General features: G+C 53.0%; 55 protein-coding genes and 2 tRNA genes (2 of these 57 running past the window's edge). 34 read left to right on the forward strand and 23 right to left on the reverse strand.

The features are described from left to right. Positions 1 to 361, forward strand: the 3' portion of a protein-coding gene (gene sspA, locus OGY13_RS06840) for a stringent starvation protein SspA (RefSeq protein WP_003025132.1). The gene continues 278 nt to the left of window position 1, outside the view; 361 of the gene's 639 nt are visible here — the last part of the coding sequence; the start codon falls outside the window, past its left edge; its stop codon occupies positions 359 to 361. Positions 362 to 366: 5 nt separating this feature from the next. Then, positions 367 to 870 carry a ClpXP protease specificity-enhancing factor gene (sspB, locus tag OGY13_RS06845; protein ID WP_003025130.1) on the forward strand — a complete coding sequence of 168 codons (504 nt, stop codon included), beginning with the start codon at positions 367 to 369 and terminating at the stop codon, positions 868 to 870. A gap of 55 nt (positions 871 to 925) precedes the next feature. On the opposite strand, the gene dcuC (OGY13_RS06850) is transcribed toward sspB, so the two are convergent. Then, entirely contained in the window at positions 926 to 2,293 is a 1,368-nt protein-coding gene (dcuC, locus tag OGY13_RS06850; RefSeq protein ID WP_204192247.1) for an anaerobic C4-dicarboxylate transporter DcuC, read from the reverse strand. A gap of 359 nt (positions 2,294 to 2,652) precedes the next feature. On the opposite strand from dcuC (OGY13_RS06850), the gene nanR reads away from it, so the two are divergent. The 5 genes from nanR (at position 2,653) to nanQ (ending at position 7,634) form a co-directional block, all read left to right on the forward strand. Beyond that, a complete protein-coding gene (nanR, locus tag OGY13_RS06855; protein WP_060683128.1) occupies positions 2,653 to 3,444 on the forward strand; it encodes a transcriptional regulator NanR in 792 nt (263 codons plus the stop codon). Between the two features lie 259 nt (positions 3,445 to 3,703). Next, positions 3,704 to 4,597, forward strand: coding sequence for an N-acetylneuraminate lyase (gene nanA, locus OGY13_RS06860; RefSeq protein WP_079934960.1), 894 nt, complete (start codon positions 3,704 to 3,706; stop codon positions 4,595 to 4,597). Positions 4,598 to 4,706: 109 nt separating this feature from the next. Further along, positions 4,707 to 6,197, forward strand: coding sequence for a sialic acid transporter NanT (gene nanT / locus OGY13_RS06865; RefSeq protein ID WP_048215451.1), 1,491 nt, complete (start codon positions 4,707 to 4,709; stop codon positions 6,195 to 6,197). A 97-nt stretch (positions 6,198 to 6,294) separates the two neighbouring features. Continuing rightward, a complete protein-coding gene (gene nanK / locus OGY13_RS06870) occupies positions 6,295 to 7,164 on the forward strand; it encodes an N-acetylmannosamine kinase (RefSeq protein WP_204192249.1) in 870 nt (289 codons plus the stop codon). A gap of 2 nt (positions 7,165 to 7,166) precedes the next feature. Beyond that, the gene (nanQ, locus tag OGY13_RS06875; RefSeq protein WP_057067638.1) at positions 7,167 to 7,634 is read left to right on the forward strand and encodes an N-acetylneuraminate anomerase; all 468 of its coding nucleotides are present in this window, start codon (positions 7,167 to 7,169) and stop codon (positions 7,632 to 7,634) included. A gap of 58 nt (positions 7,635 to 7,692) precedes the next feature. Here the strand turns inward: nanQ and OGY13_RS06880 are convergent, their stop codons facing one another. From OGY13_RS06880 to gltB, 4 genes are all read right to left on the reverse strand, one after another. After that, positions 7,693 to 8,973 (reverse strand): cytosine deaminase, encoded by a 1,281-nt coding sequence (locus OGY13_RS06880; protein ID WP_032945132.1) that lies wholly within the window; start codon positions 8,971 to 8,973, stop codon positions 7,693 to 7,695. After that, positions 8,963 to 10,213, reverse strand: coding sequence for a cytosine permease (codB, locus tag OGY13_RS06885; RefSeq protein WP_032945130.1), 1,251 nt, complete (start codon positions 10,211 to 10,213; stop codon positions 8,963 to 8,965). The genes OGY13_RS06880 and codB overlap by 11 nt, the downstream gene beginning before the upstream one ends. Positions 10,214 to 10,460: 247 nt before the next feature. Beyond that, positions 10,461 to 11,879: a glutamate synthase small subunit gene (locus OGY13_RS06890; RefSeq protein WP_032945128.1), complete on the reverse strand. Its 1,419-nt coding sequence runs from the start codon at positions 11,877 to 11,879 to the stop codon at positions 10,461 to 10,463. Between the two features lie 12 nt (positions 11,880 to 11,891). Beyond that, positions 11,892 to 16,352, reverse strand: coding sequence for a glutamate synthase large subunit (gene gltB / locus OGY13_RS06895; protein WP_213752421.1), 4,461 nt, complete (start codon positions 16,350 to 16,352; stop codon positions 11,892 to 11,894). Between the two features lie 684 nt (positions 16,353 to 17,036). Between gltB and mnmL the strand changes: the two genes are divergently transcribed. The 4 genes from mnmL (at position 17,037) to mtgA (ending at position 22,095) form a co-directional block, all read left to right on the forward strand. After that, the gene (mnmL, locus tag OGY13_RS06900; RefSeq protein ID WP_213752434.1) at positions 17,037 to 17,966 is read left to right on the forward strand and encodes a tRNA modification radical SAM protein MnmL/YtqA; all 930 of its coding nucleotides are present in this window, start codon (positions 17,037 to 17,039) and stop codon (positions 17,964 to 17,966) included. Positions 17,967 to 18,159: 193 nt separating this feature from the next. Beyond that, on the forward strand, positions 18,160 to 20,496 hold the full coding sequence (gene arcB, locus OGY13_RS06905) for an aerobic respiration two-component sensor histidine kinase ArcB (protein ID WP_020996355.1): 2,337 nt from the start codon (positions 18,160 to 18,162) through the stop codon (positions 20,494 to 20,496). Between the two features lie 229 nt (positions 20,497 to 20,725). Next, on the forward strand, positions 20,726 to 21,379 hold the full coding sequence (gene elbB, locus OGY13_RS06910) for an isoprenoid biosynthesis glyoxalase ElbB (protein WP_213752423.1): 654 nt from the start codon (positions 20,726 to 20,728) through the stop codon (positions 21,377 to 21,379). Next, positions 21,376 to 22,095, forward strand: a complete 720-nt coding sequence (gene mtgA, locus OGY13_RS06915; RefSeq protein WP_003828772.1) for a monofunctional biosynthetic peptidoglycan transglycosylase — start codon at positions 21,376 to 21,378, stop codon at positions 22,093 to 22,095. Before elbB ends, mtgA begins: the two co-directional genes overlap by 4 nt. 66 nt (positions 22,096 to 22,161) lie before the next feature. Here mtgA and npr read toward each other — a convergent pair whose 3' ends face one another. The 11 genes from npr to OGY13_RS06970 all read right to left on the reverse strand — a co-directional run bounded on the left by npr (position 22,162) and on the right by OGY13_RS06970 (position 30,081). Beyond that, a complete protein-coding gene (npr, locus tag OGY13_RS06920; protein ID WP_003828770.1) occupies positions 22,162 to 22,434 on the reverse strand; it encodes a PTS phosphocarrier protein NPr in 273 nt (90 codons plus the stop codon). Then, positions 22,431 to 23,285, reverse strand: a complete 855-nt coding sequence (gene rapZ / locus OGY13_RS06925; protein ID WP_003025085.1) for an RNase adapter RapZ — start codon at positions 23,283 to 23,285, stop codon at positions 22,431 to 22,433. Before rapZ ends, npr begins: the two co-directional genes overlap by 4 nt. A gap of 45 nt (positions 23,286 to 23,330) precedes the next feature. After that, positions 23,331 to 23,822: a PTS IIA-like nitrogen regulatory protein PtsN gene (ptsN, locus tag OGY13_RS06930; RefSeq protein WP_003025083.1), complete on the reverse strand. Its 492-nt coding sequence runs from the start codon at positions 23,820 to 23,822 to the stop codon at positions 23,331 to 23,333. A gap of 83 nt (positions 23,823 to 23,905) precedes the next feature. Next, the gene (gene hpf / locus OGY13_RS06935) at positions 23,906 to 24,193 is read right to left on the reverse strand and encodes a ribosome hibernation promoting factor (protein ID WP_003025078.1); all 288 of its coding nucleotides are present in this window, start codon (positions 24,191 to 24,193) and stop codon (positions 23,906 to 23,908) included. Between the two features lie 22 nt (positions 24,194 to 24,215). After that, entirely contained in the window at positions 24,216 to 25,649 is a 1,434-nt protein-coding gene (gene rpoN / locus OGY13_RS06940) for an RNA polymerase factor sigma-54 (protein ID WP_213752435.1), read from the reverse strand. Positions 25,650 to 25,695: 46 nt separating this feature from the next. After that, complete coding sequence (lptB, locus tag OGY13_RS06945; RefSeq protein ID WP_003828761.1) at positions 25,696 to 26,421, reverse strand: LPS export ABC transporter ATP-binding protein; 726 nt, start codon at positions 26,419 to 26,421, stop codon at positions 25,696 to 25,698. A gap of 6 nt (positions 26,422 to 26,427) precedes the next feature. After that, the gene (gene lptA, locus OGY13_RS06950; protein WP_003828759.1) at positions 26,428 to 26,976 is read right to left on the reverse strand and encodes a lipopolysaccharide ABC transporter substrate-binding protein LptA; all 549 of its coding nucleotides are present in this window, start codon (positions 26,974 to 26,976) and stop codon (positions 26,428 to 26,430) included. Beyond that, positions 26,945 to 27,520 (reverse strand): LPS export ABC transporter periplasmic protein LptC, encoded by a 576-nt coding sequence (lptC, locus tag OGY13_RS06955; protein ID WP_008785932.1) that lies wholly within the window; start codon positions 27,518 to 27,520, stop codon positions 26,945 to 26,947. The genes lptA and lptC overlap by 32 nt, the downstream gene beginning before the upstream one ends. Then, entirely contained in the window at positions 27,517 to 28,083 is a 567-nt protein-coding gene (gene kdsC / locus OGY13_RS06960) for a 3-deoxy-manno-octulosonate-8-phosphatase KdsC (RefSeq protein WP_103014946.1), read from the reverse strand. The genes lptC and kdsC overlap by 4 nt, the downstream gene beginning before the upstream one ends. A 20-nt stretch (positions 28,084 to 28,103) precedes the next feature. Continuing rightward, complete coding sequence (gene kdsD / locus OGY13_RS06965) at positions 28,104 to 29,090, reverse strand: arabinose-5-phosphate isomerase KdsD (protein ID WP_003025063.1); 987 nt, start codon at positions 29,088 to 29,090, stop codon at positions 28,104 to 28,106. A gap of 13 nt (positions 29,091 to 29,103) precedes the next feature. Beyond that, positions 29,104 to 30,081: a calcium/sodium antiporter gene (locus OGY13_RS06970; protein WP_003828751.1), complete on the reverse strand. Its 978-nt coding sequence runs from the start codon at positions 30,079 to 30,081 to the stop codon at positions 29,104 to 29,106. Positions 30,082 to 30,296: 215 nt separating this feature from the next. On the opposite strand from OGY13_RS06970, the gene mlaF reads away from it, so the two are divergent. The 7 genes from mlaF to murA all read left to right on the forward strand — a co-directional run bounded on the left by mlaF (position 30,297) and on the right by murA (position 35,145). Further along, positions 30,297 to 31,109 (forward strand): phospholipid ABC transporter ATP-binding protein MlaF, encoded by an 813-nt coding sequence (gene mlaF / locus OGY13_RS06975; RefSeq protein WP_003828749.1) that lies wholly within the window; start codon positions 30,297 to 30,299, stop codon positions 31,107 to 31,109. Between the two features lie 7 nt (positions 31,110 to 31,116). Beyond that, positions 31,117 to 31,899 carry a lipid asymmetry maintenance ABC transporter permease subunit MlaE gene (gene mlaE / locus OGY13_RS06980; RefSeq protein WP_003025053.1) on the forward strand — a complete coding sequence of 261 codons (783 nt, stop codon included), beginning with the start codon at positions 31,117 to 31,119 and terminating at the stop codon, positions 31,897 to 31,899. A 4-nt stretch (positions 31,900 to 31,903) separates the two neighbouring features. Beyond that, the gene (gene mlaD, locus OGY13_RS06985; protein WP_003828747.1) at positions 31,904 to 32,461 is read left to right on the forward strand and encodes an outer membrane lipid asymmetry maintenance protein MlaD; all 558 of its coding nucleotides are present in this window, start codon (positions 31,904 to 31,906) and stop codon (positions 32,459 to 32,461) included. Positions 32,462 to 32,479: 18 nt separating this feature from the next. Beyond that, positions 32,480 to 33,115, forward strand: coding sequence for a phospholipid-binding protein MlaC (mlaC, locus tag OGY13_RS06990; protein ID WP_008785928.1), 636 nt, complete (start codon positions 32,480 to 32,482; stop codon positions 33,113 to 33,115). Continuing rightward, the gene (gene mlaB, locus OGY13_RS06995; protein ID WP_048236850.1) at positions 33,115 to 33,408 is read left to right on the forward strand and encodes a lipid asymmetry maintenance protein MlaB; all 294 of its coding nucleotides are present in this window, start codon (positions 33,115 to 33,117) and stop codon (positions 33,406 to 33,408) included. The genes mlaC and mlaB overlap by 1 nt, the downstream gene beginning before the upstream one ends. Positions 33,409 to 33,577: 169 nt before the next feature. Continuing rightward, a complete protein-coding gene (gene ibaG / locus OGY13_RS07000) occupies positions 33,578 to 33,832 on the forward strand; it encodes a BolA family iron metabolism protein IbaG (protein ID WP_003025040.1) in 255 nt (84 codons plus the stop codon). 53 nt (positions 33,833 to 33,885) lie between these two features. Then, on the forward strand, positions 33,886 to 35,145 hold the full coding sequence (gene murA / locus OGY13_RS07005; protein WP_003839949.1) for a UDP-N-acetylglucosamine 1-carboxyvinyltransferase: 1,260 nt from the start codon (positions 33,886 to 33,888) through the stop codon (positions 35,143 to 35,145). 56 nt (positions 35,146 to 35,201) lie between these two features. Here the strand turns inward: murA and sfsB are convergent, their stop codons facing one another. Further along, a complete protein-coding gene (sfsB, locus tag OGY13_RS07010) occupies positions 35,202 to 35,486 on the reverse strand; it encodes a DNA-binding transcriptional regulator SfsB (RefSeq protein WP_003025035.1) in 285 nt (94 codons plus the stop codon). 220 nt (positions 35,487 to 35,706) lie between these two features. Beyond that, the gene (gene ispB / locus OGY13_RS07015; protein WP_003839953.1) at positions 35,707 to 36,678 is read right to left on the reverse strand and encodes an octaprenyl diphosphate synthase; all 972 of its coding nucleotides are present in this window, start codon (positions 36,676 to 36,678) and stop codon (positions 35,707 to 35,709) included. A gap of 258 nt (positions 36,679 to 36,936) precedes the next feature. On the opposite strand from ispB, the gene rplU reads away from it, so the two are divergent. From rplU to cgtA, 4 genes are all read left to right on the forward strand, one after another. Continuing rightward, a complete protein-coding gene (gene rplU / locus OGY13_RS07020) occupies positions 36,937 to 37,248 on the forward strand; it encodes a 50S ribosomal protein L21 (RefSeq protein WP_003025032.1) in 312 nt (103 codons plus the stop codon). A 19-nt stretch (positions 37,249 to 37,267) separates the two neighbouring features. After that, positions 37,268 to 37,525, forward strand: coding sequence for a 50S ribosomal protein L27 (gene rpmA / locus OGY13_RS07025; RefSeq protein WP_003025030.1), 258 nt, complete (start codon positions 37,268 to 37,270; stop codon positions 37,523 to 37,525). Positions 37,526 to 37,652: 127 nt separating this feature from the next. After that, positions 37,653 to 38,618 carry a DMT family transporter gene (locus OGY13_RS07030; RefSeq protein ID WP_008785922.1) on the forward strand — a complete coding sequence of 322 codons (966 nt, stop codon included), beginning with the start codon at positions 37,653 to 37,655 and terminating at the stop codon, positions 38,616 to 38,618. Positions 38,619 to 38,633: 15 nt separating this feature from the next. Continuing rightward, positions 38,634 to 39,806, forward strand: a complete 1,173-nt coding sequence (gene cgtA, locus OGY13_RS07035; RefSeq protein WP_003828732.1) for an Obg family GTPase CgtA — start codon at positions 38,634 to 38,636, stop codon at positions 39,804 to 39,806. A 100-nt stretch (positions 39,807 to 39,906) separates the two neighbouring features. Here the strand turns inward: cgtA and dacB are convergent, their stop codons facing one another. Continuing rightward, on the reverse strand, positions 39,907 to 41,340 hold the full coding sequence (dacB, locus tag OGY13_RS07040; protein WP_079934954.1) for a serine-type D-Ala-D-Ala carboxypeptidase: 1,434 nt from the start codon (positions 41,338 to 41,340) through the stop codon (positions 39,907 to 39,909). Positions 41,341 to 41,588: 248 nt separating this feature from the next. Between dacB and greA the strand changes: the two genes are divergently transcribed. Next, complete coding sequence (gene greA, locus OGY13_RS07045; RefSeq protein ID WP_003025019.1) at positions 41,589 to 42,065, forward strand: transcription elongation factor GreA; 477 nt, start codon at positions 41,589 to 41,591, stop codon at positions 42,063 to 42,065. Between the two features lie 153 nt (positions 42,066 to 42,218). Here the strand turns inward: greA and yhbY are convergent, their stop codons facing one another. Next, on the reverse strand, positions 42,219 to 42,512 hold the full coding sequence (gene yhbY / locus OGY13_RS07050; RefSeq protein ID WP_003025016.1) for a ribosome assembly RNA-binding protein YhbY: 294 nt from the start codon (positions 42,510 to 42,512) through the stop codon (positions 42,219 to 42,221). Positions 42,513 to 42,637: 125 nt separating this feature from the next. On the opposite strand from yhbY, the gene rlmE reads away from it, so the two are divergent. From rlmE to glmM, 4 genes are all read left to right on the forward strand, one after another. Then, positions 42,638 to 43,267, forward strand: coding sequence for a 23S rRNA (uridine(2552)-2'-O)-methyltransferase RlmE (rlmE, locus tag OGY13_RS07055; RefSeq protein WP_003025015.1), 630 nt, complete (start codon positions 42,638 to 42,640; stop codon positions 43,265 to 43,267). A gap of 99 nt (positions 43,268 to 43,366) precedes the next feature. Continuing rightward, positions 43,367 to 45,301, forward strand: a complete 1,935-nt coding sequence (gene ftsH, locus OGY13_RS07060) for an ATP-dependent zinc metalloprotease FtsH (RefSeq protein WP_003025013.1) — start codon at positions 43,367 to 43,369, stop codon at positions 45,299 to 45,301. Positions 45,302 to 45,399: 98 nt separating this feature from the next. Beyond that, positions 45,400 to 46,248 carry a dihydropteroate synthase gene (gene folP, locus OGY13_RS07065; RefSeq protein WP_048225717.1) on the forward strand — a complete coding sequence of 283 codons (849 nt, stop codon included), beginning with the start codon at positions 45,400 to 45,402 and terminating at the stop codon, positions 46,246 to 46,248. Further along, positions 46,241 to 47,578, forward strand: coding sequence for a phosphoglucosamine mutase (gene glmM, locus OGY13_RS07070; RefSeq protein WP_008785919.1), 1,338 nt, complete (start codon positions 46,241 to 46,243; stop codon positions 47,576 to 47,578). Before folP ends, glmM begins: the two co-directional genes overlap by 8 nt. A 44-nt stretch (positions 47,579 to 47,622) precedes the next feature. Here glmM and dcuC (OGY13_RS07075) read toward each other — a convergent pair whose 3' ends face one another. Both dcuC (OGY13_RS07075) and iadA read right to left on the reverse strand, forming a co-directional pair. Next, the gene (gene dcuC / locus OGY13_RS07075) at positions 47,623 to 49,089 is read right to left on the reverse strand and encodes a C4-dicarboxylate transporter DcuC (protein WP_213752425.1); all 1,467 of its coding nucleotides are present in this window, start codon (positions 49,087 to 49,089) and stop codon (positions 47,623 to 47,625) included. A gap of 10 nt (positions 49,090 to 49,099) precedes the next feature. Then, the gene (iadA, locus tag OGY13_RS07080) at positions 49,100 to 50,233 is read right to left on the reverse strand and encodes a beta-aspartyl-peptidase (protein WP_213752426.1); all 1,134 of its coding nucleotides are present in this window, start codon (positions 50,231 to 50,233) and stop codon (positions 49,100 to 49,102) included. 148 nt (positions 50,234 to 50,381) lie between these two features. Here iadA and OGY13_RS07085 point away from each other — a divergent pair, with 148 nt between their 5' ends. The 3 genes from OGY13_RS07085 (at position 50,382) to OGY13_RS07095 (ending at position 51,871) form a co-directional block, all read left to right on the forward strand. Beyond that, a complete protein-coding gene (locus OGY13_RS07085; RefSeq protein ID WP_008785916.1) occupies positions 50,382 to 51,275 on the forward strand; it encodes a LysR family transcriptional regulator in 894 nt (297 codons plus the stop codon). Between the two features lie 167 nt (positions 51,276 to 51,442). Continuing rightward, positions 51,443 to 51,775, forward strand: a complete 333-nt coding sequence (gene secG / locus OGY13_RS07090; protein ID WP_003025000.1) for a preprotein translocase subunit SecG — start codon at positions 51,443 to 51,445, stop codon at positions 51,773 to 51,775. 9 nt (positions 51,776 to 51,784) lie between these two features. Then, positions 51,785 to 51,871 (forward strand) — tRNA-Leu (locus tag OGY13_RS07095). A gap of 198 nt (positions 51,872 to 52,069) precedes the next feature. Here the strand turns inward: OGY13_RS07095 and argG are convergent. Then, the gene (argG, locus tag OGY13_RS07100; RefSeq protein WP_005131837.1) at positions 52,070 to 53,413 is read right to left on the reverse strand and encodes an argininosuccinate synthase; all 1,344 of its coding nucleotides are present in this window, start codon (positions 53,411 to 53,413) and stop codon (positions 52,070 to 52,072) included. Positions 53,414 to 53,746: 333 nt separating this feature from the next. On the opposite strand from argG, the gene OGY13_RS07105 reads away from it, so the two are divergent. The 4 genes from OGY13_RS07105 to infB form a co-directional block, all read left to right on the forward strand. Beyond that, positions 53,747 to 53,823, forward strand: a tRNA-Met gene (locus OGY13_RS07105). 207 nt (positions 53,824 to 54,030) lie between these two features. Continuing rightward, positions 54,031 to 54,483, forward strand: coding sequence for a ribosome maturation factor RimP (gene rimP / locus OGY13_RS07110; protein ID WP_003024996.1), 453 nt, complete (start codon positions 54,031 to 54,033; stop codon positions 54,481 to 54,483). A 28-nt stretch (positions 54,484 to 54,511) separates the two neighbouring features. Next, positions 54,512 to 55,999: a transcription termination factor NusA gene (gene nusA, locus OGY13_RS07115; protein WP_003024992.1), complete on the forward strand. Its 1,488-nt coding sequence runs from the start codon at positions 54,512 to 54,514 to the stop codon at positions 55,997 to 55,999. Positions 56,000 to 56,023: 24 nt separating this feature from the next. Continuing rightward, a protein-coding gene (gene infB, locus OGY13_RS07120; protein ID WP_003828710.1) for a translation initiation factor IF-2 crosses the window boundary here: on the forward strand, positions 56,024 to 56,907 show its beginning. 1,807 nt of this gene lie beyond the right edge of the window; only the first 884 of its 2,691 coding nucleotides appear in the window; its start codon is at positions 56,024 to 56,026; its stop codon lies beyond the right edge, outside the window.

Below are 56,907 nucleotides of genomic sequence, written 5' to 3' on the forward strand. Positions count from 1 at the left end.
GGTTGCGCGTGGTGAAAGCCGCCTGTACATGCAGCGTATTGAAAAAGACTGGTACACGCTGATGAACGTCATCGTGAACGGTTCTGCATCTGAAGCCGAAGTCGCGCGTAAGCGTCTGCGCGAAGAACTGCTGGCAATCGCGCCAGTATTTGGCCAGAAACCTTACTTCCTGAGCGATGAGTTCAGCCTGGTAGACTGCTACCTGGCGCCGCTGCTGTGGCGTTTACCGCAGCTGGGGATTGAATTCAACGGTGCAGGTTCGAAAGAACTGAAAGGGTACATGACTCGCGTCTTCGAACGTGACTCTTTCCTGGCTTCTCTGACTGAGCCTGAACGTGAAATGCGTCTGGGCCGGGGTTAACCTGTATGGATTTGCCACAGCTAACACCACGCCGTCCGTATCTGCTGCGCGCGTTCTATGAGTGGTTGCTGGACAACCAGCTCACGCCGCATCTGGTGGTGGATGTGACGCTCCAGGACGTGCAGGTTCCAATGGAATATGCGCGTGACGGGCAAATTGTTCTGAATATTGCACCGCGTGCGGTGGGCAACCTGGAACTGGCTAACGATGAAGTGCGCTTTAACGCGCGCTTCGGTGGTGTGCCGCGTCAGGTGTCTGTGCCGTTGGCTGCCGTTCTGGCAATTTATGCACGTGAAAATGGCGCCGGTACGATGTTTGAACCGGAAGCCGCCTACGACGAAGATGTTGCCAGCTTAAATGATGACGACAACGACGCGTCTGGTTTTGAGAGTGAAACGGTCATGTCGGTCATTGATGGCGATAAACCTGATAATGGCGACGACAACGATCCGGATGATACTCCGCCACCGCCTCGCGGTGGGCGTCCAGCGCTGCGCGTAGTGAAATAAGTAGTGAAATAAAAAACAGGCCCTTTGGGGCCTGTTCTGTTTTCTGGCTTTGGTATCAATAAAACAGCGCGATGGTGGCTACCATATTCACCACAAATCCTACTGCCATCGGGATTGCTGTACGTTTTACCACTTCAAAGGGCGATACGCCGGCAATACCCGATGTCACGACAATTACAGCGGTTATGGGTGACACCGCGCGGGCAAGCGTAGTGGCAAAATGCATCGGCATAATCATTACTACCGCAGGAATATGCAGCCCGGCGGCAATATCCGGAATGAGGCTGGCAAAAGACATAAACGGCGCGTTGCCTGACCCCATGACGATTGCGCAGGCGGCGATGACCACCGCCATGATGATCATCACGCCGATACCGCCAAGACCGGAATGCTCTGCGCCTTTTATTACGGCATCGACAGTCCCGATAGTCGTCAACCCTTTCGCAAAGATTTCACCGGCGACCACCAGGGTGACAACGTTGGCAAACTGCGTCCCCATGCCGTCAAAAAAAGCCTGCACATCATCCATCGTTTCGCGCAGATTATGTTTATGCAGGAATTCAACAAACATAGTCAGCGTCATGCTCATTAACATCACCACCACCAGATTCAACTCTGCTTTCATTAGCCCCATTTGTGCAAGGGCAAGCGAGCCCAGCATCAGGATCAGCGGCATCACCGGCAAAATGGCGTAATAGAGCGGGGGTACGTTTTCCAGCGCCTTTTGTTCCGCAAATCCGTTACTTTCCGGTGCGGCTTTTTTATCAAATTGACGCTGAACGAAAAAATGCGCAATGGCGACGGCGACAATGACACACGACGCGACGGGCAACTGGTATTGAAAGAAATAGGTGGCGATTTTCATGCCCGCGACCTGCGCGGCAAAAATAGAGTTGGTTTCCAGAATGCCCCACTCAATCGACATCGAAGTGGCAATGACCGCAACAGCGGATAAACGGCTTACGCCAAGACTAACCAGCGTTGGGAACAGCGTCACCATCAGCAACATACCTAACCCGGATGCGCTGGTAATGAACTGCGCCATGATCTGACCAATCACATAGGTGGCGGCAAGCACTACATAGGGTGAACGGATTAGCTTGAGCGGGCGGCTTAACAGGCTAACCATCGCTCTGCTGGCCCCCATTCTGTCCATATAACGGGCATAACCGCCCACTGCCATGATTGATAACCCCAGTCCGGCCGCGCGGTTGGAGAGCATACGCAAAATTTCGTTGTAAATATCGACCAGTAGATAGCCACTGCTTTTGTCGTCAGCGACCAACGCGCCGTAGCCCAGCCAGACGCCGCAGATCATCAGGAAGATCCCGGCGGCGGCCAGCACGACCTGCGGTTTGTAGTTTTTGAGGATCAGGTAACCCATCGTTAATAAAACGATGACAGAGATAATGATGCCGAACATTGTTTCACTCCATGCCAGAGAAGAAGATAAATCCGGTAATAACGCTGTTGTCAAAACGGATGTTATATTTTTCTGGGCATTTTTTATGGAGTGAATATCTTATTTTTAATTCGATGATGTAATTATTTATCGTTATAAAATAGAAGGTTATGACAAATTATCACGTTCATATTCATAATTTTCATGAAGCTATTTAACTCCATTCAATTAAAATGAGGCAGAAGATACTCGCTTAAAATAATATTGCTGTTACGTATATTATCAATAAGCCAGCCGGATCAGATCGTCCATCATTTCACCCTGCTTTCGATCCTGTGTTAGGATAAACCCGCTGTTGTTTGTCACCACGACTTAGCTGAATGGACCCTATGAACGCATTTGATTCGCAAGCTGAAGACTCTCCATCCACCATTGGCCGTAGCTTACGCAATCGCCCGTTGGCGCGTAAAAAACTGTCTGAAATGGTTGAAGAAGAACTGGAGCAGATGATTCGTCGTCGGGAATTTGGCGAGGGCGAACAGTTGCCGTCTGAGCGGGAGCTGATGGCCTTCTTTAACGTGGGCCGTCCTTCTGTACGAGAAGCGCTGGCCGCGTTAAAACGCAAAGGTCTGGTACAAATCAACAACGGCGAGCGCGCCCGCGTTTCGCGTCCTTCAGCTGATACCATCATCAGCGAGCTGTCTGGTATGGCGAAAGATTTCCTCGCACATCCCGGCGGCATTGCCCACTTCGAGCAGTTGCGACTGTTCTTTGAATCCAGCCTGGTACGATACGCCGCCGAACATGCGACAGATGAGCAAATCGACAGACTGGCTAAAGCACTGGAGATCAACAGCCAGTCGCTCGATGACAATGCGTTGTTCATCCGCTCGGACGTTGATTTTCACCGTGTACTGGCTGAGATCCCGGGCAATCCTATCTTTATGGCTATCCATGTTGCGCTGTTAGACTGGCTGATTGCCGCCCGTCCGACCGTCGCCGATCAAGAGTTGTATGAGCACAACAACGTGAGTTATCAGCAGCATATCGCTATTGTCGACGCAATTCGCCAGCGCGATCCTGAAGAAGCTGACCGCGCACTGCAAGAACACCTCAATAGCGTTTCCGCGACCTGGCATGCCTTCAGCAAAAGTAAAAAGTTGCGTAAGTGATCGCGATCCCGACGATCGTTTAAACACAAAATCATTCAAGTTGCATCAAGGCGGCAAGAGAGCGAGTTCCCTGGAGCATAGATAACTATGTGACAGGGGTGAGCGAACGCAGCTAACGCAGAGGCGGCTCGAAGGATGAAGTGTTTAGTGAAGTAGATCGCACTATAAGCGTTCTGTATTGTATTGCTGCTTATTTGATCTGGTATAACAGGTATAAAGGTATGCAGTTAGATAACACTAATCATCGTCAGAGGTCGTTATGGCAAGAGATTTAAAAGGCGTAATGCCAGCGTTGTTAACCCCATTCGATAACCAACAGAGACTGGACATCGAGAGTCTGCGCCGCCTGGTGCGTTTCAACATTGGTCAGGGTGTCGATGGGCTCTATGTCGGTGGCTCAACGGGTGAGGCCTTTGTCCAAAACCGCGTTGAAAGAGAGCAGGTGCTGGAAATTGTGGCTGAAGAAGCGAAAGGCAAGGTGACGCTGATCGCTCATGTTGGCACGGTGAGCACCGAAGAAAGCCAACAGCTGGCGAGCGCCGCGCATCGTTACGGCTTTGATGCCGTTTCGGCCGTCACGCCGTTTTACTATCCGTTCAGCTTTGAAGAGCATTGCGACCACTACCGCGCAATTATTGATTCAGCTAATGGATTGCCGATGGTGGTCTATAACATCCCGGCGCTGAGCGGTGTAAAACTGACGCTGGATCAGATCAACACGCTGGTGACGCTACCTGGCGTTGGCGCGCTGAAACAAACTTCCGGCGATCTCTATCAGATGGAACAGATCCGCCGCGCTCATCCCGATCTGGTGCTTTATAACGGCTATGACGAGATCTTCGCTTCCGGACTGCTCGCGGGCGCAGATGGCGGTATCGGTAGCACTTACAACATCATGGGGTGGCGCTATCAGGGAATTGTGAAAGCGCTCAAAGAAGGCGACATCCGCACGGCGCAAAAGCTGCAAACTGAGTGCAATAAGGTTATCGATCTGCTCATTAAGGTTGGCGTGTTCCGCGGCCTGAAAACGGTACTGCACTATATGGATGTGGTTTCTGTCCCACTGTGCCGTAAACCCTTTGCCCCGGTAGATGAACACTATCTGCCGGAACTGAAAGCGCTGGCAAACCAACTGCTGGCGGAAAAGGCGTAATCACGGGTCGCCGGGGACGCTTCGCTTGCCCGGCCTGGATTTTCGACCGTAGGCCGGGTAGGGCAAAGCCACTACCCGGCACAACAACAAAAATCGTCGGGAGAGTAAAATGAGTACTTCTACCCAGAGCATCCCGTGGTATCGCCATCTCAATCGGGCACAATGGCGGGCATTTTCCGCCGCCTGGCTGGGATATTTGCTTGATGGTTTCGATTTTGTGTTAATCGCCCTGGTGCTGACAGAAGTGCAGGGCGAATTCGGACTGACGACGGTGCAGGCTGCCAGCCTGATCTCGGCCGCCTTTATCTCCCGTTGGTTTGGCGGATTAATGCTGGGGGCAATGGGCGACCGTTACGGACGCCGCCTGGCAATGGTCACCAGCATCATTCTGTTCTCTGTGGGAACGCTGGCCTGCGGCTTTGCGCCGGGCTACACCACCATGTTTATCGCCCGCCTGGTTATCGGTATGGGAATGGCCGGTGAGTATGGTTCCAGCGCAACCTATGTTATTGAAAGTTGGCCTAAACATCTGCGAAACAAAGCCAGTGGTTTCCTGATTTCCGGCTTTTCCGTTGGTGCCGTGATCGCCGCCCAGGTCTACAGTCTGGTGGTCCCGGTCTGGGGATGGCGCGCGCTGTTCTTCATCGGCATCCTGCCAATTATCTTCGCCCTCTGGCTGCGTAAAAATATTCCGGAAGCGGAAGACTGGAAAGAGAAACACGAAGGCAAAGCGCCGGTACGCACGATGGTGGACATTCTCTACCGGGGCGAGCATCGGGTAATTAATATTCTGATGACGCTCGCCGCTGCAACTGCGCTGTGGTTCTGCTTTGCTGGCAACCTGCAAAATGCGGCTATCGTGGCGGTTCTTGGACTGATATGCGCGTTTATCTTCATTAGCTTTATGGTGCAAAGCAGCGGGAAACGCTGGCCGACGGGCGTGATGCTGATGGTGGTCGTGCTATTCGCCTTCCTGTACTCGTGGCCGATTCAGGCGCTGTTGCCAACCTATCTGAAAACCGAACTGCTGTACGATCCTTCCACGGTGGCCAGAGTGCTCTTCTTTAGCGGCTTTGGTGCGGCGGTCGGTTGTTGCGTCGGCGGTTTTCTTGGTGACTGGCTGGGCACGCGTAAAGCCTATGTCTGCAGTCTGCTGGCCTCGCAGTTGCTGATTATTCCGGTGTTTGCGATAGGCGGTTCAAACGTCTGGGTACTGGGTTTGCTGCTGTTTTTCCAACAAATGCTCGGCCAGGGGATCTCCGGGATCTTACCAAAACTGATTGGCGGCTATTTCGATACCGATCAGCGTGCGGCGGGACTGGGCTTCACCTATAACGTAGGCGCACTGGGCGGGGCTCTGGCACCGATCATCGGCGCGCTGATTGCCCAACGTCTGGATCTGGGTACCGCGCTGGGATCGCTCTCTTTCGGCCTGACATTTGTAGTGATCCTGCTGATTGGTCTTGATATGCCGTCCCGTGTACAGCGCTGGCTGCGTCCTGAAGCGTTGCGTACGCATGATGCCATTGATGGTCGACCGTTTAGCGGTGCCGTGCCGTTCGGCGGTGACAAAAGCACTATGGTGAAATCCAAAAGTTAATCCAGTTGCCCGGTGCTGAACCGGGCAATAGCTGTAAGGGAAGGAATATGTCGTTCTTCGAGCTACAGAGCGCCACTACGATGCATGAGGCGGCGTCATGACCACACTGGCGATTGATATTGGCGGCACCAAATTGGCTGCCGCGCTGATAGACAACAATCTGCAAGTCCGCGAGCGGCGTGAACTGCCGACGCCTGTCAGTAAAACGCCGCAAGCGCTGCGCGCCGCGTTACAAACACTGGTTGCCCCGCTACAGGGGCGTGCTAATCGGGTGGCGATCGCCTCGACGGGGATTATCCGTGAGGGGGCTTTACTGGCGCTGAATCCGAATAACCTCGGCGGATTGATGCATTTTCCGCTGACACAAACGCTGGAACAAATCACCGGCCTGCCGACGCTGGCCGTCAATGACGCACAGGCAGCGGCGTGGGCTGAGTACCATGCGCTTGGTGGTGAGTACCGCGATCTGGTGTTTATTACCGTCTCCACAGGCGTTGGCGGGGGAGTCGTCAGCGGTGGGAAACTGCTGACTGGAGTCGGCGGTTTGGCTGGGCATCTGGGACATACGCTGGCCGATCCGCATGGGCCTGTTTGCGGCTGCGGGCGTGTGGGCTGCGTTGAGGCGATCGCATCCGGTCGTGGAATAGCGGCGGCTGCCGAAGGCGCGCTTGCCGGATGCGACGCCAAAACTATTTTTAGCCGTGCCGGGCAGGGGGATGAGCAGGCAAGCCGGTTGATCCATCGCTCAGCGCGTACTTTGGCAAGGCTTGTTGCCGATGTGAAGGCCACGACCGATTGTCAGTGCGTGGTCATTGGCGGTAGCGTTGGGCTGGCTGAAGGGTATCTGGCGCTGGTGGAACATTATCTGGCACAAGAGCCTTTGGCCTATCACGTGGAATTGCTGGCGGCGCATTACCGTCATGACGCTGGATTACTGGGGGCCGCGCTGTTGGCCCAGGGAGAATGATGATGATATCAGATGCGTTGAATTCACTGCCTTCTGCCGGATTACATCCGGTCTTGCAGCAGGCGTTAACGCTTGCCATTGCGGCGAATCCGCAGGAGAAGACGCCTGGGCGCTACACGTTGCAGGGCGAGAATATTTTTATGAATGTCATGCAATTTACAACGCAGAGCCCAGAGCATAAGAAAGCGGAGCTGCATCAGCAGTACATTGATATTCAGATGCTGTTGTCCGGCGAAGAACGGATTCTGTTCGGGATGACCGATTCTGCTCGTCACTGCGAAGAGATGCACATCGAGGATGATTATCAGCTGTGCAGCCAGATTGCCGATGAACAGGCTATGGTACTGAAGCCGGGAAAATTTGTGATTTTTATGCCGGGCGAGCCGCATAAACCGGGTTGTGTGGTGCAGACCCCGATGGACATCAAAAAGGTGGTGATCAAAGTCCGCGCCAGCTTATTACAAGCTTGAGAATGAGAGACTGTGTCGGATGGCAGGGCTAACGCCATCCGACATGGAATGTAACGACCTAGCGCTTAAACGTCACCGTTTCTGGCTGCGTCAGATGCAGAGTGGTTTGGCTTGGGACCGTCTCGGCAATGACTCGACCATGACGAATGGAATAACGGGCAGGCGTCTGGCGACGAACCGCGTCAAACCCATTTTCTGCAGGCAAAATCACCAGATTCGCAGAATTCCCCACGTTCAGACCGTAGTCCTGCAGGTGCAGGGTTTTCGCGCTGTGGGTGGTGACCAGGTTCAACCCATCGTTAATTTGTCCGTATCCCATCAGCTGGCACACGTGTAATCCCATATGCAGCACCTGCAGCATATTCGCAGTGCCCAGCGGATACCACGGATCGAAGACGTCATCATGACCGAAGCAGACGTTGATCTCCGCTTCCAGCATCTCTTTGACGCGCGTAACACCACGACGCTTAGGATAAGTGTCAAAGCGCCCTTGCAGGTGAATATTCACCAGTGGATTTGCGACAAAGTTAATGCCGGACATTTTCAACAGGCGGAAAAGACGGGAAGCATACGCGCCGTTGTAGGAATGCATCGCCGTGGTATGGCTGGCGGTCACGCGCTCGCCCATATTGTAGCGATGCGCCAGCGCCGCAACGGTTTCAACAAAGCGGGATTGCTCATCATCGATTTCGTCACAGTGCACGTCGATAAGTTTGTCGTATTTTTGCGCCAGAGCGAAAATCTTATGCAGCGACTCTACGCCATATTCACGCGTGAATTCAAAGTGCGGGATCGCGCCAATGACGTCGGCGCCCAGACGCACGGCTTCCTCCAGGAGCGCTTCACCGTTGGGATAAGAAAGAATGCCTTCTTGCGGGAACGCGACAATCTGTAGCTCTACCCACGGAGCGACTTCTTGCTTCACCTCCAGCATGGCTTTTAGCGCCGTCAACGTAGGGTCGGAAACGTCAACGTGAGTACGGACATACTGGATGCCGTTGGCCATCTGCCACTTCAGGGTCTGCATGGCGCGCGCTTTGACGTCTTCGTGAGTGAGCATTGCCTTACGTTCAGCCCAGCGTTCAATGCCCTCAAACAGCGTACCAGACTGATTCCAGCTCGGCTCGCCCGCGGTTTGCGTAGTGTCCAGATGGATATGTGGCTCAACGAACGGTGGGATAGCCAGACCGCCTTCAGCATCAAGCACTTCACCCTGTGGTAACGTCGCTGCGTCTTGAGGCTCAATACGGCTAAAGCGCCCGTTTTCAATCGTGATTTGCCATAACCCTTCACGTCCCTGTAAACGCGCCTGATGAATGGTGATGTTATTATTCTGCATGGCTGACCTCCGGGGATTTAGCAAGGCTGCGATTGAAAAGTGGATTCAGCAGGATATAGCTGAATACGCCGCCGAGTACGGCATTGACGGGCACGATGCCGGGAATATAGTGGCCTGCGGCAATGCCCAGTGCAACGGACAGGATCGCTATCCAGTTTACGGAAATAAATTGCGCTTTGCTGAAGTCGGCATAGCGGCGATGGTTCAGCAGATAGTCGGCGATGATCACCCCGCCAATCGGGGGAATCGCTGCCGACAGAAATGTCAGCCAGCCGACAAAGTTATTGTAAAGCCACAGCGCGCACAGTGTGCCAATAATACCGTTAGCCACCGACAGCGTACGGCTGGAAAGGCCGGTAATATTGGCAAATCCCAGGCCCGATGCGTACAGCGCATTATCGTTGGTGGTCCAGATATTCAGGCCGAGAACGATGATCGCGGGCAGCAGCAGTCCCTGGGCAATCATCACGTCAGAGATATCCGCCTGTCCAACCGCAGCCGCGCCCGCAGCGCCGAAGATGAACATCAAGGAGTTGCCAAGGAAAAACGCCACCATGGCGATCAGCACCGCGCCTTTGGCGTTGCGGCCAAAACGGACGAAGTCAGCGGTTAATGTCCCTGCGCTGACAAACGAGCCGACTACCAGCGCCAGTGCGGTGGAGAAATCCAGCGGCGTTTGCGGCACTATCGCTTTTAAATGCTCCAAACCGCCGACATCACTCACCGCCAGCCAGACGGAGTAGCTGCCAAGAACAACGATGGCAGGTACGGCGATGATTGATAAAACGGTCAGCGCTGAGATGCCAAAAAAGATGGTCAGGGTCATCAACAGACCGGAAACCGCAATCAGGATATTGACGTCAATTCCCGTCGCTTTGCCAACCGGGATAGCAAACATGGCCACACCAACGCCAAACCAGCCTACCTGTGTGCCGCCTAACAGCAGAGAGGGAAGCCATGAACCTTTCACACCAAATGAGTAACGCGCCAGAAGGTGGGTTGAGAGCCCTGTTTTTGCGCCGATAAAACCGAGAAATGCAGTGTAAATACCGAGGAGAAGATTACCGAAGAGAACTGCCAGGAAGAAATCATTATAAGAAAGACCGGTACCGAGTGTGCCACCGGTCCACATACTGGCGGAAAAGAATGTGAGTCCCAACATGACAAATGTTAGTGGAACTACGCCTTTTCGCGCCGCCAGAGGGACGGGGCCCTGGCTATAATTGTTGTCTTGCGACACAACGCCTCCATGAATTTTGCCCAAAAAATCCGCCGCATAATATACAGTTCTCAACGTAAAGCAAACGTTTTCGTCTGGTTTTTACATGGTTATTATTCATGATGTTGATCTGTTTGGGGTGTTAAGGTTATTTGCCCTGTTTACTAAACGTGTTGTCAGACTGGCTTAATCGGCAGGTTTGGCGGTATTGCGGCAGGAATTTGGCATCTCACCCACCAGGGCAGATGAGATGCCTTAAGAGGCTGTATTACACTTCCAGGTAGTTCAGGATACCGTCTGCCGCTTTACGACCTTCGGCAATCGCGGTGACTACCAGATCCGAACCGCGCACGATGTCGCCACCGGCGAAGATTTTCGGGTTGCTGGTCTGGAAGGCGTTGTCGCTGCGCTCTGGAGCAATAATGCGGCCCTGAGAATCCAGTTCGACGCTGTGTTTTGCCAGCCACTCCATACTGTGCGGACGGAAGCCAAATGCCAGTACCACCGCATCTGCCGGAACAACGTGTTCGGAACCGGCGACGATCTCCGCACGGCGACGGCCCTTCGCATCCGGTTCACCCATTTCGGTACGCGCCATTTTCACACCGCATACCTTACCGTTGGCGTTCACTTCCACGCCTAAAGGCTGGACGTTGAACTGGAATTCGACGCCTTCTTCACGCGCATTTTTCACTTCGCGTTTGGAACCCGGCATGTTCTCTTCGTCACGACGATAAGCGCAGATGACATGTGCTGCGTTCTGGCGAACCGAGGTCCGCACGCAGTCCATCGCGGTATCGCCACCGCCGAGAACGACGACGCGTTTGCCTTCCATGCTGATGTACGGCTCGTCGCTGCTTTCGCCAAAGCCCATCAACTGTTTGGTATTGGCGATCAGGAACGGCAGGGCATCAAACACACCGGAAGCGTCTTCGTTTTCCAGCCCACCGCGCATCGACTGATAGGTACCTACGCCAAGGAACACGGCGTCATAATCTTTCAGCAGATCGTCAAGCTGTACATCGCGGCCCACTTCCACGTTCAATTTGAACTCAATGCCCATATCGGTGAAGATTTCACGACGGCGGGTCATCACCTCTTTTTCCAGTTTGAAGGCTGGAATACCGAAGGTCAGCAGACCGCCGATTTCCGGGTGGCGGTCAAATACCACCGCCTTCACGCCGTTGCGGGTCAGCACATCAGCACAGGCCAGGCCTGCCGGACCGGCACCGATGATCGCCACGCGCTTGTCGGTTTGACGCACGCCGGTCATATCCGGGCGCCAGCCCATTTCGAATGCTTTATCGTTGATATAGCGCTCGATGTTACCGATAGTCACCGCGCCGAACTCATCGTTCAGCGTACAGGATCCTTCACACAGACGATCCTGCGGGCACACGCGGCCACAGACTTCCGGCAGAGTGTTGGTCTGGTGCGACAGTTCTGCTGCTTCAAAAATACGCCCCTCGTTCGCCAGTTTCAGCCAGTTCGGGATGTAGTTATGCACCGGACACTTCCACTCGCAGTACGGGTTACCGCAGGACAGGCAGCGGTCTGCCTGTGCTTTGGCCTGGCCTTCGGAAAACGGCTCGTAGATCTCGATAAACTCGATCTTACGGATCTTCAGCGGCTTCTTAGGCGGATCAACGCGCTGCAGGTCGATAAATTGGTATACGTTCTGACTCATTGCTGCTACCCCTTACTGCGCCTGCACACGCAGCTCTGCTGCGCTACGACTACGGTGACCCAACAGTGCTTTCACATCACTGGATTTTGGTTTTACCAGCGCGAATTTCGCCGAGAATGCTGGCCAGTTAGCCAGGATCTCTTCGCCGTGTGAAGAGCCGGTATGCTGTACGTGCTCGGTAATCAAACCGCGCAGGTGTTCCTCGTGGATAGCCAGCGAGTCCACGTTCAGCACTTCTACCAGTTCCGGGTTCACGCGTTTGCGGAACTCACCGTCTTCGTCGAGCACGTAGGCGAATCCACCCGTCATACCCGCTCCGAAGTTGACGCCCGTTTTTCCGAGAATACAGACGATGCCGCCGGTCATATATTCGCAGCCGTTGTCGCCAATACCTTCAACCACGGTGATTGCGCCGGAGTTACGTACTGCAAAGCGCTCACCCGCACGACCCGCGGCAAACAGGCGGCCACCGGTGGCGCCATACAGACAGGTGTTACCAATGATGCTCGCCTCATGGCTACGGAAAGCAGAGCCAACCGGAGGACGCACTGCCAGCAGACCGCCCGCCATACCTTTACCGACATAGTCGTTGGCATCACCGGTCAGATACAACTCCACGCCGCCCGCGTTCCACACGCCGAAGCTCTGGCCTGCGGTACCGCTGAAGTGCGCTTTGATTGGGTCAGACGCCAGCCCCTGATCGCCATGCGTTTGCGCGATATAGCCCGACAGCGACGCGCCAACAGAACGGTCGGTGTTGCGGATATCGAACCAGAAGGTTTTGCTCTGGCGCTCGTCGACAAACGGTTTCGCTTGCTGTAACAACTGAGCGTTCAGCACGCCGTTATCAAACGGCGGGTTGTTCTCGGTGCAATGCAGCGCTTTACCCGGATGCGGTTCTGCGATTTCCAGCAGACGAGACAGTTCCAGTTTCTGTTGCTTGGCGGTAAACCCTTCCAGCTCTTTGAGCAGGTCGGTACGACCAATCAGATCCACCAGACGCTTCACACCCAGTTGCGCCATCAGCTCACGGACTTCGCGGGCGATAAATTCAAAGTAGTTAGTCACTTTGAACGGCAGGCCGTGATAGTGGTTCTTACGCAGTTTGTCATCCTGAGTCGCCACGCCGGTTGCGCAGTTGTTCAGGTGGCAAATACGCAGGTATTTACAGCCCAGCGCCACCATTGGACCGGTACCGAAGCCGAAGCTTTCCGCACCCAGAATCGCCGCTTTAATGATATCGACACCGGTTTTCAGACCGCCATCAACCTGCAGACGAATCTTGTGACGCAGACCGTTAGCGACCAGCGCCTGCTGGGTTTCCACCAGACCAAGTTCCCACGGGCAGCCCGCATATTTCACCGAGGAGAGCGGGCTTGCGCCGGTACCGCCATCGTAGCCAGCAATGGTGATCAGATCCGCATAGGCTTTCGCCACGCCTGTGGCGATGGTGCCAACGCCTGGTTCGGAAACCAGCTTCACGGAGATCATCGCTTTCGGGTTGACCTGTTTGAGGTCGAAAATCAGCTGCGCTAAGTCTTCGATAGAGTAAATATCGTGGTGCGGCGGCGGGGAGATCAGCGTCACGCCCGGCACCGAATAGCGCAGTTTGGCGATGTACGGGGTGACTTTATCACCCGGTAACTGACCGCCTTCGCCAGGTTTCGCGCCCTGAGCGACTTTAATCTGGATGACATCGGCGTTGACCAGATACGCCGGGGTTACGCCAAAGCGACCGGAAGCAACCTGCTTAATGCGCGACACTTTATTGGTGCCATAGCGCGCCGGGTCTTCACCGCCTTCACCGGAGTTCGAGTTGCCGCCGATGCTGTTCATGGCTTCGGCCAGCGCTTCGTGTGCTTCGGGGCTTAATGCGCCGATGGACATAGCTGCGGTATCAAAGCGTTTAAACAGTTCGGTCGCGGGTTCTACTTCGCTAATGCTTACGGCTTCATCGCCAGGCGTAATCGCCAGCAGATCGCGCAGCGTGGCCGCCGGACGCTCATTGACCAGCTTGGCATATTCCTGATAGTCGCTGTACTCGCCGCTTTGTACCGCCTGTTGCAGCGTGCGCACCACGTCCGGGTTGTAGGCATGGTATTCGCCGCCGTGGACGTATTTGAGCAAACCGCCCTGGCTGATAGGTTTACGTGCCAGCCATGCATGTTTGGAGAGGTTCAGCAGATCCTGCTGGAAGTCGCTAAACCCTGCGCCGCTGATGCGGCTGACCACGCCCTGGAAGCACAGCGCCACGACATCATCGTGCAGACCAACCGCTTCAAACAGCTTCGAGCAGCGGTAAGAGGCGATGGTCGAAATGCCCATTTTGGACATGATTTTGTACAGACCTTTGTTGATGCCGTTACGGTAGTTCAGCATCACGGTCCGGTAATCTTTGGCAATCGCCTGAGTGTCGATCAGCCGTCCCAGCGTTTCATACGCGAGATACGGGTAAATGGCCGTCGCGCCAAAGCCGAGCAGGACAGCAAAATGGTGCGGGTCGCGGGCGCTGGCGGTTTCAACGATGATGTTGGCGTCGCAACGCAGACTTTGTTCTACCAGACGCGTTTGCACTGCGCCCACGGCCATCGGTGCCGGAACCGGCAGGCGGTTTTTCGCGATGTTACGGTCAGAGAGCACCAGCAGCACCGTACCGTTACGCACCATCTGTTCCGCCTTATCGCACAATGCTTTGACGGTCTCTTCGAGCGTGGTTTCGGTCACGTCGAAGGTGATATCCAGGCGGTCGGCGCGGTAATGCTCCTCTTTCATGGTGGTGAGCTGGGTAAAATCGGAGTACAGCAGGATCGGCGATTTAAAGCTCAGGCGGTGTGCCTGACCTTCGGCTTCGCAGAAGACGTTCATCTCACGACCGATGCTGGTGGCCAGCGACATAACGTGCGCTTCACGCAGCGGGTCGATCGGCGGGTTAGTCACCTGCGCGAACTGCTGGCGGAAGTAGTCATAAATGATGCGTGGCTGGCTTGAGAGCACCGCAAACGGGGTATCATCACCCATTGAGCCGACCGCTTCCTGACCGTTTTCACCGAGCACGCGGATCACGGAATCCAGCTCTTCGGCGCTGTAGTTAAACTGTTTCTGATAGCTGGCGAGCGTGTCATCGTCCAGTTCGCGGCTGCCGACCTGATCGTCTGCGAGGTCTTCGAACGGCACCAGACGGCGGACGTTCTTCTCCATCCACTCTTTGTACGGATGGCGGCTTTTCAGATCGTCATCGGTTTCGACGGAGTGCAGAATGCGCCCGCTGCGGGTATCGATAACCATCAGCTCGCCAGGGCCGACGCGACCTTTCTCGACGACTTCATCCGGCTGATAATCCCAGATCCCAACTTCAGAAGCGCAGGTAATCAGCTTGTCTTTGGTGATGACGTAGCGCGCCGGACGCAGGCCGTTACGGTCAAGGTTACAGGCGGCAAAGCGGCCGTCGGACATAACAATGCCCGCTGGGCCATCCCACGGCTCCATGTGCATGGAGTTAAAGTCAAAGAACGCGCGCAGCTCCGGGTCCATATCCGGGTTGTTCTGCCAGGCCGGCGGCACCAGTAAACGCATGGCGCGGATAATGTCCATCCCGCCAGCCAGCAGCAGTTCCAGCATGTTATCCATTGAGCTGGAGTCGGAGCCGGTTTCGTTAACGAACGGTGCGGCGTCGTGCAGGTCAGGGATCAGCGGTGTCTGGAATTTATAGGTACGTGCGCGTGCCCACTGGCGGTTGCCGGTGATGGTGTTGATTTCACCGTTATGCGCCAGGTAGCGGAACGGTTGGGCCAGCGGCCAGCGCGGTACGGTATTGGTGGAGAAGCGCTGGTGGAACAGGCAGATGGCCGATTCCAGACGCAGGTCCGCCAGGTCCAGGTAAAAGCGCGGCAGATCCGCCGGCATACACAGACCTTTATAGATATTGACCAGGTTCGACAAGCTACACACGTAGAAGTCTTTATCGTCCTGGAGGCGTTTTTCGATGCGACGGCGCGCGATGAACAGGCGGCGCTCCATATCACGCGGACGCCAGCCCGCAGGGGCGTTGACAAAAATTTGCTCGATACGAGGCAGGGAGGAGAGGGCGATTTCACCGAGAACACCTTCGTTGGTCGGCACGTCGCGCCAGCCGACAATCGACAGGGTCTCCTGCTGTAATTCTTCTTCGACAATGCGACGAGAAGCCGCAGCCAGTTCAGCGTCTTTATTTAAAAAGATCATGCCGACGGCATAGTTTTTAGCTAAACGCCAGCCGCGCTCTTGCGCCACGATGCGGAAAAAGCGGTCAGGTTTTTGTAACAGCAAACCGCAACCATCGCCGGTTTTACCATCGGCTAGAATTGCGCCACGGTGCTGCATGCGGGCCAGTGCGTGTATGGCGGTACGCACTACCTTGTGGCTAGGTTCGCCTTCTATGTGGGCGATCAGGCCGAAACCACAGTTATCCCTCTCAAGGGATTTATCGTACAACATATCAGTGAACCTCCCCAGGCTCTGCGGGATTCCCATCTGGACCGTTGCGCACGGGCACACCAAGAGCATGGCGACGGGGTTTGCGTGTCATACGCTTACCTCGCATTCGCCCTCTTTATCCTTTTCGCATAGGTCAAACAAGTTTGAGGACTTGCTTCAGAGGGAATCTCAATTACTGCATAAATATGATGAGCAGGCTGCTCATCCAGAAAGCTTCCAGCGGATTTCCACGTTATCGGGAATCCACACACAGGTCAAATGGCAATCTTATTTATGCAAAAATGTGCTATAGGGCGATTAACTTTATGAATATGTTGAAATTTAAGGCTTTTTTACATTGATTTAACGCAAGGGGGATGGGGAGCGAAGTGTGATCTGTCTCACTGTCAGAAAGGCTGTATATCCCCCGTCCTCCCTTTGTTTATCGCTATGCTTGGCATTTTATGCTGGTTTTTAGAGTTTTGGCGTCTTAAAGATACTGTTTTTATGCTGAGAGTATAAGAAGATAAAAAAAACAGTCGGATATAAGGAAAAGTAATTTCATTTTGAATGAATGAAATTTCGATTATTTTGATTTGTTATGCAATAAATAAAGGCACGCCAGGGCGATTGATCCAGGTCATCGCCGACTGGGGCAAAAAATGGCAGGCTTTGGCCTCTTTTCAAGGCGCGGTCTACCAGATTATGCAGTTACAGAAATTAGTCAATATGTTTGGTGGGGATCTTTCTCGCCGTTACGGGCAAAAGGTTCATAAACTCACGCTTCACGGCGGCTTTAGCTGTCCAAATCGTGATGGCACCATCGGACGTGGCGGGTGTACTTTCTGCAATGTCGCCTCGTTTGCCGATGAAGCACAGCAGCACCATTCTATTGCCGAGCAGCTTGAGCATCAGGCGCATCTGGTCAATCGCGCGAAACGCTATCTGGCCTATTTCCAGGCCTATACCAGCACCTTTGCTGAAGTGCAGGTGCTGCGTTCGATGTATCAGCAGGCGGTTAGCCAGGCCAGTATCGTCGGGTTATGCGTTGGGACGCGCCCCGACTGCGTGCCGGATGCGGTACTCGATCTGCTTTGCGAGTATAAAGACCTCGGCTATGAGGTATGGCTGGAACTCGGTTTGCAAACCGCGCATGACAAAACCCTGCATCGTATTAACCGCGGCCATGATTTTGCCTGCTACCAACGCACTACGCGACTGGCACGCGAGCGTGGGCTGAAAGTGTGCTCGCACCTGATTGTCGGTCTGCCGGGAGAAGGGCAGGCAGAATGCCTGCAAACCATGGAACGTGTAGTGGAGACGGGTGTTGACGGTATTAAGCTGCACCCGCTGCATATTGTGAAAGGCAGTACGATGGCGAAAGCCTGGGAAGCCGGGCGGCTGAACGGAATTGAACTGGACGACTATACGGTTACCGCCGGGGAGATGATCCGTCATACGCCGCCAGAGGTGATTTATCATCGAATTTCCGCCAGCGCGCGCCGCCCAACGCTGTTGGCACCGCTATGGTGTGAAAACCGCTGGACCGGGATGGTCGAACTGGATAAGTACCTTAACAAGTACGGTGTGCAAGGCTCGGCGCTCGGTACGCCATGGATTCAGCCGGGGAGCTAACTCTCCGTAGGCCGGATAAGCAAAGCGACATCCGGCAATCTGCGCCTGCTTGCCTGATGGCGCTTTGCTTATCAGGCCTACGATGGCCTCTCCGCGGTCATTTCACCGATAACCTCCGCATTTCTTGCACAATCTTCAACGTCACGCTGAGAATTGAGTATTATTGTGCCAAGTTGTCGTGAAGGAACCCTCTATGAAGCAAATCCGTATGCTGGCGCAATATTACGTCGACCTGATGATGAAGTTAGGTCTGGTGCGCTTTTCGCTGCTGTTGGCGCTGGCTCTGGTCGTGTTGGCAATTGTGGTGCAGATGGCTGTCACCATGGTGCTGCATGGCCAGGTAGAAAGCATTGATGTCATCCGTTCTATCTTTTTTGGTCTGTTAATTACCCCCTGGGCCGTCTATTTCTTGTCTGTGGTGGTGGAGCAACTTGAGGAGTCCCGGCAACGCCTGTCACGACTGGTACAAAAGCTGGAAGAGATGCGCGAGCGCGATCTCAAGCTCAATGTGCAGCTGAAAGATAATATTGCCCAGCTCAATCAGGAAATTGTTGAGCGTGAAAAAGCCGAAGCAGAGCGCCAGGAAACATTCGAGCAACTGAAGGTTGAAATCAAAGAGCGCGAAGAGGCGCAGATCCAGCTTGAGCAACAGTCTTCCTTTTTACGCTCTTTCCTTGATGCCTCGCCGGATCTGGTTTTTTATCGCAATGAAGATAAGGAGTTTTCCGGCTGTAACCGTGCCATGGAGCTGCTGACTGGCAAAAGCGAAAAGCAGCTGGTGAACTTAAAACCGGCTGACGTTTACTCTCCTGAAGCGGCTGAAAAGGTGATTGAGACCGACGAGAAGGTGTTCCGCCATAATGTTTCGCTCACCTACGAACAGTGGCTGGACTACCCGGACGGGCGCAAAGCCTGCTTTGAAATTCGCAAAGTGCCTTACTATGACCGCGTAGGTAAACGACATGGTCTGATGGGCTTTGGGCGCGATATTACCGAGCGTAAGCGTTATCAGGACGCGCTTGAGCGCGCCAGCCGCGATAAGACCACCTTTATTTCTACCATCAGCCACGAGCTGCGCACCCCGCTTAACGGCATTGTCGGCTTAAGCCGGATCCTGCTGGATACGGATCTAACCGCGGAGCAGGAAAAATACCTGAAAACAATCCACGTCTCTGCTGTGACGCTGGGGAATATATTCAACGATATTATCGATATGGATAAGATGGAGCGACGTAAAGTCCAGCTCGATAACCAGCCAATCGATTTCACCAGCTTTATGGCGGATCTGGAAAACCTCTCTGGCCTACAGGCGCAGCAAAAAGGGCTGCGCTTTGTGCTTGAGCCGACGTTACCGCTGCCGCATAAGGTCATTACCGACGGAACGCGTCTGCGTCAGATCCTGTGGAATCTGATCAGCAACGCCGTGAAGTTTACCCAGCAGGGGCAGGTGACCGTGCGGGCGCGCTATGACCAGGGGAATATGCTGCATTTCGAAGTTGAAGATTCCGGCATCGGCATTCCGCAGGATGAGCAGGATAAAATCTTCGCTATGTATTATCAGGTGAAGGACAGCAACGGCGGTAAACCGGCAACGGGGACAGGGATTGGTTTGGCCGTGTCGAAGCGTCTGGCGAAAAACATGGGCGGTGATATTACGGTTTCCAGCCAGGCAGGAAAAGGGTCCATCTTTACGCTAACCGTGCATGCCCCCGCGGTAGCGGAAGAGATTGAAGATGCTTTTGAAGACGATGAAATGCCGCTGCCAGCCCTGAATGTGCTGCTGGTAGAAGACATTGAGCTGAACGTTATTGTTGCGCGCTCCGTGCTGGAAAAATTAGGCAACAGCGTGGATGTCGCGATGACCGGGAAAGCCGCGCTGGAAATGTTTACGCCGGGTGAATATGACCTGGTGCTGCTGGATATTCAGCTACCGGATATGACCGGTCTGGATATCTCGCGGGAGCTCACGCAAAAATACGCCCGTGAAGATCTGCCACCGCTGGTTGCACTCACCGCCAACGTACTGAAAGATAAAAAAGAGTATCTGGACGCAGGCATGGACGACGTGCTGAGTAAGCCGCTGTCGGTTCCGGCGCTAACCGCCATGATCAAAAAATACTGGGATACCCGAAACGAAGAGGAGAGCACTGTGACATCTGAAGAAAGCAGTAAATCGCAAGCGCTGTTAGATATTCCTATGTTGGAACAATACCTCGAGCTGGTGGGACCGAAGTTAATTACCGACGGGCTGGCGGTATTTGAGAAGATGATGCCGGGATATTTGAGCGTGCTGGAGTCCAACCTGACGGCACGGGATAAAAAAGGTGTTGTTGAGGAAGGCCATAAAATTAAAGGCGCAGCAGGTTCAGTGGGGCTGCGTCACCTGCAACAGCTAGGTCAGCAAATCCAGTCGCCGGATCTTCCTGCCTGGGAAGATAACGTTGCTGAATGGATTGAAGAGATGAAGCAGGAGTGGCAGCACGACGTGGCAGTATTAAAAGCCTGGGTGGCGAGCGTGGAAAAAAAATGACCCCGGCTTGACCGGGGTGCGCGAATACTGCGCCAACACCAGGGAAATCGTGGCTGCGCCGTAAATTATTATCATTGTTTACAAGGGCGCAGCCCTAATTTTCAGGCCGCACGCAGTTAAGATAGCAAATCTTAAATAATTTGTTACATGAATCAGTTAAATGTGTGAAGCGTAGCATTTAAATCATAATAACTAATATGTTTCAGCCAGTTGAGAAAGGAGTATTGCGATGAAAAAAGTGGGTGTAGTGCTCAGCGGATGCGGCGTGTATGACGGTGCAGAGATCCATGAAACTGTTCTCACGCTTCTGGCGATTGCCCGCAACGGCGCTCAGGCTGTCTGTTTCGCACCAGATAAACAACAAGCGGATGTGATTAATCATCTGACCGGCGAGCCGATGCTGGAAACTCGCAATGTGCTGATTGAAGCCGCGCGTATCACACGTGGTGATATTCGCCCACTTGCGCAGGCAGTCTCATCGGAACTGGATGCGTTGATCGTGCCGGGTGGGTTTGGTGCGGCCAAAAATCTGAGCAATTTTGCCAGTCAGGGCAGCGAATGCCGGGTTGACAGCGATTTAGCCGCGCTGGCGGTGGCCATTCATCAGGCGGGTAAGCCGTTGGGGTTTATGTGCATTGCGCCTGCCATGTTACCTAAAATTTTTGACTTCCCGCTGCGTCTGACCATCGGCACTGATATCGACACGGCAGAGTTGCTGGAAGAGATGGGCGCTGAGCATGTGCCTTGTCCGGTTGATGATATTGTCGTCGATGAAGACAACAAAATCGTCACCACGCCTGCCTATATGCTGGCGCAGGACATCGCTCAGGCTGCGAGTGGCATCGATAAACTGGTATCGCGTGTGCTGGTGCTGACTGAATGAGAAAAGGAGTAACCGCCTTTCTGCGACGTATTTTTCTGCGGGTGGTGGTTGTCCTCGCCGTATTCTGGGGCGGGGGCATCGCACTTTTCAGCGTGATGCCTGTGCCTTTCTCGGCGGTAATGGTCGAGCGACAGCTGGGCGCATGGCTGTCCGGTGATTTCGGCTATGTGGCGCACTCGGACTGGGTGAGCATGGATGAGATCTCACCGTGGATGGGACTGGCGGTGATTGCTGCGGAGGACCAGAAGTTTCCAGACCACTGGGGGTTTGACGTCACCGCCATAGAGAAAGCGCTGGCGCACAATGAACGCAATGAAAACCGCATTCGCGGGGCGTCAACGTTATCGCAACAGACGGCGAAAAACCTCTTTCTGTGGGATGGACGTAGCTGGGTGCGTAAGGGCCTTGAAGCCGGGCTAACGCTGGGTATGGAAACCGTCTGGAGTAAAAAACGTATTCTGACCGTCTATTTGAATATCGCCGAGTTTGGCGATGGGATATTTGGCGTGGAGGCGGCGGCGCAACGGTATTTTCATAAACCGGCCAGTCGGTTGAGCCTGTCTGAAGCGGCCTTGCTGGCAGCAGTATTGCCCAATCCTTTGCGTTTTAAGGCGAATGCGCCTTCTGGTTATGTGCGTAACCGCCAGGCCTGGATTATGCGCCAAATGCGCCAGTTAGGTGGTGAGTCGTTTATGCGGGAAAATAAGCTGTATTAGCGTAGTTATTGCCGGATGCGGTGTAAACGCCTTATCCGGCCTACTGGCTACGTTCTGTGTACTCGATTAATCTTCATCAAACCCTGAATTAAACAGGGCAATCACTGCGGCCAGGGCTTCTACTTCCTGTGGTCCCGTGGCTTCGACTTCTATCTGACGCCCTTTGGCTGAATCCAGCATCAGCAGAGCGATAACGCTGTTGGCCTCGGCTTCCGTTCCTTCATCATTACGCAGCAAAACTTCTGCTTCGAAACCCTGCATCAATTCAAACAGTTTCATCGCTGGGCGGGCATGCATGCCCAGCTTATTGGTGATTTCAACGGTTTGCTTCACGGTCATGATTTACGTTTTTCCAGCGTACGATGGCGTGACTGCACGTTTTTACCGCGTGAGCGGAAGTAGTCTGCCAACTGCTCAGCAATATACACCGAACGGTGTTTCCCGCCGGTACAGCCGATGGCTACGGTAAGGTAGCTACGGTTGTTGGTCTCCAGCATGGGTAACCATAGCTCAAGATAGCTGCGAGTCTGGTAAATAAAATTGTGTACTTCTGTGTGCCTGTCGAGGAATGCGGCGACAGGGCGGTCAAGACCGGTCATTGGGCGCAGCTTCGGATCCCAGTGTGGGTTAGGCAGGAAGCGCACGTCAAAGACGTAATCCGCATCAATCGGGATACCGTGTTTGAAACCAAAGGATTCGAATACCATCGTCAATTCACGTTCACGTTTACCCAGCAGTCGGGTACGTAACATTTCTGCCAGTTCGTGTACGGACATTTCGGAGGTATCAACGATCAGGTCAGCGCGAGAGCGCAGAGGCTCCAGCAAATCGCTTTCCTTATCGATAGCGCTTTCCAGAGACAAGTTCTTGCTGGAGAGCGGGTGTAAACGGCGCGTGTCGCTGTAGCGACGAATCAGCGTGTTACGGTCTGCATCAAGGAACAGCAGCTGTGGTGAGAAACCCTCGGGCAGATTATTCATTGCCTGCTCAAAAATTTCCGGGGACTCAGGCATGTTGCGCACATCAATGCTGACGGCCGCAGAAATCTGGCGATCGGCCAGTGTACGAGCCAGATCGGGCAACAGCACTACGGGAAGGTTATCCACGCAGTAAAAACCCATATCTTCCAGCGCACGCAGGGCGACAGATTTACCTGACCCTGAACGGCCGCTGACGATCATCAGTACCATGTACTGTTTCTCCTCACAACGACAAAAAAGGATGCCATTGGGTTGTTATGCTTCATCCTGTCCACCTTCGGTGTCCGTGATGATTTGATACAACTCCTGGTCACTCTGCGCGGCGCGCAGACGACGACAGATGGTTTTATCTGCCAGACGTTTTGCGACCAGTGACAACGTATGCAAATGCGTCTTGGTTTGGTCTGCCGGGACCAGCAGGGCGAAAAGCAGATCGACAGGTTGATTATCAATGGCGTCGAAGGCGATAGGTGTTTCGAGTTGAACAAACACACCAACCGCGCGCATCGTGTCTTCTTCCAGCTTTCCGTGCGGGATAGCAATACCATTACCGATGCCGGTACTGCCCATTTTTTCACGCGTCAGAATGGCTTCAAATACCACCTGAGAAGGCAAGCTAAGCTGTTTTGCCGCAAGTTCGCTGATGATTTCCAGTGCGCGTTTCTTGCTTTGGCAATGAACGCCTGCGCGTGTACATTCCTGGTTAAGAACAGTGCTCAGTTGTAGAGTCGTATCGTTATTTGTCATAATTTCACCTAAGCGCTAACTGTACAAATGGCCCGTTGTGCTACACAACAGGCCGTCCTGCACCCGCTAACTGCCCGGACAAGTTAGTGCTGTTTCAGTTTATCTTTATGTTTTGTTAACTGCCGAGCCAGTTTATCAATTAAACCGTCAATGGCGGCGTACATATCCTGACCTTCCGCGCTGGCATGAATTTCGCCACCGTTCACATGCAGTGTTGCATCCGAGATATGTGTAACCTTCTCCACTTTCAACACAATATAGACCTGATTAATCCGGTCGAAATATTGTTCGAGCTTGGCAAATTTTGTATTCACAAAATCGCGCAGGGCTTCGGTGATTTCGACGTTGTTTCCAGTGATGTTGAGCTGCATAGTGTCTTCCTTATCGGTTGGGTCACACCAGCTGTTTGCGCTGGTTAGACGGCGGAATGGATAAAGACTCTCGGTACTTCGCAACGGTGCGGCGCGCCACCATGATACCCTGTTCTGACAGCATAGAGGTTAACTTGCTGTCACTCAGCGGTTTCGCGGGGTTTTCCGCAGCAATTAATTTCTTCACCAGCGCACGGATAGCTGTGGATGAGGCTTCACCTCCGCCTTCAGTGTTAACGTGACTGGAAAAGAAATACTTCAATTCAAAAATGCCGCGCGGACTGTGCAGATACTTTTGCGTGGTCACACGGGAAATGGTCGATTCGTGCATCTCGACGGCCTGGGCGATATCCGCCAGCACCATCGGTTTCATAAACTCTTCGCCTTGCTCAAAGAAAGCTTGCTGCTGCTCAACGATGCAGCGGCTGACGCGCAGCAACGTATCATTGCGGCTTTCCAGGCTTTTAATCAGCCACTTCGCATCTTGCAGATTGCTACGAATAAACTGGCTGTCGGCATCGTTACGCGCGCTATTGCACATGGCGGCGTAGTGCTGGTTAATCTGTAAGCGCGGAATGCTGTCGCCGTTGAGTTCGACCACCCAGCGATCGTTATGCTTACGCACCAGCACATCCGGAATGACGTACTCCGGCTCGCCGGTCTGGATCGATTGCCCAGGTCTTGGATCCAGCGACTGAATAAGATTGACGGCTTCTTTCAGCACGTCTTCTTTCAGCCGGGTCACGCGCATCAGGGAGCGGAAGTCATGGTTGGCTAACAGATCGAGGTGATCGCTGATGATCAGGCGCGCTTCTTCCAGCCACGGCGTGGCTTTATCAAACTGCGAAAGTTGGATCAGTAAGCAGTCACGGAGATCTTTGGCGGCTACGCCAACGGGATCAAAGCGCTGAACGCGTTTAAGCACGGCTTCGATTTCGTCCATACCGACGTCGTCATCGCCCATGCTTTCGAGAATATCGTCCAGGGTCACGGTGAGATAACCGGTTTCGTCTACCGCATCTACAATGGATGTCGCAATGGCGCGATCGGTATCCGAGAACGGGGTCAGTTCCACTTGCCACATCAGGTAATCCTGTAGTGATTGCGTGGTCTCACCCTGATACACAGGCAGTTCGTCGTCGATGTAATCTCCGCTGGTGCCCGAAGGCGTCCCGGCGGTGTAAATTTCATCCCAACTGGCGTCAAGCGGCAACTCCTCAGGCATCTCTTTTTGTTCGAGAGCATCTGCGGTGTCGAGGGTTTCGCTGTCCTGTTTTTCCTGGGTATCAATTTCGTCGTGAAGATCGGTTTGCTCGAGCAGTGGGTTACTTTCCAGCGCTTGCTGAAGTTCTTGCTGAAGTTCCAGCGTGGACAGCTGCAACAGACGGATAGCCTGTTGTAGCTGAGGCGTCATCGCCAGTTGTTGGCTAAGCCTGAGTTGCAAACCTTGCTTCATGTTCAGAGTTGTTTTCTCCTGCAGTGACGTGAAGTCTTCTACCCTATCAGAGTCTGAAGTCTTCCCCAAGGTATACGCGCTTAACGTGCTCATCCTGCAGTATTTCTGTTGGCGTGCCGTGCGCGATCAGGTGCCCCTGACTTACGATATAGGCGCGCTCACACACTGCCAGCGTTTCGCGGACGTTATGGTCGGTAATCAGCACGCCAAGGCCGCTGTCGCGCAGGTGTTCGATGATCCGTTTAATATCAATAACAGAAATCGGGTCAACACCGGCAAACGGTTCATCCAGCAGGATAAATTTCGGATTAGCGGCCAGTGCGCGAGCGATCTCCACGCGGCGTCGTTCACCACCGGAGAGCGACTGACCTAAGCTGTCACGCAGGTGCTCGATGTGGAATTCTTCCATCAGCTCGTTGGCGCGATCTTCCCGCTGCTCGCTGGTCAGATCGTCACGAATTTGCAGCACCGCCATCAGGTTATCAAACACGCTCAGGCGACGGAAAATAGACGCTTCCTGCGGTAAGTAGCCGATGCCGCGACGCGCGCGCGCATGCAGAGGCAGCAGACTGATGTCTTCGTCATCAATGATAATGTTGCCCGCATCGCGCGGGACAATGCCGACTACCATGTAAAAGGTTGTTGTCTTGCCTGCACCGTTAGGACCGAGCAGACCGACGATCTCCCCGGAGTTGACGGTCAGACTGACATCTTCAACCACACGACGGCCTTTATAGGCTTTTGCAAGGTTCTTTGCAGTTAATGTTGCCATAACGAATCAGTTACCTTTTTTCTCTGCCGGAGCCTTGTTTTTGTCCTGCAACTGCGACGGAACCAGAACGGTGGTGACGCGTTTGCCTTTATCGCTGAAGGCCTGCATTTTCTGCTCTTTTACCAGATAAGTGATCTTATCGCCCGTGATGTTGCTATCGAGCTGTTCCAGATACGCCTTGCCGGTGAGAACGACAAAGTCTTTCGCCAGTTCATAGTGCATCTGAGAGGCGTGGCCTTTAACCGGTTTACCGTTGTCCTGCATCTGGTAAAACGTCGCTGGATTGCCATAGCCATCAATCACTTCTTTGCCGTCTTCACCGCCAGGACGGGTCACGACGACTTTATCGGCGTTAATTTTGATGGTGCCCTGAGTCACAATCACGTTGCCAGTAAACGTCACCACGTTGCCCTGCATATCCAGGGACTGCTGGTCCGATTCAATGTGAATCGGCTGCTCGGTATCGCCGGTGACGGCAAATGCCGGAATGCTGGCGGCCAGAAGTGAGCTGGCAAGTACAAGATTAAGGCTGAGTTTGTTTGTTTTGGATTTCATATGAGGTTCTAACCTTTTCAATCAGCTCGGCGTTCTTGCTGCGTAAGTTGCCGCGCATCTTCAGTCCGCTGGAGTTAAATGTTGTGCCATACAACGTCACCAGATCATCGGAAGTGACGTCTTGTGTCACCAGGTTAATCTGCGCGTTATCGGTCGTAATTCTGCGTAGTTGAGAGTCAGGCACCAGGGCGTTAACCTCAACATGGCCGTACAGATACAGCATCCGATCGTTGGTCAATTTGGCTTTATCGGCCTTGATCGTCCAGGTCGGTACTTTATCCTTATCAAACGTGGTTAATACCGGTTGAGTAAACCACGAAACCGCTTGTTCCGAATAATATTCAACGTGTTGTGCGATCAAGTGATAGCTCAGCGCGCCTTCCGGACTATACACGACGGTATCAGTATGTTCGCTCTTATAGGTTGGCTCGTTGTTATTGACGACGACCTGAGTGGTGTCATCTTTGTCTGCCAGATTAATACCAATCATCACAAGGACAGCCAGCGACAGTAGAATGATAACCCAACGTCTGGTTTTGCTCATATCGATTGCCCTTTGGCCTCGTCCAGTTTGCCCTGCGCCAGGAGTAATAAATCGCAGACTTCACGCACAGCGCCACGTCCACCATCAATGCGGGTGACATAATCGGCTCGCGGGATCAGCAAAGGGTGGGCATCTGCCACCGCGACGCTTAATCCCACTTTAGCCATCACCGGCCAGTCGATCAGGTCATCGCCAACGTAGGCGACATTCTCCGGCGCGATCGACAGTTTGCTAAGGAGATCGCCAAAGGCAACCAGTTTGTCTGACTGCCCCTGATACAGGTGGGTGATCCCCAAAGTGGCACAGCGATCTTCTACAAGTTTAGCCTTTCGTCCGGTAATAATGGCAACCTCAATACCGGAAGTGAGCGCACAGCGAATTCCGTAACCATCACGGACGTTAAAAGCCTTCAGCTCTTCACCGTTGTTGCCCATATAAATCAGACCATCAGACAGTACGCCATCCACATCCAGGATCAGCAAACGGATGTTTTCTGCCCGGGTGATAACGTCTGCGCTGACGGGTCCATAACAGGTCGCAAGCGACGCACCTGCTTTACTCATTTTCGTTATCCTTGAGTTTCTTACACTACACCTGCACGCAGCAGATCATGCATATGTAACACACCGAGTAACTGGTCGCCATCAGCAACCATTACCGAGGTGATATGGCGGGACTGCATTAAGTTCAGGGCATCGACGGCAAGAATACCCGGACGCACGCGAATGCCTCCAGGGGTCATCACATCGGCAATGCCTAACTGGCGTACATCAACGCCCATATCGAAGACACGACGTAAATCGCCATCGGTGAAAATACCGTCAATCTTCATGGCATCATCGCAAATGACGGTCATGCCGAGATTTTTACGCGTGATCTCAATTAAGGCGTCACGCAGGCTGGCGTTTTTGGTCACATGCGGGATCTCGTCGCCCGTATGCATAATATCGTTAACGCGCAGTAAAAGCTTACGGCCCAGTGCGCCACCGGGATGAGACAACGCAAAATCTTCCGCGGTAAAGCCGCGCGCTTTTAATAATGCCACCGCTAGGGCATCGCCCATCACCAGTGTTGCTGTCGTACTGCTGGTCGGCGCCAGGCCTAACGGACAAGCTTCCTTGGGCACTTTAACACACAGATGCACATCTGCCGCACGCGCCATACTGCTTTCAGGACGACCGGTCATGCAGATAAGCGGTACATGAAGACGTTTTAATACCGGGATCAGCGCCGCTATCTCATTGGATTCACCGGAGTTAGAGATGGCGATGACCACATCCTGCGGCGAGACCATACCCAGATCGCCATGTGCGGCTTCGCCTGGGTGTACAAAAAATGAGGGGGTGCCGGTGCTGGCAAATGTGGCTGCCATTTTCCGCCCAATATGGCCGGATTTCCCCATTCCCATCACCACCACTTTGCCCGGGCAGCTGAATATTTTCTCGCATGCGAGGGTAAAATTTTGGTTGATGTACTGATCAAGCTCCGCCAGGCCTTCACGTTCAATTGCCAGGACTTCCTTGCCTGCTTGCTGAAAGTCAAAACCCGGTTGCAACTCTAAGTGCGACATAATGCGTTTCCAGTTATCCAACGAGAAGTGGCGATAACCAATACAGCATCGCCAGCCATATGATAAAACCGCCGGTCAGCAGCGCACCTGCGCCGCGACCAATCTGGCGCGGACGTCGCCAGCAGAGTAGTGCAAAAATCACGCTCACCAGCAGCATGACGCTATAGTCACGGGTGAAGGCCATCGGATTGACTTCACCCGGCGTAATCAGCGCCGGTAGCCCGAGGACGATAACGATATTAAAAATGTTTGCGCCGATAATGTTACCGACGGCAATATCATTTTCACCTTTACGCAGACCCGCAATCGCTGTTGCCAGCTCCGGCAGGCTGGTACCAATGGCGACCACTGTCAGCCCGATAGTAAGTTCGCTCATGGCGAAATAGTTCGCCAGTACGGTCGCGTTGTCCACCACCATACGTGTTGCCATTGGCATGATAATCAGCGCAATGCCCAACCACAAAAATGCGACCGGTAATCCGCCTTCGCGCGGCAGCTCAGCTATCTGCTCACGTGTCAGGCTGTCATTGCCTTGTCGCTCGGCCAGACGGGCGATTTTAACAATGAATAGCAGCCATAGCACGGCCAGAAGCAGAAGAAAGAAACCGTCGCTGCGGCTTAACTGCCCGTCATACAGGACGGATGCAGCTAAAATACTTACCAGCAACATTAGCGGTAATTCACGACGCAGAACATCAGAATGCACGGTAAAAGGATGAATCAGCGCCGACAGGCCTAAAATAAGCAGAATGTTGGTGATGTTAGAACCTATAGCGGTCCCGACAGCCAGATCGAGTTGCCCATTCATCGATGCGGCAACGGAGACAATTATCTCGGGTAACGACGTACCCATGCTGACCACGGTCATTCCGATGATAATGGGAGGAATACCGAAGTTTCGACATAAAATGGATGCAGCAAATACCAGACGGTCGGCACCGTAGACCACCAGAAGTAAACCAATTATTAACAGCGCCGTCGCTAAAAGCATCTAAAGTCCTTTCTTCAGGTATACTCGCCGGTCCACTTGAAGGATCTTCTGGAAGCCGTAACGAAGTCTTAATTTTGACTTTATGCGGCTAAAAAGTAAAACAAATGCCAGCTTTCGCTAACCAGGACAGGCAATAATCTGTAAATATGTTGAGTTCATGGCTAAATTGAGCGCCAAACTCTTCGATCAACGAGGCAATAGTAAAGGATGAATCAATGGGGCAGTCTGTGGCGAATCTAGTCGATATGCGCGATGTCAGCTTTTCCCGGGGTGACCGCTGCATCTTTGATAATATTTCCCTGACGGTACCGCGCGGTAAGGTGACGGCGATCATGGGGCCATCAGGCATCGGCAAAACGACGCTGTTGCGTCTGATTGGCGGACAGATCCCCCCGGATAAGGGCGAGATCCTGTTTGACGGTGAGAACGTCCCGGCCATGTCTCGTTCGCGTTTATTTACCGTGCGTAAGCGCATGAGTATGCTGTTTCAGTCTGGTGCGCTATTTACCGACATGAATGTGTTTGACAACGTCGCGTACCCTCTGCGCGAGCATACGACGTTGCCAGCGCCGTTGCTGAAGAGCACGGTGATGATGAAGCTCGAGGCCGTCGGCCTGCGGGGTGCGGCCAAATTAATGCCTTCTGAATTATCCGGTGGGATGGCGCGTCGCGCCGCGTTAGCACGTGCTATCGCGCTGGAGCCAGACCTCATCATGTTTGATGAGCCGTTCGTCGGCCAGGATCCCATCACCATGGGCGTTCTGGTGAAGCTGATTTCAGAACTGAACAGCGCGCTGGGCGTCACCTGTGTGGTGGTATCCCATGATGTGCCTGAGGTACTGAGTATTGCGGATTACGCCTATATAATGGCGGACAAAAAAATAGTGGCCTACGGTAGTGCTCAGGCACTACAAGAAAATGCCGATCCGCGCGTACGCCAGTTCCTGGACGGCATTGCCGATGGACCGGTTCCGTTCCGTTACCCGGCGGGCGACTACCACATCGATTTACTCAAAACAGGGAGTTAAGCCACCCATGTTGTTAAATGCGCTGGCATCACTCGGACATCGGGGAATAAAAACCCTCAGGACGTTCGGGCGAGCCGGATTAATGTTGTTCAATGCGGTTGTCGGCAAGCCGGAGTTTCGCAAACATGCGCCGCTGCTGATCCGCCAGCTCTATAATGTCGGTGTCTTATCGATGCTGATCATTATTGTTTCTGGCGTGTTCATCGGTATGGTGCTGGGGTTGCAGGGATACCTGGTGCTGACGACCTACAGCGCGGAAACCAGCCTCGGTATGCTGGTGGCACTGTCATTGTTACGTGAGTTGGGACCGGTTGTTGCGGCGCTGCTGTTTGCCGGGCGGGCCGGGTCGGCCTTAACCGCAGAAATTGGCCTGATGCGGGCGACCGAACAGCTTTCCAGTCTGGAGATGATGGCCGTCGATCCACTGCGCCGGGTGATTTCCCCACGTTTTTGGGCTGGCGTCATTTCATTGCCGCTGCTGACGATTATTTTTGTCGCAGTGGGTATCTGGGGTGGTTCACTGGTTGGCGTAAGCTGGAAGGGTATTGATGCAGGCTTCTTCTGGTCGGCTATGCAAAATGCCGTCGACTGGCGTCTGGACCTGGTTAACTGTCTGATTAAGAGCGTGGTGTTCGCCATTACGGTCACCTGGATTGCATTGTTCAATGGTTATGATGCGATCCCGACCTCTGCCGGGATTAGCCGGGCAACGACACGCACCGTTGTGCACGCCTCTCTTGCCGTTCTGGGGCTGGATTTTGTGCTGACCGCACTGATGTTTGGGAATTGAGTTCATGCAAACGAAAAAAAATGAAATTTGGGTCGGGTTATTCCTGCTGGTTGCGCTGCTGGCAGCGCTGTTTGTTTGCCTGAAGGCGGCGAACGTTACCTCAATGCGTACTGAGCCGACTTACACGATTTATGCGACCTTTGATAATATCGGCGGCCTGAGAGAGCGTTCTCCGGTGCGGATTGGCGGGGTGGTAGTTGGACGCGTATCGGACATCTCGTTAGATCCGAAAACGTACCTGCCGCGTGTGACGCTGGAAATCGAATCGCGTTTTAACCATATTCCTGACACCAGTTCTCTGAGCATCCGTACTTCCGGTCTGCTGGGCGAACAGTATCTGGCATTGAATGTGGGTTTTGAAGATCCTGAGCTGGGAACGTCTATCCTCAAAGATGGCGGTACGATTCAGGACACGAAATCCGCGATGGTGCTGGAAGATATGATTGGTCAGTTCCTTTACAACAGCAACAGTAAAGGTGATGACAATAAGAATTCTGGCGATGCGCCAGCCGCAACTGACGGCAATAATGAAGCCACTACGCCTGCGGGCGCAACGAAATAATCTCAGGAGAATCGACGTATGTTTAAACGATTGATGATGGTGGCTATGCTGGTGATTGCCCCGCTTAGCGCAGCAACTGCAGCCGACCAAACGAACCCGTACAAACAGATGAATGAGGCGGCGCAGAAAACATTTGACCGTCTGAAGAATGAACAGCCTAAAATCCGCGCAAACCCGGATTACCTGCGTCAGGTTGTCGATCAGGAACTGTTGCCATACGTGCAGGTTAAATATGCGGGTGCGCTGGTACTGGGGCGCTACTACAAAGATGCGACCCCTGCTCAGCGTGAAGCCTATTTTGCCGCATTTCGTGAATATCTGAAGCAGGCCTACGGCCAGGCTCTGGCGATGTACCATGGCCAGACTTATGAAATTGCACCAGAGCAACCGCTGGGTGATGCGACCATCGTGCCTATCCGCGTAACCATCATCGATCCAAACGGTCGTCCTCCGGTACGTTTGGATTTCCAGTGGCGTAAAAACTCCCAGACCGGTAACTGGCAGGCTTATGACATGATTGCTGAAGGCGTAAGTATGATCACCACCAAACAAAATGAGTGGAGCGATCTGCTGCGTACCAAAGGTATTGATGGCCTGACGGCGCAGCTGAAATCTATTGCTCAGCAGAAAATCACTCTGGAAGAGAAAAAATAATGACGCAGTCACTCACCTGGTCGCGTGAAGGTGACAAGCTGGTGCTGGTGGGGGAGCTGGATCAGGACGTGTTAAACCCATTATGGGATGCACGAGTTGAGGCGATGAAAGGAGTATCCTGCATCGACCTGAACCAGGTATCCCGGGTAGATACCGGCGGTCTGGCGTTACTGTTGCATCTGATTAATCAGGGCAAGCAGCAGGGAAACAGCGTTTCGCTCACTGGTGTTAACGATAAAGTGTACACGCTGGCGCAGCTTTACAATCTGCCTGACGACGTCCTTCCGCGTTAATTTTTCCAGGCCGGATAAGGTCTTGTGCCGCTATCCGGCAAAACCCCTGAGGGGGATCTGCCACTAAAGCCTTGTCTGATTTATCAGCGAGGCTTTTTGCTTATTTATGACAGCGCCACTTTGCTCTAAGATGTTGGGCTGTTTTCACTATCTGACGAATGAAGAGCCCATGGAAAATAATGAAATTCAGAGCGTGCTGATGAATGCACTCTCCCTCCAGGAAGTCCACGTTTCTGGCGACGGCAGTCACTTTCAGGTTATTGCCGTGGGTGAGATGTTTGAAGGCATGAGCCGGGTCAAGAAGCAGCAATCGGTCTATGGCCCGTTGATGGAGTACATTGCGGACAACCGCATTCATGCCGTGTCGATTAAGGCGTTTACCCCAGCGGAATGGGCGCGCGATCGCAAACTTAACGGTTTTTGAGCTACGGGTGATGTGCCGGTAGCGAAGATAAATTCTTAACAGAGAACAGAATAATGGATAAATTTCGTGTTCAGGGGCCAACTAAGCTCCAGGGCGAAGTCACAATTTCAGGCGCTAAAAACGCCGCACTGCCGATCCTGTTTGCGGCGCTGCTGGCTGAAGAACCTGTAGAGATCCAAAACGTCCCGAAACTGAAGGACGTCGACACATCAATGAAGCTGCTGAGCCAGCTGGGTGCGAAAGTTGAGCGTAATGGTTCTGTGCACATCGATGCGCGTGATGTGAACGTCTTCTGTGCGCCGTACGATTTGGTGAAAACCATGCGTGCATCCATTTGGGCGCTCGGGCCGCTGGTTGCCCGCTTTGGTCAGGGCCAGGTTTCACTGCCGGGTGGCTGTACCATTGGCGCGCGTCCGGTTGACCTGCACATTACCGGTCTGGAGCAGTTAGGCGCGACAATTAAGCTGGAAGAAGGCTATGTGAAGGCGTCCGTTGATGGCCGTCTGAAAGGCGCGCATATCGTCATGGACAAAGTGAGCGTCGGCGCGACGGTCACCATCATGTGCGCAGCAACGCTTGCCGAAGGCACCACCATCATCGAAAACGCTGCGCGCGAGCCGGAGATTGTGGATACCGCGAACTTCCTGATTGCGCTGGGCGCGAAGATCACGGGTCAGGGCACCGATCGTATTACCATCGAAGGCGTTGAGCGTCTTGGCGGTGGTGTTTATCGCGTTCTGCCAGATCGTATCGAAACCGGTACCTTCCTGGTGGCGGCGGCAATTTCTCGCGGCAAGATTATCTGCCGTAATGCACAGCCGGACACGCTGGATGCCGTTCTGGCGAAGCTGCGTGATGCGGGTGCGGATATTGAAGTGGGTGATGATTGGATCAGCCTTGATATGCACGGTAAACGTCCGAAAGCGGTCAATGTGCGTACTGCACCGCATCCGGCATTCCCTACCGACATGCAGGCCCAGTTTACATTGCTGAACCTGGTGGCAGAAGGGACCGGCTTCATCACGGAAACCGTGTTTGAGAACCGCTTTATGCACGTGCCTGAGCTGAGCCGTATGGGCGCTCACGCAGAAATCGAAAGCAATACCGTGATTTGCCACGGCGTGGAAACGCTCTCTGGCGCACAGGTTATGGCGACCGATCTGCGCGCATCTGCAAGCCTGGTGCTGGCAGGGTGTATTGCTGAAGGTACGACGGTAGTCGACCGTATTTATCACATCGATCGCGGCTATGAGCGCATCGAAGATAAACTGCGTGCGCTGGGCGCAAACATTGAGCGCGTGAAAGGCGAATAATCGTCAACGTCTCTTGTAACCCCCAGTTCAGTTGGCCGGGGGTTACAGCTCAATGTTCATTCCGGATTCTTTTTCTCTCTGCGACTCCTCATCATCCGCGTTCTGTCGATGAACTCATGCGTTTTGGCATCGTGATAGCGTGACGGCCAAATCACCCAGGGGTCAGTTCCCAGTGCCCGGGCGATAATCAACTCACCTTTTGGCCATGGTCTCGTTAACGCATTGGCCAGCGTTGATGAACTCAATCCATTTTTACGTGATTCAGCGGCCATTGAGGTCCCTTTCTTGCGCAGTCCGGCGATGATGTCGGCCGGATGCCAGTCAATCAGCTTGCTTTCCATCAATTCATCTCTCCTTTGGTTAACGGCTTACGGTTTCACGATCGGTTGTGCCGACACTATAACGCCCGAAGAACGAATGTTCTAAAATGTTCATGTAAAGTGTGTGTATATTCAGAATATGCCAAGGTTCTGCGTGATTATCTGGAGGGGGTAAATTCTTACTGGAACTTATAAGAAAATCCCGTGCAGGGCACGGGATGAGGGAGGATGCTGTAGGGAATTAACGGTCGCGCTGCACGGCGATATGTGCCAGACCAATCAGCGCTTCTCTCCACGGCGTATCGGGCAGCACCTGAAGCGCAGCGATGGCTTTATCAGCCTCTTCTTCTGCCCGCTGACGGGTCCATTCCAGAGACCCACAGGCGTTCATCGCTTCCAGAACCGGTTCCAGAAGGTGACGACCATTACCTTGCTCAATGGCCTGGCGGATCATTAGCGCTTGTTCTGGGGTGCCGTGGCGCATGGCATGCAACAGTGGCAGCGTTGGTTTACCCTCGTTGAGGTCATCACCGACGTTTTTACCCAGCTGCTCGCCATCTGCGCTGTAATCCAGCAAATCGTCAATTAACTGGAAAGCGGTACCGAGATAACGGCCATAATCCTGCAACCCTTTTTCTTGTTCTTCGCTACAGCCAGCCAGAATACCTGAACATTGGGCTGCCGCTTCAAACAAACGCGCGGTCTTACTGTAGATGACGCGCATATAGTTTTCTTCGGTGATGTCCGGGTCGTTGACGTTCATCAACTGCAAGACTTCGCCTTCGGCAATGACGTTGACTGCTTTCGACATGACTTCCAGCACTTTCAACGAGCCAAGGCTGGTCATCATCTGAAATGCACGGGTATAGATAAAATCGCCAACCAGCACGCTGGCCGCATTACCAAACGCCGCATTTGCCGTAGCTTTCCCACGGCGCATGTCTGACTCATCCACAACATCGTCGTGCAGCAGGGTCGCTGTGTGGATAAACTCGATGAGGGCCGCAATCGTAACGTGCGCATTTTCCTGGTAACCAACGGCCCGCGCGGCGAGGACGGCGATCATTGGGCGAATGCGTTTTCCGCCGCCGCTAACGATGTAGTACCCCAGTTGATTGATCAACTGAACGTCGGAATTGAGCTGTTCAAGGATTGTCGCATTGACCCCCGCCATATCTTGCGCGGTTAACTCATTGATTTTTTCTAAATTCATCGCAAAAGCCGGGCTTCTCGCCCCGATTACCTTACTGTGTGGGAAGGTAACGTCGGGTTTAGGGTTATAAATATATGCTGATTGTACTGAAAAAACGCCGTAGATAAACGTTACCGTACGTGTTGTGTTTTTTTTCTTCATGTATTGACGGTAGCACTTGTCAAAGGCTCGCGTTTTGCGTAATATTCGCGCCCTATTGTGAATATTTATAGCGCACTCTGAATCATCAAAAAGGTGTGCGCGGAAGCGGAGTTTTTTATGTACGCGGTTTTCCAAAGTGGTGGTAAACAACACCGAGTAAGCGAAGGTCAGACCGTTCGCCTGGAAAAGCTGGACATCGCAACTGGCGAATCTGTTGAATTCGCAGAAGTTCTGATGATCGCAAACGGTGAAGAAGTCAAAATCGGCGTTCCTTTCGTTGATGGCGGCGTTATCAAAGCTGAAGTCGTTGCTCACGGTCGTGGCGAGAAAGTTAAAATTGTTAAGTTTCGTCGTCGTAAACACTACCGTAAGCAGCAGGGCCATCGTCAGTGGTTCACTGATGTGAAAATCACTGGCATCAGCGCTTAAGTTAAGGGGAGCAGATTAAATGGCACATAAAAAGGCTGGCGGCTCGACTCGTAACGGTCGCGATTCAGAAGCTAAACGTCTGGGCGTAAAACGCTTCGGCGGTGAAACAGTTCTGGCTGGTAGCATCATCGTTCGTCAACGTGGTACTAAATTCCACGCTGGCTCTAACGTTGGTTGCGGCAAAGACCACACTCTGTTTGCTAAAGCAGACGGTAAAGTGAAATTTGAAGTGAAAGGCCCGAAAAACCGTAAATTCATCAGCATCGTTGCTGAATAAGTTTTTCGCGTCCCGGTAACGGATAAAAGCCCCGCAACACGTTGCGGGGCTTTTTACATTCGACGGCCGGTAAATACGCTCGTCGCGCCGTGACAACCCGGAAACGAGCCCTTGCAGGGAATACGGCATGAAGCAGCAGGCAGGCATTGGTATTCTGTTAGCACTCACAACGGCAGTATGTTGGGGCGCTTTGCCAATAGCAATGAAGCAAGTGCTGGAGGTGATGGAGCCTCCTACCGTGGTGTTCTACCGTTTTTTAATGGCAAGCGTTGGCCTTGGCGCTATTCTTGCGGTTAAAAAAAAGCTCCCTCCGTTGCGTATTTTTCGCAAAGCGCGTTGGCTGGTGTTGCTGGCTATCGCAACCGGTGGGTTGTTCGGTAACTTCATTCTGTTTAGTTCATCCTTGCAGTATTTGAGCCCAACGGCTTCGCAGGTTATCGGTCAGCTGTCACCGGTTGGTATGATGATCGCCAGCGTCTTTATCCTGAAAGAAAAGATGCGCGGTACGCAGGTGATTGGCGCCATTATGCTTCTGAGCGGACTGGTCCTGTTTTTTAATACCAGCCTGATCGAAATTTTTACCCGACTCACCGATTACACCTGGGGCGTTATCTTTGGTGTCGGTGCGGCGATGGTCTGGGTGAGCTATGGGGTCGCGCAAAAGGTGTTATTGCGCCGCCTGGCATCACCGCAGATCCTGTTTTTACTGTACACTTTATGTACGATCGCGTTGTTGCCGCTGGCTAAACCCGGTGTCATCACGCAGCTCAGCGACTGGCAGCTGGCATGCCTGATATTCTGCGGCCTGAATACGCTGGTAGGATATGGCGCTCTCGCGGAAGCAATGGCGCGTTGGCAGGCGGCGCAGGTGAGCGCTCTTATCACGCTCACACCGCTGTTTACGTTGTTATTTTCAGATTTATTATCACTGGCCTGGCCCGATTTCTTCGCCAGACCGATGCTAAACCTATTAGGTTATCTCGGTGCGTTTATCGTGGTTGCGGGCGCGATGTATTCCGCCATTGGTCATCGAATTTGGGGCGGTTTACGTAAGCATGAAACGGTGGTTTCGCAACCCCGCTCAGGCGAATGATTTACGGAGAGTAAAATGAAGTTTGTTGATGAAGCATCGATTCTGGTCGTTGCAGGTGATGGCGGTAATGGTTGCGTCAGCTTCCGCCGCGAAAAGTACATCCCAAAAGGCGGTCCGGACGGTGGTGATGGTGGTGACGGTGGTGACGTTTGGCTGGAAGCCGACGAAAACCTGAACACGCTGATCGATTACCGTTTTGAAAAATCATTCCGTGCGGAACGTGGTCAGAATGGCGCGAGCCGTGATTGCACCGGTAAGCGTGGCAAAGACGTTACCATTAAAGTACCTGTTGGTACGCGTGTTATCGATCAGGGCACGGGCGAAACCATGGGCGACATGACCAAACACGGTCAGCGTCTGATGGTCGCTAAAGGTGGCTGGCACGGTCTGGGCAACACCCGTTTCAAATCCTCGGTTAACCGTACTCCGCGTCAGAAAACAATGGGTACGCCGGGTGATAAGCGCGATCTGATGCTGGAGCTGATGCTGCTGGCGGACGTGGGTATGCTGGGCATGCCAAACGCTGGGAAATCGACCTTTATCCGTGCGGTGTCCGCGGCGAAGCCGAAAGTCGCTGATTATCCGTTTACCACCCTGGTGCCGAGCCTGGGCGTGGTGCGTATGGACAACGAAAAGAGCTTCGTGGTTGCCGACATTCCGGGACTGATTGAAGGCGCGGCTGAAGGCGCAGGCCTGGGCATCCGCTTCCTGAAACACCTGGAACGTTGCCGTGTACTGCTTCACCTCATCGATATCGATCCGATTGATGGCTCTGATCCAGTTGAAAACGCCCGTATCATTATTGGCGAACTGGAAAAATACAGTCAGGATTTGGCATCTAAACCGCGCTGGTTAGTGTTCAACAAAATTGATTTGATGGACAAGGCTGAAGCGGAAGAGAAAGCGAAAGCGATCGCCGAAGCGTTGGGTTGGGAAGGTAAATATTACCTGATCTCTGCCGCCAGCCAGCTGGGCGTGAAAGATCTCTGCTGGGATGTGATGACCTTTATCATCGAGAACCCGATTGTTCAGGCTGAAGAAGCGAAACAGCCAGAGAAAGTTGAGTTCATGTGGGATGATTATCACCGCCAGCAGCTCGCTGAAGTCGAAGACGAAGCGGAAGATGACTGGGATGACGATTGGGACGAAGACGACGAAGAAGGCGTTGAGTTCATCTACAAGCGTTAATCTCGTCGCCGGATGGCGCTAGCGCTTATCCGGCCTACGGACGGCATCATATCGTAGGCCGGATAAGACGCGTTAGCGTCGACATCCGGCAATAATGCACTCAGTTGTTCTGATAAATATCCTTGTACAACCGGCTCTCGAAGCGCACCAACGGAATACGGCGATTACGCTGGTCAGCTGGCTCTACCGCATAACCAGATAAATACTGCACGAATGCCATGCGTTGGCCGCTTGCCGTGGTGATGAAACCTGCGAGGTTATAAACCCCCTGCAGCGAGCCTGTCTTCGCCGATACTTTGCCATCCACACCAGCCTGATGCAGACCCGCACGGTATTGCAGAGAGCCGTCGTGGCCCGCCAGTGGCAGCATAGTGATAAAGTTCAGCTCGTTATCGTGTTGAGCGATATATTGCAGCACCTGCATCATGGTCGCTGGGGCAATCAGGTTATGGCGGGAGAGGCCAGAACCGTCGGCAATAATAGTGTTGCCGATATCGACGCCTGCCTGCTGACGCAAAATCTGGCGCACGGCGTCAGAACCCGCCCGCCAGGTGCCCGGCACGTTAAATCGGGCATGACCAATCATACGGAAAACGGTATCGGCAATCATGTTGTCCGATTTTTTCAGCATAATCTTAAGCAGGTCATGTAGCGGCGCAGACTGTTTACTGGCGACCACCGTTCCTGGTTCGTTGACCAACGTCTGGCGCAGCAGTGTACCGCTGTAGGTGATACCTGCTTGTTTTAGCTCATCTTTGATAATTGCCCCGGCATAGCTGGCACCGTCCTGAATGGCGAACGCCAGCGGCAGCGGATCGGCACGTTGTGGCAGGCATCCGGTCAGCGTATAGCGGTTGAGATCGCCGGGAACTACATCCAGTTCACAATATTGCGCTTCCGCAGAACCTCGGGCGAGAGTTCGCACCTGACTGAACATGGTGACCGGGTAATAAGATGCCACGCGAATAAAGGCGAGATCGTTGGGTTTTTGCGCGCTGTAGAGTGAAACCGAGAAACAGTTTCTATCGACAATAGCCGCTGCGGGCGGTGCACTAAAACACTGCGTCATGTCGTTCCAGGGCCAGCCGGGCGCTTTATCATGACTGGCAAAAATAGAGGTGTCGATCAGGATATTCCCGGCAATTTGCGTCACACCTGATTTTTTCAGGGTTGCCACCATATTGCGAATATCCTGGCGTTTTAGCGTCGGATCGGCACCAAATCGTGCCACTAAGTCACCTTTCAATACGCCGCCTTCCACGCTGCCTTTGGTCTCGAGCGTGGTGGTAAAACGAAAGTCAGGCCCGAGCTGAATCAATGCCGCCAGCGCGGTGATTACTTTCTGGGTACTGGCGGGCAGCGCCATCTGCTGGCTATGAAAATCAATAGCGGGTGCAGGTGCGCCAACCTTCTGTACCATAAGGGCGAGGTTGGCCCCGGCAGGGAGCTGATTGATATACTCGTCGACGTTCGCAGCCTGAACGCTGAACGCTATACTGGCAGTCAATCCGATGGTAAATCTGGAAAATCGCATAATCTCGCGCTAACAACCTGGAAACAGGCCGTCATACTACGGCGCAACGCCCCAAAAAGTAAACGATGACCCATAAGGAACTCCAGGGTAAAATGATCATCAAATAGAGAATTGTAGCTGACCTGGGACCTTGAGCCCCGGGTCGGTATTTTTTTGCTTCTGACTCTGGCATGACACACGCCAGGGTGGGCTTAGCAGCCGGGGTGAGAGCAACTACCCCCTACAGGAATGTTCAAGAGGTATAACAAATGCAAGCTATCCCGATGACCTTACGTGGTGCTGAAAAACTGCGCGAAGAGCTGGATTTTCTGAAATCTGTGCGCCGTCCTGAAATTATTGCCGCTATCGCTGAAGCGCGTGAGCACGGTGACCTGAAAGAGAACGCGGAGTATCACGCGGCGCGCGAACAGCAGGGTTTCTGCGAAGGACGCATTAAAGATATCGAAGCTAAACTGTCCAACGCGCAGGTAATCGACGTTACTAAAATGCCGAACAATGGCCGCGTTGTTTTCGGTGCGACGGTTACCGTTCTGAATCTCGATAACGATGAAGAGCAGACCTGGCGTATTGTCGGCGATGATGAAGCCGATTTTAAACAGAACCTGATTTCAGTGAACTCGCCTATCGCTCGTGGCCTGATCGGTAAAGAGCAGGATGACGTCGTAGTTATCAAAACGCCGGGCGGCGAAGTGGAATATGAAGTGACGAAGGTAGAATACCTGTAATTCGCATCTTGGTTAAGATGTTGATACATTGTAAAGAAAGGAAAAAGGCCGCATAGCGGCCTTTTATCAACGAAGAGAGCGTGGCATTTTGCTCTCCTGCTAGCGGAAAACCCCGCGTTTTACACAAACTTCGTGTGCAACTTTGGGATATTCTTAGCGTGGCAGCGAGATTTTACGTTCTTTAGTCGGGCGATACAGTACCAGCGTTTTGCCGATGACCTGTACATTGCAGGCGCCGGTTTCGCGTACGATAGCTTCCACGATCAAGGTTTTAGTATCGCGATCTTCCGAGGCGATTTTCACCTTGATAAGTTCATGGTGCTCTAACGCTTGTTCAATCTCGGCCAGTACCCCTTCGGTCAAACCATTATTGCCAAGCATAACTACAGGCTTGAGCGGATGTGCCAGACCTTTCAGGTGCTGTTTTTGTTTAGTACTCAGATTCATCGTATATTTTTGCTTACGTTGGGATTGAAAACGGGTCATTCTACCGCCATCTCCCATATATCACCAAATAGCTGTGTAGAAATTTACACCATTGGTTACGATGAACTGCCCTTTGGGAATGTGAAATGACAGGTAAAAAGCGTTCTGCCAGCTCGAGTCGCTGGCTTCAGGAACACTTTAGCGATAAATATGTTCAACAGGCGCAGAAAAAGGGGTTACGTTCCCGTGCCTGGTTTAAACTTGATGAAATACAGCAAAGTGACAAAATTTTTAAACCGGGGATGACGATAGTTGATCTCGGTGCTGCACCCGGTGGCTGGTCGCAATATGCAGTTACGCAGATCGGCAACACCGGCCGCATTATCGCTTGCGATCTTTTACCTATGGATCCAATCGTTGGTGTGGACTTCCTTCAGGGCGACTTTCGTGATGAATTAGTCCTGAAAGCGTTACTTGAACGCGTAGGTGACAGTAAAGTACAAGTTGTCATGTCTGATATGGCGCCAAATATGTGTGGAACACCGGCGGTGGATATTCCCCGGGCCATGTATCTGGTAGAGCTGGCGCTTGGAATGGCTCGTGATGTATTAGCGCCAGGTGGTAGTTTTGTAGTGAAGGTGTTCCAGGGCGAAGGCTTCGATGAGTATCTAAGAGAGATTCGCTCCCTGTTTACGAAGGTCAAAGTTCGTAAGCCGGACTCTTCTCGCGCCCGTTCGCGTGAAGTGTATATTGTAGCGACCGGGCGTAAACCATAACCGGCAGATTTCAAACGAAAGTTTGAAAGAAACTGGATATAGAGTATCCTGACGCTGTTTTTAACACAGTTGTAATATGAGGTTAATCCCTTGAGTGACATGGCGAAAAACCTAATTCTCTGGCTGGTCATTGCCGTTGTGCTGATGTCAGTATTCCAGAGCTTTGGGCCCAGCGAGTCTAATGGCCGTAAGGTTGATTACTCTACCTTCCTGCAAGAGGTCAATCAGGACCAGGTTCGTGAAGCGAAGATCAACGGACGTGAGATTAACGTTACCAAGAAAGATAGTAACCGTTACACGACCTACATCCCGGTTAACGATCCGAAGCTGCTTGATAACCTGCTGACCAAAAACGTCAAGGTTGTTGGCGAACCACCTGAAGAGCCGAGCCTGCTGGCTTCTATCTTCATTTCCTGGTTCCCAATGCTGCTGCTGATTGGTGTCTGGATCTTCTTCATGCGTCAGATGCAGGGCGGTGGTGGCAAAGGTGCCATGTCGTTCGGCAAGAGCAAAGCGCGCATGCTGACGGAAGATCAGATCAAAACGACTTTTGCTGACGTTGCGGGTTGTGACGAAGCAAAAGAAGAAGTCGCTGAGCTGGTTGAGTATCTGCGCGAACCGAGCCGTTTCCAGAAACTGGGCGGTAAAATCCCGAAAGGCGTCCTGATGGTTGGTCCTCCGGGTACGGGTAAAACCCTGCTGGCGAAAGCTATCGCAGGTGAAGCGAAGGTTCCATTCTTCACAATTTCCGGTTCTGATTTCGTGGAAATGTTCGTGGGTGTCGGTGCATCTCGTGTGCGTGACATGTTCGAACAAGCCAAGAAAGCGGCACCGTGCATCATCTTCATCGATGAAATCGACGCCGTAGGTCGCCAGCGTGGCGCAGGTCTGGGCGGTGGTCACGATGAACGTGAACAGACTCTGAACCAGATGCTGGTTGAGATGGACGGCTTCGAAGGTAACGAAGGTATTATCGTTATCGCGGCAACTAACCGTCCGGACGTTCTTGACCCTGCGCTGCTGCGTCCAGGCCGTTTCGACCGTCAGGTTGTGGTTGGTCTGCCAGACGTTCGCGGTCGTGAACAGATCCTGAAAGTGCATATGCGTCGCGTACCGCTGTCTCCGGATATCGATGCGGCAATCATTGCACGTGGCACACCTGGCTTCTCCGGTGCGGACCTCGCGAACCTGGTGAACGAAGCGGCGCTGTTTGCTGCTCGTGGCAACAAGCGCGTAGTGTCGATGGTTGAGTTCGAAAAAGCGAAAGACAAAATCATGATGGGTGCGGAACGTCGCTCCATGGTGATGACGGAAGCGCAGAAAGAATCTACCGCGTATCACGAAGCTGGCCACGCGATTATCGGTCGCCTGGTACCGGAACACGATCCGGTGCACAAAGTAACGATTATCCCGCGCGGTCGTGCGCTGGGTGTGACCTTCTTCCTGCCTGAAGGCGACGCAATCAGCGCCAGCCGTCAGAAACTGGAAAGTCAGATCTCCACACTGTACGGTGGCCGTCTGGCGGAAGAGATCATCTACGGTGCTGAACATGTTTCTACCGGTGCGTCGAACGACATTAAAGTCGCGACTAATCTGGCGCGTAACATGGTTACTCAGTGGGGCTTCTCCGATAAACTCGGTCCGTTGCTGTACGCTGAAGAAGAAGGCGAAGTGTTCCTGGGACGTTCTGTGGCGAAAGCGAAACACATGTCCGATGAAACCGCTCGCATTATCGATCAGGAAGTTAAGCTGCTGATTGAGCGTAACTATGACCGTGCACGTCGTTTGCTGAACGAAAACATGGACATTCTGCACTCAATGAAAGATGCGCTCATGAAATATGAGACCATCGATGCGCCGCAGATTGACGATCTAATGGCTCGCCGCGACGTACGTCCGCCAGCGGGTTGGGAAGAACCGGGTTCTTCTAACAACAACTCTGGTAGCACCGGTAAGCCGAGTGCACCGCGTCCGGTTGATGAACCGCGTGCGCCGGACTCTGGCACTATGTCAGAGCAACTGGGCGACAAATAAGTTATCGTTGATGATGACCGTGTTTTAATTGAAAACCCTGGGGCTTGCTCCGGGGTTTTTCTTATCTGCATATTCAAGATTTTACCAGGGATAAAACTATGAAACTCTTTGCTCAGGGTTCTTCACTGGATCTCAGCCATCCGCACGTCATGGGGATTTTGAACGTCACGCCAGACTCATTTTCCGATGGTGGAGCGCACAACTCTCTGGTTGAGGCGGTAAAACACGCAAACCTGATGATTAACGCCGGGGCGACTATCATTGATGTGGGCGGTGAGTCCACGCGTCCGGGCGCGGCTGATGTGAGTGTGGAAGAAGAGTTGCAGCGAGTGATCCCAGTGGTCGAGGCGATTGCCCAGCGTTTTGAAGTGTGGATTTCGGTCGATACCTCAAAACCCGAAGTGATTCGCGAATGCGCCAGAGTTGGCGCGCATATCATCAATGATATTCGCTCACTCTCGGAGCCTGGAGCGCTGGAAGCCGCAGCGGAGACCGGATTACCGGTTTGCCTGATGCATATGCAGGGGCAGCCGAAAACCATGCAGGAAGCACCAAAGTATGAGGATGTTTTTGCTGAGGTAAACCGTTACTTTGTTGAGCAAATAGCACGTTGCGAGCGGGCTGGAATCACAAAAGATAAATTGTTGCTCGACCCCGGATTCGGATTCGGTAAAAATCTCACTCACAACTACACATTACTGGCACGTTTGTCTGAGTTTCATCATTTTAATCTGCCATTGCTGGTTGGGATGTCACGAAAATCAATGGTTGGCCAGTTACTGAATGTGGGGCCATCTGAACGCCTGAGCGGTAGCCTTGCGTGCGCGGTGATTGCCGCAATGCAGGGGGCGCAGATCGTTCGTGTCCATGACGTCAAAGAAACCGTAGAAGCGATGCGTGTGGTGGAAGCCACATTGTCTGCAAAGGAAAAAAAACGCTATGAGTAATCGTAAATATTTTGGCACTGATGGGATCCGCGGTCGCGTAGGCGATGCCCCAATTACTCCTGACTTTGTGCTCAAGCTGGGCTGGGCTGCAGGGAAAGTGCTTGCTCGTCATGGTTCACGTAAAATTATTATCGGTAAAGATACGCGTATTTCCGGCTATATGCTGGAGTCTGCGCTGGAAGCGGGCCTGGCTGCCGCCGGACTCTCAGCCTCATTCACAGGGCCAATGCCAACACCCGCCGTTGCGTATCTGACGCGCGCCTTCCGTGCTGAGGCCGGGATTGTTATCTCCGCTTCGCACAACCCGTACTATGACAACGGGATTAAATTCTTCTCTACCGACGGGACTAAACTGCCGGATGCAGTGGAAGAAGCCATTGAAGCCGAGATGGAAAAAGCGATCACCTGCGTGGATTCCGCTGAACTGGGTAAAGCCACGCGTATCGTTGATGCTGCCGGTCGCTATATCGAGTTTTGCAAAGGCACCTTCCCGAACGAACTGAGCCTGAATGAACTTAAAATAGTGGTGGATTGCGCTAACGGTGCGACGTACCACATTGCGCCAAATGTACTGCGTGAACTGGGTGCAAACGTGATTGCCATTGGCTGTGAGCCAAACGGTGTGAATATCAATGAAGAAGTCGGCGCCACCGACGTCCGTGCTCTGCAGGCGCGCGTGATTGCGGAAAAAGCCGATCTGGGTATTGCGCTGGATGGCGATGGCGACCGCGTCATTATGGTTGACCACGAAGGTAATAAGGTCGATGGCGATCAGATCATGTACATCATCGCCCGTGAAGCCCTGCGTCAGGGTCAGCTGCGCGGTGGCGCGGTAGGTACGCTGATGAGCAACATGGGCCTCGAGCTGGCGCTGAAACAGCTGGGTATTCCGTTTGCCCGTGCAAAAGTTGGCGACCGCTATGTGCTGGAAAAAATGCAGGAAAAAGGCTGGCGTATCGGTGCCGAAAACTCAGGTCATGTGATCCTGCTGGACAAAACCACCACTGGTGACGGTATCGTGGCGGGTCTGCAGGTGCTGGCGGCGATGGTACGCAACCATATGAGCCTGCACGACCTGTGCAGCGGCATGAAAATGTTCCCACAGCTGCTGGTTAACGTACGATACACAGCAGGTAGCGGCGATCCACTGGAACATGAAAATGTGAAAGCGGTGATGGCTGAAGTGGAAGCGGCGCTGGGTAACCGTGGACGCGTCCTGCTGCGTAAGTCTGGTACCGAACCGTTAATTCGTGTGATGGTTGAAGGTGAAGACGAAGCGCAGGTGACTGAATTCGCCCACCGTATTGCCGATGCTGTGAAAGCGGCGTAATTCCGAAGAAAGTGAAAGCCGGAGTCTGAGACTCCGGCTTTTTTTTACTGTACGGCAAGCGGCTGTTTACGTCGGCGCTGCCAGAAGTAACCACCGACCATCAGTAGCACAAGGACTGCCAGCCACGGCAGAACCGCCAGCAGATGCCCAGACCGGGCAAAGGTTAACGCAATCATCAGTAGCCAACCGCCCAGCATCGGAATCGCGGTACGCTTAACAATATCCACAGGCGAGACACCTGCAATCCCTGCGATAGCAATGATTACGCCGGCGATGGGCGATAGCGTACGACCAATACCCGCCGAGATCTGGATAGGCAACATCATGACAGCGATATCGCTACCGATATGACGGCTGATGTCCGGCACCATGGGTGCGAAGGAGAAAAATGCCGCATTCCCGGAGCCCATCAGCGCTGAAATTGCGAAGGTGATCAGGGTCATCAGCAGGATAATAGAGGCGGCGCTGAGGCCAAATTCACCGGAAAGTGACAACAGTGCGTCAACGGCACCAATGGCTTTCAGTCCGGCGGAAAAGACTTCACCGGCGATAATCAGCGTCACGACGGTGGCAAAAACGCTGCCCATGCTGTCAAAAACCTTTTGTACGCCAGCCATCACCTCACGCGCCTTGCGATGACGGCAGTACTCACAAACCAGCGTAATAGCGAGGCTTATCAGTACAGCGGTATCCAGCGTGATCTTGAGAGAGCTGAATACTAAATCGCTGCACACCAGCATCAATACCAGCGGCAGCATGGGCAGAAACAGCCAGCCGATCGGGGCGTCGGCTTCTTCGGTCGACGTTAATGTCTGCATCTGCTGAGCCGCATTGTCACCGCTTTCCCGACGGTCAAAAAAGCGTTGCACAACAATATGCAGTAGGGCGATGAAAAGAATGACGGGCACAACGATTGGCAACTGATCCTGCACGAAATAGTTCACGACCTCGATGCCTGCAGTTTTGGCGGCGAGAACAGAGTTGCCGGAGCCGGGGCCAAACTCAACCGCACAGGTACTGGCGATAACGGCGGCAACCGCGGCGCGGCTACAGCCAAGACGGGTAAGCAGCGGGTAAAGCGTCGCCATCAACAGCAGACCCAATCCGGTGGCGCTGCTGATAAACAGCGACAGGAATTGACCCAATAGCAGTGCCAGCCCCAGCAGCAGATAAGGCGAGTTCAGCCGTTGCAAAGGACGAGACGTCACCCGAACCAGTACCTGGCTTGCGCCAATGGCTGACATGTAGGTGGCAAAACCACCAATCAGCATAATTTGCAGTCCGAGGCCGCCGAGACGCACGCTCAGGGTATCGCGAATAAACTCAAAGGCGTCAAAGGGGCCAAATCCGGTGCTCTTTTTCACCAAGCCACTGAGTGAGGTCATTCCGCTAAAATGCGCGATAAGCAACAGCACAATCCCGGTCAATAACAGTACCGACTGGGGGTGATATTTTTTGAGGATCAGACGTCCGGCAAAAATGATGGCGATTAGCGCCAGTAGCAATGACATTCTTGCCCCCTTACTCGAAGTTGCCGGTAACCAGGCACTCGCCATCCCGCAGCAACGGTTTACCCGCGGCAAACAGATGGGCCAGCGAGAGGTCATCATTGAGTACACAGATATCAGCACGTTCTCCGGCGCAGAGCACGCCCCCGGAAATACCCAGCGAGCGCGCAACGTTTGCCGTCAGCATCGCGATGGCCTGTGACACCGGAATCCCGACATCAATCAGGCGAGGAAGCAGGTTAAGATTGCCTGCGACCGGTGCCGCGCTTAAACCTTCAACGATACCCTGAGCGTTAAAGCGCGGAACGCTGCCATTGCCGTCAGAACTGATCGTGATGCGATCCGCCGGAACCTGCGCTTCCAGGGCGTGGAGGATCGCCTGTTCCTGAGGTGTAAAGCGGCTGCCGCCAGACGTAACGTCGATATGGCCGCCGCGATGGGCGAAAGCAATCGCCTGTTCGAACAAGGGTTCAGTTCTCGCAACATGCGTCGGTGAAATATGGTGAATCGGAATACCCGCATCACACAGCTCAATAAGTTGCGACATCCCTTCCGGCAGATTCCCCAGGTGCACATGCAGCAAGCCCTTTTTCCCAGCCAGCAGGGAAGCGACGCGAATATCGCTCACTATCCTCAGCAACTCCTGGGAAGAGGGGAAAGAACCGCGGTGATCGGCGAGGGCGATTTTTACACCAAGAATTGCCGGAATGAAGGCCATATCATCGCGGATGGATCGCGTAATAGTTGGGCTGGGAACGGCGTAGGCTCCCGTGTGCATAAACGCGCGTAATCCCTCAAGGTTGAGAGACTGCATTTTAGCGTAGAGATCTTTGGGCGAACGGGAAATGGCATCGGTGCCTAACACGCCAACCACCGTGGTAATACCCGCCTGAATCAGATCGCGCAGCTTGACGGCGGGCGTCCGACTGGCAAATCCGGCTTCACCACCGCCACCGGTAAGATGAACATGCTGATCGATGATACCAGGGATAACCCATTTACCCCGACAATCGATGACCTCGTTGATGCCATCAAACAATGAAATATCTTTTTCTACCGCCACAATTCGGTCGGCATGAATGAGCAGGGAGCAGAGGCCTAAATCCTCAGGAGAAAAAACACGGGCATTGGTCAATAAAGTAAACATAGCGGTCCTGTCAAACGTCGAGGGTGAGAGTCGGCAGGTGAAACGAAATATTGTTGTTATGATGCCCACCATAAAGCCATTACTATAACTATGACTATTACCGATTTGTTATTGGAGGATGCGGTTATGGCATGGCGGAGAGCACAACGTGGATTGTAAGTGGCTGGAAGATTTTCTGGCCTTGAGCCAGCATGGAAACTACTCTCAGGCCGCGGCGCAGCGGCATATTACTCAACCGGCGTTGAGTCGGCGTATAAAGGCGCTGGAAGAGGTGCTGGGCGTGCCTTTGTTTGACCGGACAACGACCCCTGTCACGCTGACGCGCTATGGTGAACGCTTTGAACCTTATGCCCGGCACGTTCTCAGCACGTTAACAGAGGCACGCCATGAGCTGTCGGCGATGACGCCAGCAACGGATAACACGCTGGTGATGGTCAGCCTGCATACGCTGTCGGTGAATATCCTGCCGGATATGATCAACTACCTGCGACAGAGTGAGCCGCAGTTAAACTTTACGGTAAACGCCAGTATCCAGGGGATAGACAACCACTTCAATGCCCTGATGAACCGGCAAATTGATTTACTGGTAACCTACGATTTACCGTCTGCCCAGCCAGGGCTGGAGATCGCCGGAGGGTTAAAACGTTCACTATGGCGGTATGAGCGATTTATACCGGTTATTTCCGCCCAGTTGGCTGATGCGCTTAATGATCCGCATGCTCCGATTCCGTGGCTTTGCTACAGCGACTACACCTTTGTCAGACGTATTATTGAGTCGGCAGAACAACGCGTCCGCCCACGGCTAAAAAAAGTATTTGAGAGTGGTTTAAGCGAAACGATACGAGAAATGGTACTGCGCCATATGGGAATGGCCTGGTTACCTGAATCGATGGTGGCGGAAGAGTTGGTGAATCAGCAAATTATTCACTGCTGGCCAGAAAATACAGACCTGATTTGTGAAATCCCCGTTGTGGTATGGGCGAATCTTGAAGATCAACGTGCCGTTATGCAGAGATGCTGGGAGAAGTTGCTGCGTTTTTGATTGATATGGCGATTTTTTCCGCAGTTGATACAATGCTAACAAATTGCCCTTGCGAAGGTTATTCGCTTTGGTTAGTATTCACACCCGCTTCAGTGGGAAACAGTAAATATTCCCGCTTTAATGGTCGAAGCATTGTACGCGGCAACTCCGCAAGGAACAGGTTGATTATGCACGAAGCTCTTTTAGTAGTTTTCCTTATTGTGGCAATTGGCCTGGTAGGCTTGATCATGCTGCAGCAAGGCAAAGGCGCTGATATGGGAGCCTCTTTTGGCGCAGGCGCTTCTGGTACTCTGTTTGGTTCAAGTGGTTCTGGTAACTTCATGACCCGTATGACAGCTGTATTGGGAACCTTGTTCTTCATCATCAGTCTGGTGCTGGGTAACATGAACAGCAATAAGACCAATAAAGGAAGTGAGTGGGAAAATCTGAGCGCACCGGCGAAAACCGAGCAAACTCAGCCAGCTGCTCCGGCTCAGCCGACCAGCGATATCCCACGCTAAGTATTCTGTACCGAGGTGGTGGAATTGGTAGACACGCTACCTTGAGGTGGTAGTGCCCTAACGGGCTTGTGGGTTCGAGTCCCATCCTCGGTACCAAATTCCAAAAAAAAAGACGCTTTGCAGCGTCTTTTTTTTCGTCTGTTATTTGTGGCTATCCTGTAGGTCGGATAAGGCGTTAACGCCGCCATCCGACATTATTACAACGCCTGATGGCGCTACGCTTATCAGGCCTACAGACATCCTATATTCCGCGCATAAAAAAGGCCGCTTTCGCGGCCTTAAGATAGTGAATCTTTACTTCGCCTTATTTTCCAGATTCTCAACCTGCGGCAGGCCGGTTGCGGAAGAGGCGGTCAGCAGGCCAGACTGCGCATAGCCGAACAGCTTCTCGCGGGTATCGGTGATATCCAGATTACGCATGGTCAACTGACCGATACGGTCGTCCGGAGAGAATACGGAGTCGCCTTTTTCCATCGTCAGACGTTCTGGTTTGTACGTCAGATTGTCAGACACGGTGTTGAGGATTGAGTAGTCATTACCGCGACGCAGTTCCAGCGTGACTTCGCCGGTAATCTGGCTGGCAACCCAACGCTGCAGACCGTCACGCAGCATCAGCGCCTGAGAGTCGAACCAGCGGCCCTGATACAGCAGACGACCCAGTTGGCGACCGTGCGCGTGATACTGCTCGATGGTATCCTCGTTGTGAATACCGGTCAGCAGACGCTCGTAAGCGATGTGCAGCAGCGCCATCCCCGGGGCTTCATAGATGCCACGGCTTTTCGCTTCAATAATACGGTTTTCAATCTGATCGCTCATACCCAGACCGTGACGGCCGCCGATACGGTTGGCTTCCAGCATCATCTCAACGTCGTCGCTGAAGGTTTTTCCGTTCAGAGCAACCGGATGACCCTGTTCAAAGCGTACGGTCACTTCTTCTGCCGGGATCTTCACGCTCTCATCCCAGAACTTCACGCCCATAATCGGGTTGACGATTTTGACGCTGGAATTCAGGAATTCCAGATCTTTTGCTTCGTGAGTCGCACCGAGCATATTGGAGTCTGTTGAGTACGCTTTCTCAACGGACATTTTGTAGTCGAAACCACAGGCAATCATAAATTCGGACATCTCATGGCGACCGCCGAGTTCATCGATAAAATCGGTATCCAGCCATGGTTTGTAAATCTGCAGTTCGGCGTTGGTCAGCAGACCGTAACGATAGAAACGTTCAATATCGTTACCTTTATAGGTGCTACCGTCGCCCCAGATGTTTACACCATCTTCTTTCATTGCGGCAACCAGCATGGTGCCGGTCACGGCGCGGCCCAGTGGGGTGGTATTGAAATAGGTCAGTCCGCCGGTGGTGTTGTGGAATGCACCGCACTGAATGGCAGCGATCCCTTCGGCAACCAGCTGCTTACGGCAATCTACCAGGCGAGCATTCTCAGCACCATATTCCATTGCACGGCGAGGAATGGCGTCATAGTCATCCTCATCCGGCTGGCCCAAATTCGCAGTATATGCATATGGGACAGCCCCTTTTTGTCGCATCCACAGCAGTGCTGCACTGGTGTCCAGGCCGCCGGAAAAAGCGATACCAATACGTTGACCTACCGGGAGATGCTTGAGAATCGTCGTCATAAAATAAAACCCTGCTTGATAGACTGGTGAAGAGGTCGGCTTATTATACTAATTGCATTTTTATGCAAAATAAATGAGTTTTCATTTAATCATCTTTTCTGGATGACAGGAAGAGTTTAGTGATAATTTCGTTAAATAACGGCATGGGCGGCATATTTATCTTGCTGGGCTAGCGCTGGGCAGCATTCATTGATTTGCATAGTCGTAACAAGGTTGACATAACGCATAGTGAATCAATATACTGTGCGCAGATTTTACGTCCCGTCTCGGTACCAAATCCCAGCAGTATTTGCATTTTTTACCCAAAACGAGTAAAATTTGCCACGTTTCAGGCGCGGGGTGGAGCAGCCTGGTAGCTCGTCGGGCTCATAACCCGAAGGTCGTCGGTTCAAATCCGGCCCCCGCAACCACTTTCCCTTAGAGTTCTTTTTCAAATATACTGTGAAGACTTAGGCCTTCGTAGCTGGATTTGAAAAAAATTCTTTCGGAAGGTTCTCCGAACCGCAGGTGCGGTTATAGGGTTCAGTTATCTAAAGCCCCGATTTATCGGGGTTTTTTGTTATCTGACTACAGAATAACTGGGCTTTAGGCCCTTTTTTTATGTCTTGGGGGTGGGCTTGTCCACATTAGAGCAAAAATTAACAGAGATGATTACAGCGCCAGTTGAAGCCCTGGGCTACGAACTGGTCGGCATCGAATTTATTCGTGGTCGCACATCCACACTGCGCATCTATATTGATAGTGAAGATGGCATCAATGTTGATGATTGTGCTGATGTGAGCCATCAGGTAAGCGCCGTGATGGATGTCGAAGACCCAATCACCGTTGCCTATAACCTGGAAGTCTCCTCTCCGGGTCTCGACCGTCCTCTGTTCACAGCTGAACACTACGTGCGTTTCCTGGGTGAAGAAGTCACGCTGGTTCTTCGTATGGCGGTACAAAACCGTCGTAAATGGCAGGGCGTTATCAAAGCGGTGGACGGTGAGATGATCACGGTCACAGTCGAAGGCAAAGATGAAGTGTTCGCGCTGAGTAATATCCAGAAGGCGAACCTGGTTCCCCACTTTTAACAGTCTGGATTGAGGTGAAAAGCCCGCGATGAACAAAGAAATTTTGGCTGTTGTTGAAGCCGTATCCAACGAAAAAGCGCTGCCACGCGAGAAAATTTTTGAAGCGCTGGAAAGTGCGCTGGCTACAGCAACAAAGAAAAAATATGAGCAAGAGATCGACGTTCGCGTAGAAATCGATCGTAAAAGCGGTGATTTCGATACCTTCCGTCGTTGGGTAATCGTAGAAGAAGTTACTCAGCCGACCAAAGAAATTACGCTGGAAGCGGCACGCTTCGAAGACGAAAGTCTGAACGTGGGCGAATATGTTGAAGATCAGATTGAATCTGTCACCTTTGACCGTATCACCACCCAGACCGCGAAGCAGGTTATCGTACAGAAAGTACGTGAAGCTGAACGCGCAATGGTTGTTGATCAGTTCCGCGAACACGAAGGCGAAATCGTCACCGGTGTGGTGAAGAAAGTAAACCGCGACAACATTTCTCTGGATCTGGGCAGCAATGCTGAAGCTGTGATCCTGCGTGAAGACATGCTGCCGCGTGAAAACTTCCGCCCTGGTGACCGTATTCGTGGTGTTCTGTACTCAGTTCGCCCGGAAGCGCGCGGTGCACAGCTGTTCGTAACCCGTTCCAAGCCGGAAATGCTGATTGAGCTGTTCCGCATTGAAGTGCCGGAAATCGGCGAAGAAGTTATCGAAATTAAAGCGGCTGCTCGCGATCCGGGATCGCGCGCGAAAATCGCCGTTAAGACCAACGACAAGCGTATTGATCCGGTCGGCGCCTGTGTTGGTATGCGCGGTGCGCGCGTTCAGGCGGTTTCTACCGAACTGGGCGGCGAGCGTATCGATATCGTCCTGTGGGATGATAACCCGGCGCAGTTCGTGATTAACGCAATGGCGCCAGCAGACGTCGCTTCTATCGTGGTGGATGAAGACAAACACACCATGGATATCGCGGTTGAAGCCGGTAACCTGGCTCAGGCGATTGGACGTAATGGTCAGAACGTCCGCCTGGCTTCACAACTGAGCGGTTGGGAACTCAACGTGATGACCGTTGATGACCTGCAAGCGAAGCATCAGGCTGAAGCACATGCAGCCATCGATACCTTCACCAAATATCTCGATATCGATGAAGATTTCGCGACCGTTCTGGTGGAAGAAGGTTTTGCGACGCTGGAAGAACTGGCCTACGTGCCAATGAAAGAACTGCTGGAAATTGACGGCCTGGATGAACAGACCGTTGAAGCGCTGCGCGAGCGTGCTAAAAACGCACTGACCACTCTGGCACTGGCCCAGGAAGAAAGCCTCGGTGATAACAAACCGGCTGACGATCTGCTGAATCTGGAAGGATTGGATCGTGAGATGGCCTTCAAACTGGCGGCCCGTGGTGTTTGTACGCTGGAAGATCTCGCTGAACAGGGCATTGATGATCTGGCTGATATCGAAGGGTTGACCGACGAAAAAGCCGGTGAGCTGATTATGGCTGCCCGTAATATTTGCTGGTTCGGCGACGAAGCGTAATAAACTGTAGCAGGAAGGAACAGTATGACAGATGTAACCGTAAAAACGCTGGCTGCAGAGATACAGACTTCCGTAGATCGCCTGGTACAGCAATTTGCTGATGCCGGTATCCCGAAGTCTGCTGACGACTCTGTGTCCGCACAAGAGAAACAAACCTTACTGGCGCATTTGAACCGTGAAAACGGCTCAGCGCCGGATAAGTTGACATTGCAGCGTAAAACGCGCAGTACTCTCAATATTCCAGGTACCGGTGGAAAAAGCAAATCGGTACAAATCGAAGTCCGCAAGACACGCACCTTTGTGAAACGCGATCCGCAAGAGGCTGAACGCCTTGCCGCGGAAGAGCAGGCGCAGCGTGAAGCGGAAGAGCAAGCCCGTCGTGAGGCAGAAGAAGCTGCCAAACGCGAGGCGCAACAAAAAGCCGAACGTGAGGCCGCAGAACAAGCTAAGCGTGAAGCCGCTGATAAAGCGAAACGTGAAGCTGCGGAAAAAGACAAAGTGAGCAATCAACAGACCGACGATATGACTAAAACCGCCCAGGCCGAAAAAGCCCGCCGTGAAAATGAAGCCGCAGAACTGAAGCGTAAAGCGGAAGAAGAAGCACGTCGCAAGCTTGAAGAAGAAGCGCGCCGCGTAGCGGAAGAAGCTCGCCGTATGGCGGAAGAAAACGAGAAAAATGGTGTGAATAACGCTGAACCTGTCGAAGACACCAGTGATTATCACGTCACCACCTCTCAGCATGCTCGCCAGGCTGAAGACGAGAACGATCGTGAAGTTGAAGGCGGTCGTGGTCGTACTCGCAGCACTAAAGCAGCGCGTCCGGCGAAGAAAGGTAACAAACACGCTGAATCTAAAGCTGACCGTGAAGAAGCACGTGCAGCGGTTCGCGGCGGTAAAGGCGGTAAGCA

The sequence above is a fragment of the Citrobacter sp. Cpo045 genome, from assembly GCF_030332875.1.
Taxonomy (GTDB): Bacteria; Pseudomonadota; Gammaproteobacteria; order Enterobacterales; family Enterobacteriaceae; genus Citrobacter; species Citrobacter portucalensis.

Excerpts from the sequence above, each read along its gene's own strand:
- cgtA (WP_003828732.1), top strand. The coding sequence starts at position 38,634 with ATGAAGTTTGTTGATGAAGCATCGATTCTGGTCGTTGCAGGTGATGGC.
- rpoN (WP_213752435.1), bottom strand. The coding sequence starts at position 25,649 with ATGAAGCAAGGTTTGCAACTCAGGCTTAGCCAACAACTGGCGATGACG.
- rpmA (WP_003025030.1), top strand. The coding sequence starts at position 37,268 with ATGGCACATAAAAAGGCTGGCGGCTCGACTCGTAACGGTCGCGATTCA.
- nusA (WP_003024992.1), top strand. The coding sequence starts at position 54,512 with ATGAACAAAGAAATTTTGGCTGTTGTTGAAGCCGTATCCAACGAAAAA.
- dcuC (WP_204192247.1), bottom strand. The coding sequence starts at position 2,293 with ATGTTCGGCATCATTATCTCTGTCATCGTTTTATTAACGATGGGTTAC.
- OGY13_RS07030 (WP_008785922.1), top strand. The coding sequence starts at position 37,653 with ATGAAGCAGCAGGCAGGCATTGGTATTCTGTTAGCACTCACAACGGCA.
- rapZ (WP_003025085.1), bottom strand. The coding sequence starts at position 23,285 with ATGGTACTGATGATCGTCAGCGGCCGTTCAGGGTCAGGTAAATCTGTC.
- gltB (WP_213752421.1), bottom strand. The coding sequence starts at position 16,352 with ATGTTGTACGATAAATCCCTTGAGAGGGATAACTGTGGTTTCGGCCTG.
- mnmL (WP_213752434.1), top strand. The coding sequence starts at position 17,037 with ATGCAGTTACAGAAATTAGTCAATATGTTTGGTGGGGATCTTTCTCGC.
- OGY13_RS06890 (WP_032945128.1), bottom strand. The coding sequence starts at position 11,879 with ATGAGTCAGAACGTATACCAATTTATCGACCTGCAGCGCGTTGATCCG.
- arcB (WP_020996355.1), top strand. The coding sequence starts at position 18,160 with ATGAAGCAAATCCGTATGCTGGCGCAATATTACGTCGACCTGATGATG.
- glmM (WP_008785919.1), top strand. The coding sequence starts at position 46,241 with ATGAGTAATCGTAAATATTTTGGCACTGATGGGATCCGCGGTCGCGTA.
- mlaF (WP_003828749.1), top strand. The coding sequence starts at position 30,297 with ATGGGGCAGTCTGTGGCGAATCTAGTCGATATGCGCGATGTCAGCTTT.
- rplU (WP_003025032.1), top strand. The coding sequence starts at position 36,937 with ATGTACGCGGTTTTCCAAAGTGGTGGTAAACAACACCGAGTAAGCGAA.
- npr (WP_003828770.1), bottom strand. The coding sequence starts at position 22,434 with ATGACCGTGAAGCAAACCGTTGAAATCACCAATAAGCTGGGCATGCAT.
- mlaC (WP_008785928.1), top strand. The coding sequence starts at position 32,480 with ATGTTTAAACGATTGATGATGGTGGCTATGCTGGTGATTGCCCCGCTT.
- nanK (WP_204192249.1), top strand. The coding sequence starts at position 6,295 with ATGACCACACTGGCGATTGATATTGGCGGCACCAAATTGGCTGCCGCG.
- hpf (WP_003025078.1), bottom strand. The coding sequence starts at position 24,193 with ATGCAGCTCAACATCACTGGAAACAACGTCGAAATCACCGAAGCCCTG.
- ptsN (WP_003025083.1), bottom strand. The coding sequence starts at position 23,822 with ATGACAAATAACGATACGACTCTACAACTGAGCACTGTTCTTAACCAG.
- lptA (WP_003828759.1), bottom strand. The coding sequence starts at position 26,976 with ATGAAATCCAAAACAAACAAACTCAGCCTTAATCTTGTACTTGCCAGC.
- nanQ (WP_057067638.1), top strand. The coding sequence starts at position 7,167 with ATGATATCAGATGCGTTGAATTCACTGCCTTCTGCCGGATTACATCCG.
- sfsB (WP_003025035.1), bottom strand. The coding sequence starts at position 35,486 with ATGGAAAGCAAGCTGATTGACTGGCATCCGGCCGACATCATCGCCGGA.
- yhbY (WP_003025016.1), bottom strand. The coding sequence starts at position 42,512 with ATGAATCTGAGTACTAAACAAAAACAGCACCTGAAAGGTCTGGCACAT.
- rlmE (WP_003025015.1), top strand. The coding sequence starts at position 42,638 with ATGACAGGTAAAAAGCGTTCTGCCAGCTCGAGTCGCTGGCTTCAGGAA.
- ispB (WP_003839953.1), bottom strand. The coding sequence starts at position 36,678 with ATGAATTTAGAAAAAATCAATGAGTTAACCGCGCAAGATATGGCGGGG.
- ibaG (WP_003025040.1), top strand. The coding sequence starts at position 33,578 with ATGGAAAATAATGAAATTCAGAGCGTGCTGATGAATGCACTCTCCCTC.
- sspB (WP_003025130.1), top strand. The coding sequence starts at position 367 with ATGGATTTGCCACAGCTAACACCACGCCGTCCGTATCTGCTGCGCGCG.
- OGY13_RS06880 (WP_032945132.1), bottom strand. The coding sequence starts at position 8,973 with ATGCAGAATAATAACATCACCATTCATCAGGCGCGTTTACAGGGACGT.
- nanT (WP_048215451.1), top strand. The coding sequence starts at position 4,707 with ATGAGTACTTCTACCCAGAGCATCCCGTGGTATCGCCATCTCAATCGG.
- nanA (WP_079934960.1), top strand. The coding sequence starts at position 3,704 with ATGGCAAGAGATTTAAAAGGCGTAATGCCAGCGTTGTTAACCCCATTC.
- mlaE (WP_003025053.1), top strand. The coding sequence starts at position 31,117 with ATGTTGTTAAATGCGCTGGCATCACTCGGACATCGGGGAATAAAAACC.
- OGY13_RS06970 (WP_003828751.1), bottom strand. The coding sequence starts at position 30,081 with ATGCTTTTAGCGACGGCGCTGTTAATAATTGGTTTACTTCTGGTGGTC.
- iadA (WP_213752426.1), bottom strand. The coding sequence starts at position 50,233 with ATGTTTACTTTATTGACCAATGCCCGTGTTTTTTCTCCTGAGGATTTA.
- argG (WP_005131837.1), bottom strand. The coding sequence starts at position 53,413 with ATGACGACGATTCTCAAGCATCTCCCGGTAGGTCAACGTATTGGTATC.
- elbB (WP_213752423.1), top strand. The coding sequence starts at position 20,726 with ATGAAAAAAGTGGGTGTAGTGCTCAGCGGATGCGGCGTGTATGACGGT.
- greA (WP_003025019.1), top strand. The coding sequence starts at position 41,589 with ATGCAAGCTATCCCGATGACCTTACGTGGTGCTGAAAAACTGCGCGAA.
- dcuC (WP_213752425.1), bottom strand. The coding sequence starts at position 49,089 with ATGTCATTGCTACTGGCGCTAATCGCCATCATTTTTGCCGGACGTCTG.
- nanR (WP_060683128.1), top strand. The coding sequence starts at position 2,653 with ATGGACCCTATGAACGCATTTGATTCGCAAGCTGAAGACTCTCCATCC.
- kdsC (WP_103014946.1), bottom strand. The coding sequence starts at position 28,083 with ATGAGTAAAGCAGGTGCGTCGCTTGCGACCTGTTATGGACCCGTCAGC.
- dacB (WP_079934954.1), bottom strand. The coding sequence starts at position 41,340 with ATGCGATTTTCCAGATTTACCATCGGATTGACTGCCAGTATAGCGTTC.
- murA (WP_003839949.1), top strand. The coding sequence starts at position 33,886 with ATGGATAAATTTCGTGTTCAGGGGCCAACTAAGCTCCAGGGCGAAGTC.
- folP (WP_048225717.1), top strand. The coding sequence starts at position 45,400 with ATGAAACTCTTTGCTCAGGGTTCTTCACTGGATCTCAGCCATCCGCAC.
- mlaB (WP_048236850.1), top strand. The coding sequence starts at position 33,115 with ATGACGCAGTCACTCACCTGGTCGCGTGAAGGTGACAAGCTGGTGCTG.
- mtgA (WP_003828772.1), top strand. The coding sequence starts at position 21,376 with ATGAGAAAAGGAGTAACCGCCTTTCTGCGACGTATTTTTCTGCGGGTG.
- lptB (WP_003828761.1), bottom strand. The coding sequence starts at position 26,421 with ATGGCAACATTAACTGCAAAGAACCTTGCAAAAGCCTATAAAGGCCGT.
- secG (WP_003025000.1), top strand. The coding sequence starts at position 51,443 with ATGCACGAAGCTCTTTTAGTAGTTTTCCTTATTGTGGCAATTGGCCTG.
- kdsD (WP_003025063.1), bottom strand. The coding sequence starts at position 29,090 with ATGTCGCACTTAGAGTTGCAACCGGGTTTTGACTTTCAGCAAGCAGGC.
- ftsH (WP_003025013.1), top strand. The coding sequence starts at position 43,367 with ATGGCGAAAAACCTAATTCTCTGGCTGGTCATTGCCGTTGTGCTGATG.
- mlaD (WP_003828747.1), top strand. The coding sequence starts at position 31,904 with ATGCAAACGAAAAAAAATGAAATTTGGGTCGGGTTATTCCTGCTGGTT.
- lptC (WP_008785932.1), bottom strand. The coding sequence starts at position 27,520 with ATGAGCAAAACCAGACGTTGGGTTATCATTCTACTGTCGCTGGCTGTC.